A 57671-nucleotide genomic window follows, 5' to 3' on the forward strand; every position below is an offset into this window, starting at 1 on the left:
CGAGATCGTCCTCATCCCATAAGATCAGATGCAGATAGTCATCATCGTAGCGATCGATATCCCTGCGTTTACCGCTCCCCTCGCCGACGGCGCGAAAGGCGATTTCACGCAGTCGCCCCAGCTCGCGCAGGATCGTCGCTTCCTCCTGCCCGTTGCGCTGCCAGAGGTAAATGTGCTTGCCATCGGCGGTTCGCCCCAGACATTCCGTCCGTGCCAGCTCGCGTTTTAGTCGCGCTCTGTTTTCTGGTGGGGCGATCGTCGATTCGCTGCGAAAGACGCCTGGTCGACCTTTGCCCAGCGCGATTACGTGCGCCCGGCACTTTTCCGCCTGTTCGCGCACGCTGCTTTTGCTCGCGGACCACTGCGTCCAGGCAATTTGTTGGCCGATGCTTACGGGCAGCGTGCTGCCGCGACGGCGAAACATCTGCTGCATTAACAGCAGCAGCGTGGCGCTGGAAGAAACCAGCCCGCAGGCATAGAACAGCGGACTGTTATAGGCCTGGATATGCACCGGCAGCAGCGGCGTTCGGTACTTTTCCGCCATGCGGATAAACCCGGAGTGCCAGCGGCGTTCGGCGATCCCTTTCGGCGTCAGCCGTGAGACTTCTCCCGCCGGGAAGAAAACCAGCGCGCCGCCAGCCTGCAGGTGGGTATCCATTTGCTGTAACGATGATTTCGGCGTCCGCCCCTGAATATTGTCTACCGGGATGAACAGCGAGCGCAGGGGTTCCAGATGGGAAAGCAGTCGGTTGGTCACTACTTTGATATCACGACGCACCCGAGAGAGAGCATAGATGAGCGCCAGTCCGTCCAGCGCGCCGGTGGGGTGGTTGGCGATAATCACCAGTGGGCCATTTTCGGGGATGTTTTCGATGTGGTGCTCGGGGATTTCACAACGTATTTGCAGATGCTCCAGGACCTGTTCCACCATATCCACGCCTTTCAGATGGCGATGGCGGGCGGCAAACTGCTGGAACTCTTTTTCATACAGTACGCGCTGAAGCACTTTTTTTTGCCAGGGCGCGGTCCTCGCCTCAGGCCAAAGGTCGTTGAGTACGTTATCGAGACTAAACATAGCCGCATCTCCTTCTGTCCTGTGCTGACAGTAGAAGCGGTAAGTGTCGCTTGTATGACGCTTGAGTGACGTTTTGGGGAAGGGCCGGATGGCGAGGCCACCCGGCAAGGTAACGAAAAAATTAACGCAGGAGTTGCTTCTCGGCCAGATCCAACGCGAAGTAGCTGAAGATCAGATCCGCGCCAGCGCGTTTGATAGCGCCTAAACTTTCCAGCACCACTTTTTCTTCATCAATGGCGCCCGCCATGGCGGCGAATTTGATCATCGCATATTCACCGCTGACCTGATACGCGCCGAGGGGTAACTCGGTACGCTCGCGGATATCACGCAGCACGTCCAGATAGGCACCCGCCGGTTTCACCATCAGGCAGTCCGCACCCTGTGCTTCGTCGAGTAGCGATTCGCGAATTGCCTCGCGGCGGTTCATCGGGTTCATCTGATAGGTTTTGCGATCGCCTTTCAGCGCGGTGCCCGCCGCTTCACGGAACGGACCATAGAACGAAGAGGCAAATTTGGTGGAGTAGGACATGATGGCCGTATCGGTGAAGCCTGCGGCATCCAGCGCCTGGCGAATCGCCTGCACCTGACCATCCATTGCGGCGGAAGGGGCGATGAAATCTGCGCCTGCTGCTGCTGCGACAACGGCTTGTTTACCGAGGTTGGCAAGCGTTGCGTCGTTATCCACACCGTGCTCGCAGAGCACGCCGCAGTGACCGTGGGAGGTATATTCGCAGAAGCAGGTGTCTGACATCACGATCATTTCCGGGACGGTCTGCTTGCATATGCGTGACATCCTCGCTACCAGCCCGTCTTCCTTCCAGGCATCGCTGCCGGTGTCGTCAGTATGGTGAGAGATGCCAAAGGTCATGATGGAACGGATGCCGGCGTTAGCAATGCGCTCGATCTCGCGCGCCAGGTGTCTTTCCGGGATGCGCATGACGCCAGGCATGGCCTCAATCGCTTTGTAGTCGTCGAGTTCTTCTTCAACAAAGATCGGCAACACCAGATCGTTCAAGCTGAGTGTTGTCTCTTCAAACATGGCGCGCAGCGCTGCAGATTTGCGCAGACGGCGAGGGCGATGGATTAAGTCTGTCATGGTATGCCTGATGTTTGTGAAATTGAAGGCCATAGTATACCTGAAGCCGCGTGTGAGTGTTTTACGAAAATGGGCCTTATGGTTTTGTTTTATTGATAAATAAATGAGAGAACCTGGCAATTTTTTGATATAAATAGCTAAATATTTATATTTGAATATTTTATTACTTTATTTTGTTTATTTAAAATATCTATTTATTTAAATGAGGTTGTATTTTGACTGGTTAAGGGGTTATTTATTTGCCATTATCAATCATCGCTGCTTTAAGTATTGATGTATTATATGTATCTTGCTTTTCTGGTTTGTGTATTGTGTTGATTTATATGTGTTTTTGTGTTTTTTAGTTGAATATTTTTCTGGTTTCTGTTATTGTCTGTTTCCGGACTCCAAGGAAAGAATAATTGAACCTTTCATTGAAGACGCCGCATAATCCTCCTCGCGAAACATAATGTTTTCTATGCATTGATATTTGATGGACCAATACTATTATGTCCCTGAGGAGGGATAACAAATGCACTCCTGGAAAAAGAAACTTGTAGTCTCACAATTAGCATTAGCCTGCACTTTGGCAATCACTTCTCAGGCGAATGCTTCAACAGACATTTCTGGCACGACGTACATCACATTTAACCACTATAACGATGCCACCTATGCGGATGGTGTGTACTACGATGGTTACGTTGGCTGGAATAACTATGCCGCTGACAGCGTTTATAACGGGGATATCTATCCGGTAATCAACAACGCGACCGTTAACGGTGTGATTTCAACTTACTATCTGGATGATGGTCTTTCTACCAACACGAATAGCAACAGCCTGACGATTAAAAACAGCACTGTACACGGCATGATTACGTCTGAGTGCATGACGACCGAATGTGCAGATGGTCGTGATACGGGCTATGTTTACGATCGTCTGGCGCTGACTGTTGATAACTCAACCATCGACGACAACTACGAGCATTACACCTACAACGGTACCTATACCGACGGCACTGCTGATACGCACGTTGTTGATGTCTACGACCTGGGCACCGCGATTACGCTGGATCAGGAAGTGGATCTGGCTATCAGCAACAACTCTCACGTTGCGGGCATTACGCTGACTCAGGGGTATGAGTGGGAAGATATTGACGATAACACCGTTAGCACGGGCGTAAACAGCGGTGAGGTGTTTAACAACACGATCACAGTAACGAATTCTACCGTGACATCAGGTTCATGGTCAGATGAAGGAACTGCAGGCTGGTTCGGCAATAACAATAATGCAAGTGACTATAGCAACACTCTGACGGCTGATGACGTTGCAATTTCCGCAATTGCGAATCCGTATGCAGACAATGCGATGCAGACGACGGTCAATCTCAGCAATTCAACTCTGATGGGCGATGTTGTGTTCTCCAGCAACTTCGACGAAAACTTCTTCCCGGACGGTGCTGACAGCTATCGTGATACCGACACGACTGTCGACACTAACGGCTGGGATGGTACTGACCGCATGGATGTTACCCTGAATAATGGTAGCAAATGGGTCGGTGCGGCAATGTCTGTGCATCAGGTTGATACCGATGGTGATGGTGTCTATGACAGCGTTGCTGCCGGAACTGACGCGACGGCAACCCTGATCGACATCGCAGCCAATAGCCTGTGGCCATCGTCCACCTATGGTATTGACAATGGTGGCACCGCTTATGATGAAAATGGTCACGTTGTTGGCAACGAAGTTTATCAAAGTGGCCTGTTCAACGTCACGCTGAACGGCGGTTCTGAGTGGGATACCACCAAAACCTCTCTGATTGATACGCTGAGCATCAACAGCGGCTCTGTGGTGAATGTTGCAGATTCTTCACTGGTTTCTGACACCATTGCTCTGACCGGTGGCGCAGCGCTGAACATCAACGAAGACGGGCATGTCGCAACTGACACGCTGACGGTTGACAACAGTACCGTCACCATTGCAGATGATGTCGCTGCAGGCTGGAGCGTAGGTGATGCTGCACTGTATGCCAACACCATCAATGTGACCAATAACGGCGTGCTGGACGTAAGCAACAGCGCTGATTACGCGTTGCAAACAGATACCCTGAACCTGACCAGCACGACCGATGCGAATGGCAACGTGAATGCAGGTGTGTTTGAGATTCACAGCAACAACTATGTGCTGGATGCCGACCTGACAAACGATCGTACCGCAGACACCACGAAGTCTAACTACGGTTACGGTGTTATCGCCATGAATTCCGATGGTCACCTGACCATTAACGGCAATGGTGATGCCTACAGCGCTGACCTGTCTGAAGTGGATAACGTGGGCGACAATGTCGCTGCCGCAACCGGCAACTACAAAGTGCGTATCGACAACGCAACCGGCGAAGGCACCATCGCAGATTACAAAGACAAAGAGCTGATCTACGTTAACGATAAGAACAGCACGGCTACCTTCTCTGCAGCGAACAAAGCAGACCTGGGGGCGTACACCTATCAGGCGCAGCAGCAAGGCAACACCGTTGTGATGGAACAGATGGAGTTGACTGACTACGCTAACATGGCGCTGAGCATCCCGTCTGCTAACACCAATATCTGGAATCTGGAACAAGACACGGTTGGTACGCGTCTGACCAACTCTCGTCACGGTCTCCAGGATAATGGCGGTGCGTGGGTAAGTTACTTCGGCGGCAACTTCAACGGCGATAACGGAACCATTAACTACGATCAGGATGTCAACGGCATCATGGTGGGTGTGGATACCAAAGTTGATGGTAACAACGCGAAGTGGATCGTGGGTGCGGCGGCAGGCTTTGCGAAAGGCGATGTTAGCGATCATACCGGTAAAGTGGATCAGGACAGCCAGTCTGCCTACCTTTACTCCTCTGCTCGCTTCGCGAACAACATCTTTGTGGATGGCAGCCTGAACTATACCCACTTCAACAATGATCTGACCGCGAATATGAGCGATGGTCAGTATGTTGATGGCAGCACCTCTGCGGATGCGTGGGGCTTCGGTCTGAAACTGGGTTACGACTGGAAAGTGAGTGATGCGGGTTACGTGACTCCATACGGCAGCGTGTCTGGTTTGTTCCAGTCTGATGATGGTTATCGCCTGAGCAACGACATGCAGGTTGATGGTCAGTCCTATGACAGCATGCGTTATGAACTGGGAGTTGATGCCGGTTATACCTTCACGTACAGCGAAGATCAGGCTCTGACGCCTTACTTCAAACTGGCCTACGTGTATGACGATGCGAACAACGATGCTGATGTCAACGGCGATTCCATCGACAATGGTACTGAAGGTTCTGCGGTTCGTGTTGGACTGGGTACACAGTTCAGCTTTACCAAGAACTTTAGCGCTTATACCGATGCGAACTACCTCGGCGGTGGCGATGTTGATCAGAACTGGTCTGCAAACGCAGGGGTTAAATACACCTGGTAATCAGTCTCTTACAGGAATGTATAAGGTGTAGTTAATTAAAAAAAATGCCCGTCAAGGATTTGACGGGCATTAATGCAGGGAACGCGCAGATGTTATCTCTGAATAAACCGTTAAAAGAATTTGGTCAGCTCGATAAGTCTTTGTCTAAATATGGCACCCGTTTTGAACATATCCATGAAAAACATCTTATCTATTCCACGGAAAAGAACCCTGACACGACATTAGTGATTCTGGAAGGGATTATCTCATTAAGACGTAATGAAGATATTCTTGTTGGTATTGCTCAGGCTCCTTTCATTATGGGACTGACCAATGGGGTAATGAAACATGATGTTCAGTACGATCTTGTCAGCGAGGGGAAATGTTCGGGATACCACCTCTCTGCCTCACAAACCGTTGCGATTATTGAAGAATGCCAGTTGTGGCGTGAGGCCTTTTACTGGCTGACCTGGCAGAACCGTATTCTGCAGCAGCGCGATCGACAGTTAATTGGCAATAATTCCTACGAGCAAATCCGTACCACTCTTTTCTCGATGAATGAGTGGGATGAAGGTTTACGCTCCAGAATTGGGGTGATGAATTACATTCACCAGCGCACGCGAATTTCGCGTTCTGTCGTGGCAGAAGTACTGGCGGCGTTACGTAAGGGCGGCTATATCGAAATGAGTAAAGGCAAACTGGTTAGAATAAACCGTCTGCCTTCTGATTATTAATTAAGACGCCGGAATCACGCGAGGGGTATTTTCGCTCAGTTCGACGACCAGATCGTTAATACCGTTACTCATATTGGTAAAACGGGTGAGCGGAGAGCGAGTGACGACGACAAATGCGCCCACATTTTTTTGCGGAATCATCGCCATATAGGTAATGAACCCACCGCCACCACCGGTTTTTTGAATAATTCCCGGGCGTCCATTCTTCGGCGCCATATAGACCCAGCCTAATCCCAACGCATCGGCTTTGCCGGGAACATCCATACCCGTTACCCGCGTTAACTGCGTGCGCTGATAAATCAGCGTCTGCATTCTGTCGGCCTGATTACTGCGCTGGTAAAAATCAGAGGACAGATATTGCTGCATCCAGCGCATCATATCGCCCGGTGTTGAGTACACGCCGCCGCTGCCGATGGCCGCCAGCGTGTTATTGCACGGACTGGCCCCTTTTTCCGCCACCATCAAACGTTTGCACTGATCGGGAGAGGGAGTATAGGTGGTGTCTTTCATGCCCAGCGGGCGGGTGATCTTCTCTTCAAACAGTTGGGTATAAGGCTTGCCGGAGGCGTTTGCCAGCGCATCAGCCAACAGGTCGAACGCCAGGTTGGAATAGGCCGCCTGTGACCCCGGCGCGGCTTTCAGGGTTGCTGTGGAGAGGTAGTTCCAGCGCTGTTCTCGCGTCGGCCAGACGAACACCGGACGCTTTGCCGCGCCACCAGGTTGTTCACGGGGCAGTGCGCTGGTGTGTGTCGCCAGATTGACCAGCGTGATCGGTTTCCCTTCATATGACGGTACGCGCGCGCCGACAGGGGCATATTTACTCAGCGGATCGTCCAGTTTGACCGTACCCTGATCGAGCAGTTTCACCAGCATTTCACTGGTCATCAGTTTGGTGAGGGACGCAATGCGAATGACCGAATCCAGTTGTGGTCGCACGTTATTGCCCGGACGGGTTTCGCCGAAACTGCGAAAGACGCGCTGGTTGCCGTCGATGACGACGAGCGCCATCCCCGTCGCACCGCTGCCATAGAAAATATGATCGGCATAACGCTCGACAATATCAGACGCAAAAACCGGATCGGCAACAGGTTGAGCCGCCTGGACTGAGGTCAATGACGCCGCACACAGCGCGGCAGAAAAAAGCAGACTACGTTTCAACGGTGGTGTCCATGAATGAGGTGAAGTGAAAAACGTGACACGAAATCATTCAGGAAGCATCAAGGCGGCAAGCGAGTAAATCCCCAGGTGCATAGTTAACTATGTGACAGGGGGTTATGCGCGTAGCCAACAAAGAGGCAACCAGAAGGATGATGTGTATGCGTATTTATACTACGCAACGGCACATTGCAAAGCGCTAATTAGAGCAAGGATAGAGAGAAAAACGTAACGGCGCGTAAATGGGGCGCTTTTGCCGCGAAGGAAAATCCGCTTTTGTGATCCAGGGCGTGCAATAATCTTGCATCACTATTTCTTGATGGGGCTGACGATGTCTGAAAAACGGGTTGTGATGGTTGTTGATATGCAAGTCGGCGTGTTTGCCACGCCGCGTATTCATCGGGAAGCGTGCGTGGAACGCATCAATCAGCTTACCCGGGCGGCTGATCTCACGATTTTTATTCAGCATACCGAGGCGGGTGGGCTGGAGGAGGGAAGTGCAGGATTCGCACTGCTACCTGAACTGAGCACGCCCGCGAATGCAAAATACGTCACGAAAACCGCGTGCGATTCCTTTTACAAAACGGCGCTCGAATCGTTACTGCGTGAAGAGGCGATTTCGCATTTTGTTATCTGCGGCTGTGCGACGGACTATTGCGTCGATACCACCATCAGAATCGGTGCCAGTCGGGGTTATCGCATAACGGTTGCGGAAGATGCCCACACCACCGCGCATCGCCCGGCCGCACCAGCACAGACGCTCATTGCACACCATAATGATGTCTGGCGCAATCTGATCGTGCCCGATAATCCGGTGTGGGTGAAACCCGTCGACACAATTCTTCAGGACTGGAAAACGAACTAAGCGCCACCATGTTGGTCACAATGGGCGGTTTCGCCTGTTGTGACCGTCTATTTTCAACCCGCGCGGCGGAAAAAACACAGCAGTTGTCATAACGATAAGAAGTTAGCAGGAGAGCATCATGTTTAAGTCTTTTTTCCCAAAGCCGGGACCTTTTTTCCTTTCGGCTTTCATTTGGGCATTAGTTGCGGTTATTTTCTGGCAAGCTGGAGGGAGTGACTGGGTTGCGCGACTGACTGGCGCAGCTGGTACCGTGCCCATTAGCGCTGCCCGTTTCTGGTCGCTGAGTTACCTGATTTTTTATGCCTACTATGTGCTTTGTGTCGGGCTATTTGCGCTGTTCTGGTTTCTCTACAGTCCGCATCGCTGGCAGTACTGGTCGATTCTTGGTACCTCGCTGATTATCTTCGTCACCTGGTTTTTGGTCGAAGTGGGGGTGGCCGTCAACGCCTGGTACGCGCCATTCTACGATCTGATCCAGACCGCCCTCAGCGCGCCGCATAAAGTCACCATGAGCCAGTTCTATAACGAACTGGGGGTTTTCCTTGGCATCGCGCTGATTGCCGTGGTGATTAGCGTGCTGAATAACTTTTTTGTCAGCCACTATGTGTTCCGCTGGCGTACGGCGATGAACGAATATTACATGGCGCAGTGGCAGCATCTGCGACATATCGAAGGGGCGGCGCAGCGTGTGCAGGAAGACACCATGCGTTTTGCGTCAACGCTGGAAAGCATGGGCGTGAGCTTCATCAATGCCATCATGACGCTGATCGCTTTCCTGCCGGTGCTGGTTGCGCTTTCTCCGCACGTGCCTGAGCTGCCGATTGTCGGCCATGTGCCTTACGGTCTGGTGATTGCGGCGATCGTCTGGTCACTGATGGGCACCGGTTTGCTGGCGGTCGTCGGGATCAAACTTCCGGGACTGGAATTTAAAAATCAGCGAGTGGAAGCGGCTTATCGTAAAGAGCTGGTATACGGGGAAGATGACGCTAATCGCGCCACGCCGCCGACGGTTCGTGAGCTGTTCAGTGCGGTTCGCCAGAACTATTTCCGCCTCTATTTTCACTACATGTATTTTAATATCGCGCGCATTCTCTACCTGCAGGTGGACAACGTTTTCGGTTTGTTCCTGCTGTTTCCGTCGATTGTTGCCGGTACGATTACGCTGGGTCTGATGACGCAAATTACCAACGTCTTTAGCCAGGTGCGGGGCGCGTTCCAGTACCTGATTAACTCGTGGACGACGCTGGTCGAACTGATGTCTATCTATAAACGTCTGCGCAGCTTTGAGCGCGAACTGGACGAGCGGGATATTCAGGCTGTCACCCACACTCTTGGTTAACAAAAGGAAACGTTATGTCGGCGGTATCTTGTCTTTTCCCATTGTCATTGCTGGCCGGGCTGGTGCTGGCAGGATGTAGTAGTCAGCCCTCGCAACCGCTGAAGAAAGGTGAGAAACCGGTAGACGTCGCGAGCGTGGTGCGCCAGAAAATGCCGGCCAGCGTGAAGGATCGGGACGGCTGGGCGCAGGATATCGCCAAAACGTTTGAAAGCCAGAAGCTGGCACCCACGGTGGAAAATATCTGTTCGGTGCTGGCGGTCGCGCAGCAGGAGTCCAACTATCAGGCCGATCCGGCCGTTCCGGGGTTGAGCAAAATTGCCTGGCAGGAGATAGACCGACGTGCCGAACGGATGCACATCCCGGTTTTCCTGGTACATACCGCGCTGAAAATCACATCCCCGAATGGGAAAAGCTACAGCGAGCGTCTGGATTCGGTAAAAACGGAAAAACAGCTCAGCGCCATTTTTGATGATTTTATCAATATGGTGCCGATGGGGCAGACGCTGTTCGGTTCACTCAATCCGGTACACACCGGCGGCCCGATGCAGGTCAGCATTGCGTTTGCCGAGCAGCACAGCAAAGGATATCCGTGGAAAATGAATGGAACGGTGCGCCAGGAAGTGTTCAGCCGTCGCGGTGGACTCTGGTTCGGAACCTATCATCTGCTCAATTACCCGGCCAACTACAGCGCGCCGATTTTCCGCTTTGCCGACTTTAACGCCGGATGGTACGCCAGCCGTAACGCTGCGTTTCAAAACGCGGTCAGTAAAGCCAGTGGCGTCAAACTGGCGCTGGATGGTGACCTGATCGCTTACGGCAATAAAGAGGCCGGTAAAACGGAGCTGGCGGTGCGTAAACTGGCGGGCAAACTGGATCTCAGCGAAAGCGCGATCCGTCGACAACTGGAGAAAGGCGACAGTCTCGCGTTTGAAGAGACCGTGCTTTACGAAAGGGTGTTCAAGCTTGCTGAGACAAAATCAGGGAAGGCACTGCCGCGTGAAATGCTGCCAGGTATTCAGCTTGAAAGCCCGAAAATCACCCGGAATCTCACCACGGCCTGGTTTGCAAAACGGGTCAACGATCGTCGGGCGACGTGTATGGGGCAGTAATCGCCGGGCCATTACTGGCGGCGGTAACGCCAGCGTAGGATAGCGGCGATGACGCCGAAAATCAGACTGCCGACCAGAAACGGCACCAGACCAAAGATAGTCCCGACGCCCAGCCCAATCTCCACGCGCGGGCGTCCTGTCTCTTGCACCTGCATCAGGTGCTCATATACGCCTGGTGCGTGAACCAGCAGGTTCAGGATCTGCGCCCCGGCCCAAAAACAGAACAGAACAAACACGGCGTAAGCGATGTTGCCTGGCGTAGAGGCGGTTTCTCGATGTTTCCCGTTAAACAAGGATTTTGAGAGAGTGAAATCAGCCATAAATGACCTCCGCGAGTAATTCTGCATCTCTGACACCATGCCAGTAACTTACCGTGAGTCTGACAGGTCATCGCGTTTGTCAATATCAGAATGATGGTAATTTCAGTCTGGGATGAATCCTGGATTGCAGATTCTTGTTGGTTGTCACAAATCGGTTACCTTAAATTAAATTTTGCAACATTTAAGAAATTCCGCATACGACACAGACCGGTTTCCCGTAATATGCAATGATGCTTTTTTTCGTTCGGGAGTTGCCATGAACCTGCCTGTAAAAATACGCCGTGACTGGCACTACTACGCCTTTGCGATCGGACTGATTTTCATTCTGAACGGTGTTGTTGGGCTGTTGGGCTTTGAAGCCAAAGGCTGGCAAACCTATGCCGTGGGTCTGGTGACCTGGGTCATCAGCTTCTGGTTGGCGGGATTGATTATTCGTCGTCGTGTGGAGGATGAAGCGGCGTAAGCCTGATGTGCAACGTCGTCATCAGGCTTACCGGGAGGTGCTGATTACATCGTTGTTTTCAGCGCGTTATCCGCAGCGTGACGTTCCAGCGCCAGTTCGATCAAGCGGGTGATCAAATCGGTATAGCCTAAACCGCTGGCCTGCCAGAGTTTCGGATACATGCTGATGTTGGTAAAGCCTGGCAGGGTGTTGATCTCATTGATCACCACCTCATTATCGGCCGTTAAGAAGACATCGACGCGCGCCATGCCGGCGCAGCCCAGCGTCTGATACGCCTGAATGGCAATCTCACGGATTTTGTCGTTGATCTGAGGCTCAATCGCCGCAGGGACCACCACTTTCGCGCCATTATCATCAATGTATTTGGTGTCGTAGGCATAGAAATCACTGTTGAGCACGATCTCGCCACAGGTGCTGGCCTGCGGATGATCGTTGCCCAACACCGCGCACTCGATCTCACGCCCTTTGATCCCTTGCTCCACCACCACTTTGTGATCGAATTCGAACGCGAGGGCGACAGCCTGCGCGTATTGCGCTGCGCTGGTGACCTTACTGACGCCGACAGACGATCCCTGATTAGCGGGCTTAACGAACAGCGGCAGGCCAAGACGGGCTTCTACCTCTGCAAAACTTATCGTATTGCGGTTGGCGCGCGTCAGCGTAATAAACGGCGCGATATTCAGTCCGGCATCACGCAACAACCGCTTAGTGACGTCTTTATCCATGCACGCCGCAGAGCCCAGTACGTCGGAACCGACGAAGGGCAGATTTGCCACGCGCAGCATTCCTTGCAGTGAACCATCCTCGCCCAGCGTGCCGTGCACAATCGGGAAAATGACGTCCACGGTCGGCAGCGGCTGGCCATTCTGCGCATCAATCAACTGCTGCTCATGCCTACCCGGAACCTGTGCCAGGCTGGTCGCAGAAGGACGCAGCGCAATATGCGCCGGATCGTTCGCATTGAGCAGGTAATTGTTGGCATCGCTGACGTGCCACTGCCCTTGCTTATCAATGCCTAACAACACGACGTCAAAGCGGGTCTTGTCGATGGCATCGACAATATTTTTTGCCGATTGCAATGACACTTCATGCTCCGCTGATTTACCACCAAATACGATTCCTACCCGCAACTTTGCCATCTTAAACCCATTCCCTCGAACACAAAGCGTATACATTACCACGACAAAACGAGGGATTCGCGGGCTTCTGCCATAATGTTAGGGAGAATTGCACGGGAGGGAACGTGAAAGGAAAAGGCTGGCTGTTGGTGATGATTCTGGGCGTGGCGTGTGGCGTGGGATATCGCTATCTGCCGTCTTATTACAACCCGCTCACCCCTCTTGAGTTGTCTGACCCGCCAAACTGGATCACTCAATTTAAGCTTAAACGTCTGACGCCGGCGCGTTGTCAGGCGCTGTTGCTGCAGGCAAACCAGCAGAAGCTGATTACTTCACAGCCCGTGGCCGACAGCGCAGGCGAATGTCCTTTAACCGACGTGGTACGGGTACGGGATTTTGGCGCAGTTAAACTGAGTAGCAGCTTTCTTGCTTCCTGTCCGTTAGCGCTGCGTTCGGCGCTGTATGTCGGGCAGCAGGCTGCGCCGTTGACGGAACGTCTGATGATGAGCCTACTGGTTCGGATTGAGCATCTCGGCAGCTTCGCCTGTCGCAATATTTACCATCGTCCTGACGCGCGTCGTAGCGAGCACGCCAGCGCGCAGGCCCTGGATGTCAGCGGCTTTAGCCTTGCCGACGGCAGGCACTTCACCGTTCTGCGCGGCTGGAAGCAGGAGGAAAGCGCCCCATGGCTACGGGCGCTGCTCAACGTGAGCTGTCAATACTATGGCAACGGCTTAGGACCGGACTACAACGCCGCCCACGCCAACCATTTTCACCTGGGGATACGGGGAATCGGCCTTTGTCGCTAAGCATAAAGCCCTGCGGTTTACTGGGTTTTAATGTGATGTGTTTCACAAAAATGGTGACCGGGAAGATAAAATAGTAAATTGCGCGACAGGGCACCACAGGATCCCCTGACAGACGTGGAGATTGTTAAACTAACGGCGTTTTCTGCTATTAATCACGATGAGCGTTTATGGAATCCTGGAAAGTTAATCTCATTTCCGTCTGGTTCGGCTGCTTTTTTACCGGTCTGGCAATCAGTCAAATCCTGCCGTTTTTGCCGCTGTATATTTCGCAGCTTGGGGTGGACTCCCACGAAGCGCTCTCGATGTGGTCCGGTCTGACATTCAGTGTCACATTCTTAATCTCCGCGATTGTCTCTCCGCTCTGGGGGAGCCTGGCAGACCGTAAAGGTCGCAAGCTGATGCTGCTGCGCGCTTCGCTCGGCATGGCGATTGCGATACTGCTGCAAGCCTTTGCTACCAACGTCTGGCAGCTTTTCCTGCTGCGCGGCATCATGGGCTTAACGTCCGGTTATATCCCTAACGCGATGGCGCTGGTGGCGTCTCAGGTGCCTCGTGATCGCAGCGGATGGGCACTCAGTACGTTGGCGACCGCGCAAATCAGCGGTGTGATTGGCGGCCCGCTGATGGGCGGTTTTATTGCCGATCATGTGGGTTTACGCCCGGTCTTTTTTATCACCGCAATACTGCTGGTCGTCAGCTTTCTGGTCACTCTCTTCTTGATTAAAGAAGGTGTCCGACCGACTCTGAAAAAGAGCGAACGGCTGAGCGGGAAAGCCGTATTTGCTTCACTGCCGTATCCGGCGTTGGTTATCAGCCTCTTTTTCACTACGCTGGTGATTCAGTTGTGCAATGGCTCAATCAGTCCGATTCTGGCGCTATTTATTAAGTCGATGGCTCCGGACAGTAATAATATTGCCTTTTTGAGCGGGTTAATCGCCTCGGTGCCTGGCGTGTCGGCACTGATTTCTGCGCCGCGACTGGGTAAGCTTGGCGATCGCATCGGCACCGAAAGGATCCTGATGGCGACGCTGATTTGTGCGGTCGTGCTGTTCTTTGCCATGTCGTGGGTCACGACGCCTTTCCAGCTTGGCGTTTTACGTTTTCTGCTCGGTTTTGCCGATGGCGCAATGCTGCCTGCCGTCCAGACGCTGCTGGTCAAATACTCCAGCGACCAAATAACCGGGCGTATTTTTGGTTATAACCAATCGTTTATGTATCTTGGCAATGTTGCGGGTCCGCTAATGGGGGCAACGGTGTCGGCAATGGCGGGATTTCGTTGGGTATTTATTGCCACTGCGGTCATTGTGATGATTAACCTTTGTCAGTTAACCCTTGTTCTGCGCCAGCGGCGAAATATCCGTAAGCGTGTGTAAAACGATTAAAAATGACTTAAGTGAAATCAATCGTTTTTTTATCATAACTTTAACTTATGGCCGGGGGTGACTATTTTATTCATGACTTTTAATTCTGGTTTTTGTTTTTCTGCGAGAAACGTTTCGCTCACCGTATTCTGTGATTATTTACGCAAAGTCTTTCCTTTCTTATAAAAATACTACTTTCAGACTCTAGGCAGCATGGATTCATAATGATACCGTCAGCCTTCTTTGGATAAGGAAATGCGGTCATGAAAAATCTAATAGCTGAGTTGTTGCTTAAGCTTGCCCAGAAAGAGGAAGAGTCAAAAGAACTGGTTGCTCAGGTAGAAGCATTAGAGATTATCGTTACAGCGATGCTGCGCAATATGGCTCAGAGCGAGCAGCAGCTGTTGATTCATCAGGTTGAGGGCGCACTTGACGGCGTAAAGCCCGATGCCAGCGTTCCGGATAACGATACGGAGTTGCTGCGCCAGTATGTACATAAGTTATTGAGGCATCCTCGTTACTAGTGATATTCAGTTTCTACGCTGTCATAAACCTGTCATGTCATAGACCTATAGTCGCTTTGTTTTTATTTTAAGTGTATTAAGTACATGGAGAAAATAAAGTGAAACAAAGCGCTATCGCTCTTGCATTGTTACCGCTGCTGTATATCCCTGTTAGTCATTCTGAAACATCATCCATGTCGGTTCTGGACAACCGTGCCGCGCAAGGGGATATTACAACGCCAGGCGGAGCACGCCGTTTATCGGCCGATCAAACACAAGCATTGCGCGAATCACTGAATGATAAACCCGCAAAAAATATTATTTTATTGATTGGCGATGGTATGGGCGATTCAGAAATTACCGCTGCGCGAAATTATGCTGAAGGCGCGGGTGGTTATTTTAAAGGGATTGATGCCTTACCGCTGACCGGCCAATACACGCACTATGCGCTGGATAAAAAAACCGGTAAGCCAGATTACGTGACAGACTCCGCTGCGTCGGCAACCGCATGGACAACCGGTGTGAAAACCTATAACGGCGCGCTGGGCGTCGATATTCACGAAAAAGATCACACGACGCTGCTGGAAATGGCAAAAGCGGCGGGGCTGGCGACGGGCAACGTCTCGACCGCAGAGCTACAGGATGCTACGCCTGCCGCGCTGGTGGCGCACGTCACGTCACGTAAATGCTATGGCCCGAGCGTAACGAGCGAGAAATGCCCGACGAATGCGCTGGAAAAAGGCGGCAAAGGCTCAATAACCGAACAACTGCTGAATGCCCGTGCGGATGTGACGCTGGGCGGCGGCGCGAAAACATTCGCCGAAACCGCGACAGCGGGCGAATGGCAGGGCAAAACGCTGCGTGAACAGGCCGAAGCCCGGGGCTACCAACTGGTCGGCGACGCGGCCTCACTGGCGGTAATCGGCGAAGCCAGTCAGGACAAACCGCTGCTGGGACTGTTCTCTGACGGCAACATGCCTGTGCGCTGGGAAGGCCCCAAAGCGTCTTATCACGGCAATATTGATAAGCCAGTCGTGACCTGTACACCGAATCCAAAACGCGACGAGACCGTCCCGACGCTGGCGCAAATGACTGACAAAGCCATTGAGCTGCTCAGCAAAAATGAGAAGGGATTCTTCCTGCAGGTGGAAGGGGCTTCTATCGATAAACAGGATCACGCGGCGAACCCTTGCGGACAGATTGGCGAGACGGTGGATCTGGACGAAGCCGTACAGCGCGCGCTGGCCTTTGCAAAGAAAGAGGGTAACACGCTGGTGATCGTCACCGCCGATCACGCCCACGCCAGCCAGATCGTTGCGCCGGAGACAAAAGCGCCGGGTCTGACCCAGGCGTTGAACACGAAAGATGGCGCCGTGATGGTGATTAGCTACGGCAACTCTGAAGAAGAGTCTCAGGAGCATACGGGCAGCCAGTTGCGCATCGCGGCCTACGGTCCTCATGCAGCCAACGTGGTCGGGCTGACCGATCAAACCGACCTGTTCTATACCATGAAAGCGGCGTTAGGCCTGAAATAATCCAGCCCCCGGCAGGATAACGTTTGCTGTCGGGTGGTTTTTTTATCATTAGCAGCCAGACTTATCTGCATATCCCCGCGTTTACCCGCGGGAGATAGTCGAGTGAATGCTCAAAAAAGGATGGTGCTATGAAAATAACATTACTGGTTACCCTATTGTTTGGTTTGATCTTTCTAACGACCGTTGGTGCGGCAGAGAAAACTTTAACGCCGCAGCAGCAGCGCATGACCACCTGTAATCAACAGGCGACCGCGAAGACGTTGAAGGGCGATGCCCGTAAGACGTACATGAGCGATTGCCTTAAAAACAGTCAGTCCGCGCCCGGAGAAAAAAGTCTGACGCCGCAACAGCAAAAAATGCGCGAGTGCAACGTCCAGGCGACGGAACAATCGCTGAAAGGTGACGATCGCAGTAAGTTTATGAGTGCCTGCCTGAAGAAAGCGGCGTAGCGCCGACGTAGTGCCTATATAGTGCCGATATAGTGCTAACGGGTGAGCAAAGAAAAACGCTCACCCGAAATTTCATACTTTCCCCGCCAGACCCGTCTCTATAATTTGGGAAAATTGTTTCAGAATGTTCCCAAAAAATAATGAATGACGAAAACTTTTACAAAAAAGCGGTCAACCTCGATGAAGAGTCTCTTTCATCGCAGCAAAATGACCATCAACGCTCTGGACTGCGATTCGCCCGGCGGGTGAGAGTGCCGCGCGCAGTGGCGCTGGGAGGGATGTTTTTCCCTGTCGCCGCGGCGCTGGTTGCGAGCCCCGTATCCGGTGTCTGGTGGTTGTTGCTGGTGGGATGGGCGTTCGTCTGGCCGCACCTGGCCTGGCAAATCGCCAGCAGAGCCGTCGATCCATTGAGTCGGGAATTCGCCAATTTAAAAACGGATGCGGTCCTCGCCGGAATGTGGGTCGGCCTGATGGGCGCCAATGCGCTCCCCTCCACCGCGCTGTTGATGATCATCTGTATGAATCTGATGGGCGCAGGCGGTATGCGACTGTTTATTGCCGGGCTGGCCCTGATGGTGGTCGCTTGTCTGGTCACGCTGCAACTGACGGGCGTCTCTCTGGCCTTAAGAAGCGCGCCACTGGAAGGGGCGCTGACGCTGCCGGTCATCGTGATTTACCCGCTGTTATTCTCCTGGGTCAGCTATCAGGCCGCGACAAAACTGGCGCAGCACAAGCGCCGGTTGCAGGTGATGAGCACGTGTGATGGCATGACGGGGGTTTACAACCGGCGGCACTGGGAAATATTACTGCGCAATGAATTTGAGCATTGTCGTCGCCAGCATCGGGATGCCACGCTGCTCATCATCGATATCGACCACTTTAAGAGTATTAATGATACCTGGGGACATGACGTTGGCGATGAAGCCATTCTGGCGCTAACCCGGCAGTTGAGAATGACCCTGCGCGGGAGCGATCTGATCGGGCGTTTTGGCGGTGATGAATTTGCGGTGATTATGTGCGGTACGCCAGCGGAAAGCGCCATAGCAGCGATGTCGCGGGTTCATGAGGGGTTACACGGGTTACGCCTGGCCTGCGCGCCGCAGGTTATTTTGCATATCAGCGTCGGCGTTGCACCGTTAACCCCGCAGTTTGGTCACTACCGCGAATGGCTGAAATCAGCCGATCTGGCGCTCTACAAAGCAAAGAATGCCGGACGTAACCGCACCGAAGTGGCGGCCTGACGTCCGGTTGTTCACTCAGGATTTACTGAGGTTCTCTGACTTCTCCATACACTTCGCCATCGCTTCAATCACCGCCGCGCGAAATCCTCTCGCTTCCAGTACGCGGACTGCTTCAATCGTCGTGCCGCCAGGCGAACAAACCATATCTTTCAGTACGCCAGGATGCTCGCCCGTTTCCAGCACCATTTTTGCAGAACCCATGACCGCCTGAGCGGCAAATTTGTAAGCCTGCGCGCGCGGCATACCGCCCAGCACCGCGGCATCTGCCATTGCTTCAATAAACATAAAGACATATGCCGGGGCGGAGCCGCTGACGCCAACCACCGGGTGAATCATCGACTCGGCAATCACTTCGGCTTCGCCAAAACAGCGGAAAATATTCAGCACGTCAGCGGTATCTTCCGGGGTAACCAGCGCGTTTGGCGTTACCGAGGTCATCCCGGCATTAACCAGAGACGGCGTGTTCGGCATCGCACGTACGATTTTCCGGTCGTGCCCCAGCGCGCGGGCGAGTTGATCGAGGGTTACGCCTGCCGCGATAGAGACCACTAGCGACTCTTTATTGAGACTGGAGGTGACCTCGCTGAGTACTTTGATCATGATGCCCGGCTTCACGGCGCCGAACACTATATCCGCCACCTGGGCGACTTCCTGGGCGGACTGCGCGGCGTTGATACCGTACTGATCGTGCAGCGCGGCGACTTTATCGGGGGAAGGGGTGTAGACCCAGATCTGGCCAGGAAGCACCTGACCGCTGGCAATCAGGCCGCCGAGGATCGCTTTCCCCATATTGCCGCAGCCGATAAAACCGATTTTCTTCTCCATCTCGTCACTCCCTATGGGTGATAGTTGTTGTTTTGTTTGATAAAGCCTAGCTTAGCGCGGATTGAAAGAGGCATGAAGGATAAACAGCACTTTGCCGCAGCGCAAAAGCACGAGACAATAGCCGATTGCACATGAGAAGGGAGACAATATGACCATATGGGTGGATGCGGATGCGTGTCCGAACGTAATAAAAGAGATCCTCTATCGTGCCGCCGGACGTATGCAAATATCGTTGATTCTGGTGGCGAACCAGAGCCTGCGAGTGCCGCCGTCACCGTATATCCGTACGCTGCGCGTTCCTGCGGGTTTTGACGTGGCGGACAACGAGATTGTGCGGCAGTGTACAGCAGGCGATCTGGTCATCACTGCCGATATCCCTCTGGCCGCTGAGGTGCTGGCGAAAGGCGCGTCGGCGCTCAATCCGCGTGGTGAACGCTACACCGAGTCGACCATTCGTGAACGTTTGACGATGCGTGATTTTATGGATACGTTGCGCGCCAGCGGGATCCAGACGGGCGGCCCGGATAGCCTCTCTGCGCGCGATCGTCAGCATTTTGCGGCGGAGCTGGAAAAGTGGTGGCTGGAAGTTCAACGCAGAAAAGCGTGAATGTAATTTATTTTTTACACTTTCCTCAGCGCTATTTCTTGATATAGTAGGGCATGCATTGATGTTTCTACTTTTAGTGGAATTAATTCTTTACACTTAACGCTGTACTAGTTTGATGGTATGATTATTCCTTTAATGACATCTGATCCCGCAGCTTTGCGGCTTTCTGGGGAACGCCCACTATGACGCAACCGCTTTATCTTGTTGGCCCACGCGGCTGTGGAAAAACAACGGTTGGCATGGCGCTGGCTACGGCAATTGGCTGTCGGTTTGTGGATACCGATCAATGGCTGCAGTCGCAGGTACAAATGACCGTGGCGGAAATCGTCGAGCGTGAAGGTTGGCCGGGATTTCGCGCCAGAGAAACGGCCGCACTGGAGGCGGTGACCGCGCCGTCGACGGTCGTCGCGACCGGTGGGGGAATCATTCTCACTGACTATAATCGCCATTTTATGCGTGATAACGGTATCGTCATTTATTTAAGCGCGCCGGTCCCGACGCTGGTTAATCGTCTTGAGGCTTCGCCTGAAGAGGAGTTACGTCCCACGCTGACCGGTAAACCCCTGAGCGAAGAGGTGCAAGAGGTGCTGCAACAGCGGGACGTGTTGTATCGCGAGGCGGCCCATTTCATCATTGATGCAGCGAAATCACCCAGCCAGGTGATTTCTGAAATTCAGCGCAGGCTGGCGCAGAGCGTGCTGCGCAGACAAGGCGGGGTCTATACTTAAACTTCATTCGACAGAAGGAAGGACTATGCCAACCAAACCGCCTTATCCACGTAAAGCGTATATTGTCACCATTGAGAAAGGGACGCCGGGACAGACGGTCACCTGGTATCAGTTGCGCGCCGATCACCCGAAACCGGATTCGTTAATCAGCGAGCATCCCAGCGCACAGGAAGCGAGGGATGCGAAAGCCCGTTACGAAGATCCCGATAAAACCTGATGACTGAACGGCTCGGAATGGAATCTGAGTGAGTGCAAACCCTACCTGCATCACATTTTTTAATGATGGCCCGTTATACCTGAAAACTAACATCAAACAATAACAACCTATTACTGGAGTTATCTGGAATCTTTACACAGCGATTTGTTCTGCGCCTGCTACGCTTTTTTGCATTTGCAAAGGTAAGTGTCGGCAGTGGTGCAGCACATTTGCCCGGGAATAAACGACGAAGTAAAAAAGAAGGTGGAAAAAATGAGTGCGTCGTTGGCTATCCTCACCATCGGCGTTGTACCCATGAGTGAAGTCTTACCGCTTCTGACTGAGTACATCGACGAACAACATATCACCCATCACAGTCTGCTGGGAAAAATGAGTCGCGATGATGTTCTGGCGGATTACGCGCTGGAATCCGGCGAAGACTCCCTGTTAACTCTACTTAACGATAATGAACTGGCTTACGTTTCACGGCAGAAAGTCGAGCGCGATCTGCAAAGCGTCATCGAAGTGCTGGATAACCAGGGCTATGACGTTATTTTACTGATGAGCACCGTGTCGATTGCCAGTATGACCGCCCGTAACAGCATTCTGCTTGAGCCACTACGCATTATTCCGCCGCTGGTGGCCTCGATTGTTGATGGACATCAGGTGGGGGTGATTGTACCGGTTGAAGATCTGATGGCCGATCAGGCGGAGAAATGGCAGGTTTTACAGTCGCCGCCGCTGTTTTCGCTGGCGAATCCCGTCCACGGCAGCACACAGCAGTTGATCGAAGCCGGTAAAGATCTGCTGGAACAAGGGGCGGATGTCATTATGCTGGATTCCCTTGGTTTTCATCAGCATCACCGCGATGTCCTGCAAAAATCGCTGGATGTTCCGGTGCTGCTCTCTAATGTGCTGATCGCGCGACTGGCTTCAGAACTGCTGGTTTAATTTTACGTGACAGGCCAAAGGGCTGCCCCCTATATTGGTTGTCAATTTACCAACGAGACAGGGCCCGTTTATGCTTCAAAGTAACGAATACTTTTCCGGCAAAGTGAAATCGATCGGCTTTACCAGCAGCAGTACTGGCCGTGCCAGTGTGGGCGTGATGCTGGAAGGGGAATACACCTTCGGCACCGCAGAGCCTGAAGAGATGACGGTGGTGAGCGGCGCGTTAAATGTGTTACTGCCGGATGCTACCGAATGGAAGGTGTATGCCGCAGGAGAGGTGTTCAACGTCCCGGGTCATAGCGAGTTTCATTTACAGGTCGCTGAACCGACCTCTTATCTTTGCCGCTATTTGTAATGATATTCCCTCTCCGCATGGAGAGGGAATCGTCGTTTAGCGCTGCGCTTCGCCGCCTAACCCTTCCACCAGATTCTGAATCAACGCAGCCAGTTCGCCGGTCATCAGGATAAAGTCCGCGTCAAAACGCTGGGCGAAATCTTCCCGATCGATATCTTCGTTTTGATCGCGCAGTTCGTCGCTGAATTTCAGACGCTTGATTGAACCGTCATCGCAGATCATAAACTGAATACGTTGCTGCCAGTCGAGCGCCAGCTTGGTCACCACTTTTCCGGCTTCAATGTGGACGGCTATTTCGTCGCTCACCAGATCCTGTTTTTTCGCCCGGATCACGCCGCCGTCTTCCAGCATCGCTTTCAGTTCGGCTTCGTCGAGTAACTGGAAGCCCTGAGCCACGGTGCCGGAACGCACCCATTCGGTGAGCGTTAGCTCAATCGGGTTTTCCAGTGCCAGCGGAACCACTGGCAGAGAACCGAGGCTTTTACGCAGCAGCGCCAGCGTATCTTCCGCTTTTTTCGCGCTTGCGCAGTCCACCATGATCAACCCGTTCACGGTGTCGATCCACATCATGGTCTGACTAAAGCGGCTAAAGGCACGCGGCAGCAACGAATGCAGCACTTCATCTTTCAGCGAGTCTTTCTCGGTTTTCTTCAGTTTGCGCGCCTGCTCGGCTTCCAGTTTGGCGATCTTCGCTTCCAGCGCCTGTTTGATCACCGGAGAGGGCAGGATCTTCTCTTCTTTACGCGCGCAAATCAAAATCTGGCCGTTATTGGTATGCGTCAACGCATCGCTGTGCGATCCCATTGGCGGCACCCAGCCCGTTTTTGCCATATCCTGGCTACCGCAAGGGGTAAACGTCATCGAGGCTAGCTGTTTTTCCATCTCCTCGGCACGCAATGAAATATCGCGGCTAAGACGGTAAACCATTAAATTTTTGAACCACAGCATGATAATTTCCACGGCCTTGTCGTTAAATTCAGCGCGTATAGTAACGAATTGTCGGCGGGCTTGCATTGCCATTCCCAATGCCCCGCTCTACTCTGTTGATATTCCCTACAAAATGAGGAACGCCGTGTGCGTATTGGTATTGATTTAGGCGGCACTAAAACGGAAGTGATTGCGCTCAGTGAGGCAGGGGAGCAACTGTTCCGCCATCGTCTGCCGACGCCGCGAAACGACTATCAGCAAACCATCGAAACCATTGCCACGCTGGTGGCGATGGCGGAAAAGGCCACCGGGCAAACGGGCACGGTGGGGATGGGCATCCCCGGTTCTATTTCGCCCTATACCGGTGTGGTGAAGAATGCCAACTCCACGTGGCTGAACGGTCAGCCGTTTGATAAAGATCTCAGCGCGCGTCTGCAACGTGAGGTGCGTCTGGCGAATGACGCGAACTGTCTGGCGGTTTCTGAGGCGGTTGATGGCGCCGCCGCCGGGGCGCAGACAGTGTTTGCGGTGATCATTGGTACCGGTTGCGGCGCGGGCGTGGCGCTCAACGGTCGGGCGCACATCGGCGGCAACGGTACGGCGGGCGAGTGGGGGCACAATCCTTTGCCGTGGATGGATGAGGATGAGCTTCGCTACCGTGAAGAAGTCCCCTGTTACTGTGGAAAACAGGGATGCATTGAGACGTTTATTTCCGGCACCGGGTTCGCTACCGATTACCATCGCCTGAGCGGCAATCCGCTTAAAGGCAGTGAAATTATCCGCCTGGCGGAGGAGCAAGATGTGCTGGCCGAACTGGCGCTCAGCCGCTATGAACGGCGGCTGGCGAAATCGCTGGCCCATGTGGTGAATATTCTCGACCCGGATGTTTTCGTTCTCGGCGGCGGGATGAGCAATATTGATCGCCTGTACCAAACGGTTCCGCCGCTGATTAAACAGTTTGTGTTCGGCGGGGAGTGCGAAACGCCGGTGCGCAAAGCCCTGCACGGTGACTCCAGCGGCGTGCGCGGCGCCGCGTGGCTGTGGCCACAGGCATAATGCGGAGAGGCCGGAAGACGACGCCAGTGCGTCTTATCCGGCCTGCGATACCTACATCACCCACTATTCCACGGCAAACATCCTGTCGAGTTTGCTGTAGCCCAGCCCGTTGATTTTCTTCACCTTGATCTGCACCGGGATCCGCTCTTTCATCGCTTCCACATGGCTAATCACACCAATGGTTTTCCCGCTGGCGTTGAGCGCATCCAGCGCATCGAGTGCGGTATCCAGCGTTTCACTGTCGAGCGTGCCGAAGCCTTCGTCAAGGAACAGCGAGTCAATGCGCGTTTTGTGACTGACCAGATCGGAGAGCGCCAGCGCCAGCGCGAGGCTGACCAGAAAGCTCTCGCCACCGGAAAGGGTGCGGGTATCGCGCACGGCGTCGGCCTGCCAGGTGTCGACCACCTCCAGTTCCAGCGCTTCGCTGGCTTTGCGCTGCAACAGATAGCGCCCATGCAGGCGGGTTAACTGGTTGTTCGCCAGCCACACCAGGTTATCCAGGGTCAGCCCCTGGGCGAATTTGCGGAATTTATCGCCCTCTTTAGAGCCGATCAGCGCATTCAGATAGCCCCAGTCCTCAACCTGTTGCATCGCGCTGTCGATTTTTTGCATCAACGCCTGTTGCTGTTGGCGATTATCACTATCCTGTTTTAGCTGTTGGCGTATTTCGCCCTGACGCGTGGCATTGTCGCGCACCCGTTCGTTAAGCTGCGCCACGGCTTGCTGAAGGTGTTCAACTGACTGCGTGAGATCCAGTCCCGCTGGCGGCTGTTGCTGATGCGCCGCCAGCGCCTGGGCTGACTGTGCGGCAAGCGTCTGCGCCTGCTGAAGTTGATTTTCCAGCGACTGCTTAAGCTGTTCCAGGCGCGTGACCGCCTCGTCATCCAGCAATGCGGCAAGAAATGCCGCCCGATCGGCAAACAGGCTGTGCTGAAGCGCGGTATCGAACTGCGCCTGTGCATCGGCGGCGCGCTGAGTCTCCTGCTGCTCCTGCTGTTGTAACGTCTGCAACTGACTGTGCAGCGACAGACACTCATCATGAATCTGACGCCAGTTTTCCAGCGTCACGCTCTCATCATCCTCGGCGTCAGTCGTGGCTGCAGGCAGCGTCTCGAGCAGCGGGGTGAGTTGCGCGATGCGCGTCTGCAACGCCGCCAACTCCGTCTGCCGCTGTTGCCACGCTTGCGCATCTGCCGCGCGCGCGTTTAACCACGCTTCCTCGCTGCCCTCCTCAGGAAGTGACAACGTATAGTGGCTTAACTGCGCTGACAGCGTTGCCTGCCGCTGGTCGATTTGCTGGCGGAACTGCGCCGCCTGTTGCGCATGGGCGGTGATTTGTACCTGTAGATCATGACGCTGGCTGAGCTGATAGAGTTGCTGTTCGTGCTCGTCCTGTGCCGTCAGCCAGGGCTGAATATCATCCTGCGGTTGTAACGTGATGTTCAGTGCGCCGATCGCAGTTTGCCACTGTTGAGTGAGCGCCTGCTCCTCTTTAGCGAGCGTCTGCGCTTCGCTTTCGTCACGCTGTAGTTGCTGGTTTAGCGCCTCTGACTGTCCACGCAGGGCGGCACCTTCGTCAGCCAGCGCTTTAACCTCTTTTTCCAGCGCATCGCGTCGCGCCTGATTAACGCCGGGCTCAAGCGCCTGATAGGCGGAGACAGCGGGATGGGTGGTTGAACCGCAAAGCGGACAGGGCTGACCGGACTGCAACAGCGCACGCTGGCTTTCCAGATCTTTGATCCGCGCTTCCTGCTCGCAAAGGGTTTTAACATCCTGATACTGCTGATATTTATCTTTATACTGCTGACGCTTTGCCTCCAGCAGGGTATTCCGCCGGGCCAGTTCCTGCTTGTTATGCGCAATCGCTGCCTGCAGTTGATTCAGACGCGCCAGTCGGGGAACGAGCTGACCGTGGAGCGAGAGCAGTTGCTGGCGCAGGGGACGCTGCTGCGCGTGCTGCGCCAGCGCCGTCGCAACCTCATCCACCGTCAGATTGAGCGTCACCGTCGGCAGCGCTTCCAGCTTGCGACTATCGTTTATCTGCTGTTGTTGCCATTTTGCCAGTTGAATCTTATCACTGGCCTGCTGAGCAAAAAGGGCACGCCATCCTCCTAACTCGTTGCTCCATAAACGAAAGCGATCGTGCGCGGTTAGCCACTCGTTCAGCGTCTGTTGTGTGGCAAGCAGGGCGGTGGACTGCCGCTCAGCCTGGCGGCGTATGCGCTCTCGCAGCGTGAGTTTGCTTTGTAAGCGAGCATTTACTTCGCTTATCTGCTGACGGGTGCGGGTGACGGTAGCCGTTTGCTCCTGAATGCGCTCCCACAGTGGGCGTAACGCTCTGGCAGGCTGCGCCAGACTGAGCGTCGCCAGCTGTGGCTGGGCGTTTTCCAGCGCCTCCTGCGCAACCCGCTGCGCCTGCTGACGCTGGTTCGCATCGGCCTGCAGTTCGCGTTGTCGCGTCAGCCAGTTCAACTGCTGTTGTCCGGTCTGCTGTTGGGCGACCCGCTGTTTCTCTTCGTCAGTGAGCGCCTGCAAACTTTCTGTCAGCGTCTGCAACGCCTCTGGCGCTAACAGCGCAACGCCGCTGGCCTGCGCCTGTAATTTCTCCAGTTCGGTGCGCGCGGTTTTGTGCTGTTCAAAAACCAGGGCGGAGATCTGCCCGTAAATTTCCGTGCCGGTCAGTTCTTCCAGCAGTTCCGCACGCTCCTTCGGCTTCGCGTTGAGGAACGCCGCGAACTGCCCCTGTGAGAGCAGCATCGAACGGGTAAAGCGACCGTAATCCAGCCCGGTCAGTTCCGCCGTCATCTCCAGTTTGTCTTTCACTTTGTCGGCAAGAATTTTCCCGTCGGCGCAGCGTGCCAGTTCAACGCGCGGAACCTGCAAATTGCCATCGGGCTGGTTGCGCGCACGGTTCTGGCTCCAGAACGCACGATAAGCTTCGCCTTTGACTTCAAACTCCACCTCCGCCAGACATTCCGCCGTATCACGAGTCATCAGATCGTTTTGCGACTGCGACACGGTATTCAGGCGAGGCGTCTCGTGGTACAACGCCAGGCAAATCGCATCGAGCAGGGTGGTTTTGCCAGCCCCGGTGGGACCGGTAATGGCAAACAGACCGTTGCTGGCAAACGGCTCCGCAGTGAAATCGACCTTCCATTCCCCTTTCAGTGAGTTGAGGTTTTTCAGGCGCAGACTGAGAATTTTCATGCCTCATGCTCCCCGGACAGTGTCTGTAACGTGCGGTGAAAAAGTGATGTCAGGCGTTCGCACTGCGGCGGCTCAAGTGCTTCCAGCGCCAGGCGGCGCGAAAATACCTCGTCCACGCTCAGTTCGCTCAGCGTTTCCCGGCGTTCGTTACTCAACATGCGCTCGCGCTGCTCCCGACTGCGGCGGACTAACAGCACCTCAACGGGCAGCGTTTCCGTCAGCGCCTGAATTTTACGCTGCATATCGTGCAGGTATTCATCGGTGGTGATTTCAATATCCAGCCAGACCGGAGGGCTTTGCTCGCTACCGCGCCACTGTTCCAGTTGCTCGGTAATCGCCGCGAGATCGCCTTTCAACACCGCCAGCGGTTGTGTTACCGGAACGGTGAGTTCTTCGACGCTGGCTAACTTACCGTCCAGGAAGTCCACCCGATGCACGTATTTGTTTTTGCCACATTCGTCAAAACTCAGCGCGATGGGGGAGCCGCAATAGCGGATGTGCTCTGTGCCGCCAATCTTCTGCGCCCGGTGGATGTGGCCCAGCGCGATGTAATCGGCGGGCGGGAAGTTCTGTGCCGGGAAAGCATCCAGCGTGCCAATATAAATGTCACGAACGGCGTCACTTTTGCTGGCGCCGACGGTGGTCAAATGGCCGGTGGCAATAATCGGCAGGGCGAGATCGCCGCGCAACGTGCAGGCAGCCTCGTATTGCTGCTGGTAATAGTCGGTGATGGCACCCAGCAGATGCTGCTGTTTTTCCTGACCGGACAGTCCCGCCTGGCTGCTGATAATGTCACGCGGGCGTAGAAACGGCACCGGACACAGCACCGCGCCGGGTTGACCGTCGCGACGATTCAGGATTTGCGGCGCGTGGCCAGCGCTGGCCACAACCGTGGTATTGAGAAACGCCAGAATCTCGCGGGATTCATTCAGCGTGGCGACGGAGTCATGGTTTCCTGCTAATACCACCAGATGACAGCCCGTTTGCTGCAGATTGACCACAAAACGGTTGTAGATCTCACGGGCATAGCTTGGCGGCGAGCCGGTATCGAAGATATCGCCTGCCACGACTATCGCATCCACCTGCTGTTCGACCGCCGTTTCCAGCAGCCAGTCGAGAAAGGCCTGATGTTCAGCGGCGCGGCTTTTGCTGTAAAAATTTTGTCCCAGATGCCAGTCAGAGGTGTGAAGGATGCGCATAACGGTTCCATGGCAAAAAAGCATAAAGGGGATTATAACCATTCGTGGGCTGTAATATCTCGTTTCTCGGGTGTCATAAATCAACAACCTAAGGTTAACGTCAGCGCGTATTTTCATAAATCTGTCATAAAACTGACGCATAATGGCGCCGCATTAAGACAGATGATGACAAGCAACTTATCTAACAGGGCAAATCATGGCGAGACGTATTCTGGTCGTAGAAGATGAAGCTCCAATTCGCGAAATGGTCTGTTTCGTGCTTGAGCAAAATGGCTTTCAGCCCGTTGAAGCTGAAGATTATGACAGTGCGGTGAACCAGCTTAATGAACCCTGGCCGGATTTGATCCTTCTTGACTGGATGTTACCCGGCGGTTCTGGTCTACAGTTTATTAAACACCTCAAGCGTGAAGCGATGACCCGGGATATTCCGGTCATGATGTTGACCGCCAGAGGGGAAGAAGAGGATCGCGTTCGCGGCCTGGAAACTGGCGCAGACGACTACATTACCAAACCGTTCTCCCCGAAAGAACTGGTTGCCCGCATCAAAGCGGTGATGCGGCGGATTTCACCGATGGCGGTGGAAGAAGTCATTGAGATGCAGGGGCTGAGCCTGGATCCCACATCGCACCGCGTGATGACCGGCGAAAACCCGCTCGATATGGGGCCAACGGAATTTAAACTCCTGCATTTCTTTATGACCCACCCCGAACGGGTATACAGCCGCGAACAGTTGCTGAACCATGTCTGGGGCACCAACGTCTACGTTGAGGATCGTACAGTCGATGTGCACATTCGCCGTCTGCGCAAAGCGCTGGAAACCAGCGGCCACGATCGGATGGTACAAACGGTTCGCGGGACAGGGTATCGTTTTTCGACCCGTTTTTGAAAGACAAGAATAAGAGCCTGGCTCTGAAGGGAGAGTGACCCGTGCTGGAACGGCTGTCATGGAAAAGGCTGGTGCTGGAGCTGATACTTTGCTGCATCCCTGCCTTGATCCTAAGTGCATTTTTTGGTTACCTGCCGTGGTTTTTACTGGCATCGGTAACAGGACTGCTGATCTGGCATTTCTGGAATTTATTACGCCTCTCATGGTGGCTGTGGGTCGACAGAAGCATGACGCCGCCGCCGGGACGAGGCAGTTGGGAACCGCTGCTGTACGGTTTGCACCAGATGCAACTGCGCAATAAAAAGCGCCGTCGCGAACTGGGCAATCTGATTAAACGCTTTCGCAGCGGGGCAGAGTCACTGCCCGATGCGGTGGTGTTGACCACCGAAGACGGGGGGATTTTCTGGTGTAACGGCCTGGCGCAACAGGTGCTGGGTTTACGCTGGCCGGACGATAGCGGACAGAACATCCTGAACCTGCTGCGCTACCCGGAGTTTACGCAGTACCTTAAGCTGCGGGATTTCAGCCGACCATTAAATCTGGTGCTTAATACCGGTCGACACCTGGAAATCCGCGTCATGCCGTATACCGATAAGCAACTGCTGATGGTGGCGCGCGACATGACCCAGATGCACCAGCTTGAAGGCGCGAGACGCAATTTCTTTGCCAATGTGAGCCATGAACTCCGCACCCCGCTTACGGTGTTGCAGGGCTATCTCGAGATGATGCACGAGCAGACGCTGGAAGGGGCAACGCGTGAGAAAGCGCTGTTGACGATGCGTGATCAGACCTCGCGTATGGAAGGACTGGTAAAACAGTTGCTCACGCTGTCGAGAATTGAAGCCGCACCCACGCTTTTGCTCAATGAGCAGGTCGATGTGCCGATGATGCTGCGCATGGTCGAACGCGAGGCGCAGACGCTTAGCCAGCAGAAGCACACCTTCAGCTTTGAGGTGGATAACCAGTTAAAAGTGCTGGGGAATGAAGAACAACTGCGCAGTGCGATGTCCAACCTGGTGTATAACGCGGTGAATCATACGCCAGCGGGAACCCATATCACCGTCCGCTGGCACGCGGTGCCGCACGGCGCGGAGTTTAGCGTGGAAGATAACGGACCGGGCATTGCGCCGGAACATATCCCGCGGTTAACGGAGCGATTTTATCGCGTGGATAAAGCGCGATCGCGGCAAACGGGCGGCAGTGGACTGGGGCTGGCTATCGTAAAACATGCGGTGAATCATCACGAAAGTCGCCTGAATATCGACAGTCAACTGGGCAAAGGAACGCGCTTTAGTTTTGTGCTACCGGAACGATTAATTGCCAAAAAAAGTGCTTAAAGTACAATCGTAAGGTTTTCTTTCCATAAGCCAGCCAATGCTGGCTTATTTTCTTTGCGGCTAAGATAAGTCTGCTGAATTTATTAACGTCTGGTTGTTTTTTGTTCGAATGATAAGCCATGACTTTTTCTTTAGTATAGTGTTTTGAACTAACCTTTGATTTGATATCGATATAATCTTCCGGTTTTTGGATCCCTCCTTGCTTTAAAACGTTATAAGCGTTTAAATTGCGCCCCAGATGCTGTCAGACTGACTGCATTCAGGCGGTAAATCGAAAAACTATTCTTCGCAGTCCCGGCCAAGGAGCATATCCCGCTGGAATTGCTTAAAAAAACCGCTGTTTCTTCCCACAGGGAAAGACAATTAGTTACTTTAATCAACACCACATCCACAGGCCGTAAGCTTTATGACCCATCAGTTAAAATCGCGCGATATTATTGCGCTGGGCTTTATGACTTTTGCGCTGTTCGTCGGCGCAGGAAACATCATCTTTCCTCCAATGGTTGGTTTGCAGGCTGGCGAAAACGTCTGGATGGCGGCTGTCGGCTTTTTGATCACGGCCGTGGGGCTGCCGGTGCTGACCGTGGTCGCGCTGGCGAAAGTCGGTGGTGGTGTTGACAGTCTGAGTACCCCTATCGGTAAAGTGGCTGGCGTTCTGCTGGCGACCGTCTGTTATCTGGCCGTCGGGCCGTTATTCGCGACACCGCGCACCGCAACGGTCTCTTTTGAAGTGGGGATCGCCCCGCTGACCGGCGACTCGACTCTGCCGTTACTTATCTACAGCGTGGTCTATTTTTCGATTGTGATTCTGGTGTCGCTGTATCCGGGTAAACTGCTGGATACCGTGGGTAACTTCCTGGCGCCGCTGAAGATTCTGGCGTTGATTGTGCTCTCCGTTGCGGCGATCATCTGGCCTGCCGGCCCGATCAGCCGTTCAATAGAAGCCTATCAGACGGCGGCATTTTCCAATGGCTTCGTTAATGGTTACCTGACGATGGATACGCTGGGCGCGATGGTCTTTGGTATCGTTATTGTTAACGCCGCGCGTTCTCGCGGCGTAACCGAAGCGCGTCTGTTGACCCGTTATACCGTATGGGCTGGCCTGATGGCGGGCGTCGGATTAACGCTGCTGTATCTGGCGCTGTTCCGCCTCGGATCAGACAGCGCGACGCTGGTCGATCAGTCGGCGAACGGCGCAGCCATTCTGCACGCGTATGTCCAGCATACCTTTGGCGGTGCGGGTAGCCTGCTGCTGGCGGCGTTGATCTTTATCGCCTGTCTGGTGACGGCGGTCGGCCTGACCTGTGCCTGTGCGGAGTTCTTCGCTCAGTATGTACCGCTGTCCTACCGTACGCTGGTGTTCATTCTTGGCGGGTTCTCGATGGTGGTTTCCAACCTGGGGCTCAGCCATCTGATTCAGATCTCTATTCCGGTGCTGACGGCGATTTATCCCCCGTGTATCGCACTCGTTGTGTTAAGTTTTACCCGCTCATGGTGGCATAATTCGACCCGCGTCATTGCACCGGCAATGTTTATCAGCCTGATTTTTGGTATCCTTGATGGTATTAAAGCATCGGCAATCGGCGACGTGTTACCGGCCTGGACCCAGCGTTTACCGCTGGCGGAACAAGGTCTGGCGTGGTTAATGCCCACCGTCGTGATGGTGGTCCTGGCGGTTGTCTGGGATCGCGCAGCGGGTCGACAGGTGACCTCCAGCGCACACTAAGATTGCGGAAAAAGTGTTTTAACCACGGGGCTATTACTGGCCCCGTGGTTTTTTTATTGTGTTGATGGGTTAGGAATCGATGGAAAGTAATAACAAGCTGAAGCGTGGGCTAAGCACCCGACACATTCGCTTTATGGCCCTGGGCTCAGCAATTGGCACCGGGCTGTTTTATGGCTCTGCGGACGCCATCAAAATGGCCGGGCCGAGCGTGCTGCTGGCCTACATTATCGGCGGGGTGGCAGCCTATATCATTATGCGCGCGTTGGGGGAAATGTCCGTACACAACCCGTCCGCCAGCTCATTTTCGCGCTATGCGCAGGAAAACCTCGGCCCACTTGCCGGTTACATTACCGGCTGGACCTACTGTTTTGAAATCCTGATTGTCGCCATTGCCGATGTGACCGCGTTCGGCATCTATATGGGCGTCTGGTTTCCGACGGTGCCGCACTGGATCTGGGTGCTCAGCGTGGTGCTGATCATCTGCGCCATCAACCTGATGAGCGTGAAAGTGTTTGGCGAACTGGAGTTCTGGTTCTCTTTCTTTAAAGTCGCGACCATCATCATCATGATTGTGGCCGGCTTCGGCATTATCATCTGGGGGATTGGCAACGGCGAGCAACCGACCGGGATCCATAACCTGTGGAGTAACGGCGGCTTCTTCAGCAATGGCTGGCTGGGGATGGTGATGTCGCTACAGATGGTGATGTTCGCCTACGGCGGAATTGAAATCATCGGTATCACCGCCGGGGAAGCGAAGGACCCGGAGAAATCCATTCCGCGCGCCATTAACTCGGTGCCGATGCGTATTCTGGTGTTCTACGTGGGGACGCTGTTCGTCATTATGTCTATCTATCCGTGGAACCAGGTGGGAACCGACGGCAGCCCGTTTGTGCTGACCTTCCAGCATCTTGGTATTACTTTTGCCGCCAGCATTCTCAACTTTGTGGTGCTCACCGCGTCACTGTCGGCGATCAACTCTGACGTCTTTGGCGTCGGTCGTATGCTGCACGGGATGGCGGAGCAGGGCAGTGCGCCGAAAGTGTTCGCCAAAACCTCGCGCCGGGGGATCCCATGGGTCACCGTGATGGTGATGACGATTGCCCTGCTGTCCGCGGTGTATCTGAACTACATCATGCCAGAAAACGTCTTCCTGGTGATTGCGTCGCTGGCGACCTTCGCGACGGTATGGGTGTGGATTATGATCCTGCTGTCGCAAATCGCTTTCCGTCGTCGTCTGCCGCCGGAAGAGGTGAAGGCGCTGAAGTTTAAAGTGCCGGGCGGCGTGGCAACGACCATTGTGGGCCTGATTTTCCTTGTCTTTATCATCGGACTGATTGGCTATCACCCGGACACCCGCATTTCACTGTACGTTGGCTGCGGCTGGATTGTTCTGCTGATGATTGGCTGGATGTTCAAGCGCCGCCATGACCGTCAGGTTGCCGAAGCGCAGTAATGTTGTGCCGGGTGGCGTGAATGCCATCCGGCCATTTCTCCTCCCCCGAACTCCTCCCCCAATAAACCTTCAGATGATGAGTTATCCTGTAAATCGCTATGGCAAGGTGAGCTCATTTTCATCAAAGGGGATACGTGATGTTGAACGCCTGGCACCTACCGGTTGCCCCATTTGTTAAGCAAAACAAAGACCAACTAACCATTACGCTCTGGCTGACGGGAGAGAACCTGCCGCAGCGCGTCACGCTACGTGCGGAACATGACAATGAAGAAACCGCGCTGGTGATGCACAAACTGCGCGCGCAGCCGCAACCCGGCGTGACGGCCTGGCGTGCGGCGATTGATCTTCGCAGCGGACAGCCGCGTCGGCGCTACAGCTTCAAGCTGCTCTGGCTCGATCGTCAGTTGTGGTTCACGCCGCAAGGGTTCAGCCGTTTTCCACCCGCCCGTCTGGAGCAATTTGCCGTGGATGCGCCGGACAGCGGGCCGCAGTGGGTTGCCGATCAGGTTTTCTACCAAATCTTTCCTGACCGCTTCGCGCGTAGTGCGTCACGCGACGCACAGCAGGATAAGGTCTATTACCATCACGCCGCCGGGCAGGAAATTGTGCTGCGTGACTGGGACGAACCGCTGACGGCACAAGCCGGTGGATCAACCTTCTACGGCGGCGATCTCGACGGCATCTGCGAAAAGCTGCCATACCTGAAGAAGCTGGGCGTCACCGCGCTGTACCTGAATCCGGTATTCACCGCCCCGAGCGTGCATAAATATGATACCGAGGATTACCGTCACGTTGACCCGCAGTTTGGCGGCGATCCGGCGCTGTTGCGACTGCGGCTGAAAACGCAACAGCGGGGGATGCGGCTGGTGCTGGACGGCGTGTTTAACCACAGCGGCGATTCCCACGCGTGGTTTGACAGGCATCATCGCGGCTCTGGCGGCGCGTGCCACCATCCTGACTCTCCCTGGCGCGACTGGTACAGATTTTCGCCGGACGGCGTCGCGCTGGACTGGCTGGGCTACCCCAGTCTGCCGAAGCTGGATTATCAGTCCGAAAGTCTGGTCAATGAAATGTATCGTGGCGAAGACAGCATCGTTCGTCACTGGCTGAAAGCGCCGTGGAACATGGACGGCTGGCGGCTCGACGTCGTGCATATGCTGGGTGAAGCGGGCGGTGCGCGTAATAACCTTCAGCATGTCGCGGGGATCACTCAGGCGGCGAAGGAAACGCAGCCAGAAGCCTACGTCTTTGGCGAACATTTTGGTGATGCGCGACAGTGGCTGCAGGCGGATGCCGAAGATGCCGCCATGAACTACCGTGGTTTCACTTTCCCGCTATGGGGCTTCCTCGCCAATACCGATATCTCTTACGATCCCCAGCAGATTGACGCGCAAACCTGTATGGCGTGGATGGATAACTACCGCGCCGGACTCTCTCATCAACAGCAGTTGCGGATGTTCAACCAGCTCGACAGCCACGATACCGCGCGTTTCAAATCGCTGTTAGGTAAAGATGTCGCCCGCCTGCCGCTGGCGGTCGTCTGGCTGTTTAGCTGGCCCGGTGTGCCCTGTATCTATTACGGTGATGAGGTAGGGCTGGATGGCGATAACGATCCGTTCTGCCGCAAGACGTTTCCCTGGCAGGCGGAAAAACAGGATGCCACGTTGCTTGCCCTGTATCAGCGGATGGCGAAACTAAGGCATAGTATCCCGGCGCTGCGCTACGGCGGATGTCAGGTTATCTATGCAGAAGATAACGTGGTGGTATTTTTGCGCGTCTACCAGCAGCAGCGCGTGCTGGTGGCGATTAACCGCGGCGATGCCTGTGAAGTGGTACTCCCGACTTCACCGCTGCTGAACGTGACAGAATGGCACTGTAAAGAAGGGAAAGGGCAGTTGTCTGATGACATCCTGACGCTGCCGGCGATTTCCGCCACGCTCTGGCTGAGTCACTGATACAGCCGCGCGATGTCGTGGCTGGCAAGCAGCGTTTCCCGCCACCAACGATGCGCCAGCCCGTTTTGTCCATCGCGCCATGCCATATAGGCGACATCTTTTTCACGAAAAGAGATGACGCTTTTTTCAACCAGTTCGCCCGTGGCAAGCCACGGGCTGGCAATATGGCGCGGGAGAAACCCGCAGCCTATCCCGGCGCGCAGTAGTGCTACTTTGCTGTGAAAATCATCAACATGAATCTGCGACTGTTCTTCCATCAGGTTGGTTTGCATCGGGTGGCAAAAGCGCGCGCTGTCGCTGATGACAATGGCGCGGTGCAGGCAGAGTTGTTCATTAGTCAATTTGTCCGCTATTGCGGCCAGCGGGTGATTGGGCGCCACCACAAAGACATTATCCAGGGTGCCTAACATTTTGTAAGACCACGCGGCGGAGGTGGGGGGCTCATTAATCGCGCCAAGAATGATATCCGCGCCATTATGCGTTAACTCTTCCCATGACCCTGCCAGCGTGTGGTACGAAAATTTAAGCCGCGTCTGTTTGTTCAGCGCGTGAAAGGCCTCGATGAGGGGTAACAGCGCCTCAAAGGGAAAGGAGACATCCAGCGCAATGTCCAGCTCTTTCTCCCAGCCGGAGCTCAACTGCTGCGCCTGCTTTTCCAGATCTTTTGCCGCACTGAGCAGCAAACGTCCCTTTTCCAGCATCATCAGTCCGGTATCGGTGAATTTTGCCCGATGCCCGGAGCGGTCAAGCAGTTCAATGTTCAGATCTTTTTCCAGCTTCTGAATCATATAGCTGAGTGCCGCGGGCGTCTTAAACAACGATTCAGCTGCGGCGGCAAACGTCCCGTATTTGTCGATGGCGTCCAGTATAAGCAAAACGTCCAGATTAATGCGCATAGGTTGAAAATGTCCCTGAAAATAAACCCTTCTGTTGTACCGAATGACGAGAAACAAAACCAGTGAATAAATTAGACGGAAGATGCGCATTTTTTTGAAAGTGTAAAGATATATCGTCCGAAAAGTTTATTTCACAGAACGGTAAGTTTTCTTTAATAAGTCGTTAGAAATTTCCAACTATACTAAACAGGCTTTCTGATTCAGGATTTGATGGCTGACGGCAGATACCAAACATCAATTTCTAACTGATTAATTAAGGAAGTATATTATGTCTATTCGGGAACTGATTAATCCATCAAACTCGTCGCTTATTTTTATTGACCATCAGCCGCAAATGGCATTTGGGGTGGCTAATATTGATCGCCAGACGTTGAAAAATAATACGGTTGCGCTGGCGAAGGCAGGCAAAATATTTAATGTGCCGGTCATTTATACGTCAGTCGAAACAAAAAGTTTTAGTGGTTACATCTGGCCTGAGTTACTGGCTGTACACCCGGATGTGAAACCTATCGAACGTACCTCTATGAACTCCTGGGAAGACGCGGCATTTGTGAAAGCCGTGGCGGCGACCGGACGTAAAAAACTGATTATCTCTGCGCTATGGACCGAAGTGTGCCTGACTTTCCCGGCGCTGATGGCGCTGGAAGCCGGTTACGAAGTGTATGTCGTAACGGACACCTCCGGCGGCACCTCTGTTGATGCGCATGAACGCGCCATTGACCGTATGGTGCAGGCCGGTGCCGTCCCGGTGACCTGGCAGCAGGTTCTGCTGGAGTACCAGCGTGACTGGTCGCGGAAGGAGACTTATGACGCGGTGATGAGTCTGGTTCGTGAACACAGCGGCGCCTACGGTATGGGCGTGGATTATGCCTACACCATGGTACATGGCGCACCGGAACGCAAAGCATAAACCCCCTTCATCCTTCACGCCGCAGCGACGCGACATGAAGGATGTTGTGTCGTGGAATGTCTGGCTTATGGCGGGGCAACCCGCCATTAACCTTCAGCAAGGAATCTGTCATGGCGCAAAATACACATGTGACGTTGGTGATTACGCATACGCTGCAGCCTGATCAGGCGGCGCGCTATGAGTTATGGCTAGGGAAAATTATGCCTGTTGCCGCCTCGTATCCCGGTCATCTTGGTGCGAACGTGATTCGTCCGACGGACGGGCAGAATCTGTGGAACATCATTATTCGCTTCGACACGCTCGAACATCTCTACAACTGGACGCAGTCGGATACGCGGCGACTTCTGGTCGAGGAGATCGCCCCGCTGCTGGCGGAAGGCGATAAAACCGAGATCCACACCGAAGCGGCATTCTGGTTTACGCCGCCCGCGCCGCATGTCCGTCAACCACTGCGCTGGAAGCAGTTTCTGATCACCCTGTTGGTTATTTTCCCCAGCACCAATCTGGTGCCGTGGTTGACCGGCATGCTATTGCCCTCGTTGAAGGGAACGCTATTACTGCATCTGATCAACGATGCCTGTGTGGTTGCGCTGGTGGTCTGGTTGTGGATGCCCATCGTAACCCGTTTGTTTGCCGGTTGGCTGAAAAAAGCCTGATCGGCTCGTCAGGAGAGCGTTATGTCTCAAACTGCCTCATTGATTCTGACCCACGGAAAAATACATACCCTCGACAGCCACCGCCCTCAGGCTGACGCCGTGGCGATTAAGGACGGAAAAATTCTCGCCACGGGAACGCACGATCAGGTGATGCGTTTTGCGGCTGATGGTACGCAGGTGGTGGATCTGAAAGGTCACACTGTGATTCCGGGGCTGAATGATTCCCACCTGCACCTGATCCGTGGTGGGTTGAATTACAACCTTGAGCTGCGCTGGGAAGGGGTACCGTCCGTGGCCGATGCGCTGCGTATGTTGAAAGAACAGGCTGACCGCACCCCGTCGCCGCAGTGGGTTCGCGTGGTGGGCGGCTGGAGTGAATTTCAGTTTGCCGAACGACGGATGCCAACGCTGGAAGAGCTCAACGATGCCGCGCCGGATACCCCCGTTTTCGTTCTGCATCTCTACGATCGCGCGCTGCTAAACCGCGCGGCGCTGAAAGCCGTGGGATACACCAAAGCGACGCCCGATCCGGCGGGCGGCGAAATCGTCCGCGATAGCAACGGCAATCCCACCGGGATGCTGATCGCCAAACCTAACGCCATGATCCTCTATTCGACGTTGGCGAAAGGGCCGAAACTGCCGCTGGAGATGCAGGTAAACTCCACGCGCCAGTTTATGCGCGAACTGAATCGTCTCGGGTTGACCAGCGCCATCGACGCAGGCGGTGGTTTTCAGAACTACCCGGAAGATTACGAGATCATCGAGCAGTTGCATGCCAAAAATCAGATGACGGTGCGCATTGCCTATAACCTGTTTACACAGCGACCGAAGCAGGAGCTGGACGATTTCGAACGCTGGACCGATATGCTCAAGCCGGGTCAGGGGACCGATTTCTATCGTGCGAACGGCGCCGGGGAGATGCTGGTCTTCTCCGCTGCGGACTTCGAAGACTTCCTGCAACCGCGCCCGGATTTGCCGGAAGGGATGGAGGATGAGCTGGAGCGCGTCGTGCGCCATCTGGTGGAACACCGCTGGCCGTTCCGTCTGCATGCCACTTACGATGAGTCGATCAGCCGGATGCTGGATGTGTTCGAGAAAGTGAACCGTGATATTCCGTTTAATGGCCTGCACTGGTTCTTCGATCACGCCGAGACCATCAGCGAGCGCAATATCGATCGCGTGAAAGCGCTGGGCGGCGGCATTGCGGTACAGCATCGCATGGCATTCCAGGGCGAATATTTTATCGACCGCTACGGGAAAGAGGCGGTGAAACATACGCCGCCGGTGGCGAAAATGTTGGCCGCCGGGGTGCCGGTGGGGCTTGGAACGGATGCCACTCGCGTCGCCAGCTATAACCCGTGGACGGCGCTGTACTGGCTGGTTTCCGGGCGTACGGTCGGCGGAACGGCGATGTATGACGATAACAACCGTCTGCCGCGCGACGTGGCGCTGGAACTGTGGACGGCAGGGAGCGCGTGGTTTTCCAGCGAGCAGGGCAAGAAAGGGCGCATTGCCAACGATCAACTGGCCGACCTGGTGGTGCTGTCAAAAGACTACTTCAGCGTGCCGGAAGAGGAGATCAAAGGCATTGAGTCGGTGATGACGATTGTCGATGGCAAAGTGGTGTATGCCGCTGGTCAGTTCACTCCGCTGGCGCCGCCGTCGATTCCGGTCGTTCCGGACTGGTCTCCGGTGGTGAACGTTCCGGGACACTACCGTTCGGCGCCGCCAACCGCCGCGAAAGTGAGCGCGGTGGTGCAGATGCATCAGTGTTGCGGTAGCTGTGGCGTGCACGGTCATCAGCATGATATCGCCCGCCAGTCGGGGATCCCGGTGTCTGACGATCGGGCGTTCTGGGGCGCGCTCGGCTGCTCGTGCTTCGCGTTTTAATCCTGCCTTACAGCCTCTGTTTGCGCGCAGAGGCTGAATATATTATCTGAAAAGGAGTTCACTCTGCTAACAGATGTGGCACAAATGCAACAATTTGTGTCATTCTGGACTGTCCTAATACAGTGAAGGTGGATACATGGACGACCTTTTAATCCTTGGCTGCGTCTTGTTGTTTTTCGCGCTGGTGGTGGTGCCTGTTCTGTCGATTGTCGCCTTCAATCGCAGTTCGGCGGTGCGCGGAGAGCTTGCCCGGTTACGCCAACGGGTCGAAGACCTGGAACAACGCGGCGTCGTAGCACCTGTGGTAACACCGATGGCAGCGGCCCCGGTTCAGCCCGCAGAGACGGTTATGGAGGCAGAACCGACCCCGATCCCGGTAGCGGTGCCAGAACCTGAACTCAAACCCAAACCGACTTCGGCTAATCCCTGGCGCTCACATACGCCGCAGAAAGCGGCTATCGTCAAAGCAGAGACTCTCGTCGAAAAAGCCTCCCCTGTCGCGGGCGCGCAACCTTCTGCCTTTGGCGGCGTGATGTCGTCGCTGGTGCGCTGGTTTATGCAGGGTAACCCGATGGCAAAACTGGGGATCCTGCTTCTCTTTCTTGGCCTCTCTTTCCTGTTGCGCTATACGGTCGAGCACTCCCTGTTCCCACTTGAACTGCGCCTGGTTGCAGCGGCGCTGTTTGCGATTGTCCTGCTGGCGATAGGCTGGCGTCTGCGGCATAAACAGCCGGTTTATGCCCTCATTTTGCAGGGCGGGGCAACCGGTGCGCTCTATCTCACCGTCTTTGGCGCGTTTCGCCTCTGGCAGATGCTGCCGATGACGCTGGCCTTTGTACTGCTGGTGGTCATCTGCGCGGCAAGCGTTGGGCTGGCGATTTTGCAAAAAGCGCTCAGTCTGGCGATGCTGGCGAGCCTCGGTGGCTATCTTGCGCCATTGCTACTGTCGACGGGAAGCGGCAACTATGTGGCGCTGTTCTCCTTCTATCTGTTGCTGTCGGTCGGCATTCTGGCGATCAGCATCTGGCAACACTGGCGCGAGCTTAATCTGCTTGGGCTGCTCTTTACCTTCGGTGTGGGCGGTCTCTGGGGGCTGGATGACTATCAGTCCGCGTATTACCTGAACTGCCAACTGTTCCTGATTGCCAATATTCTACTTTTTGGTGTGCTGAGCGTGGCACTGTCGCTGCGAGCGCAGACGAAGGGTAAGCAGATTATCGATGGCGTGTTGTTGTTTGCGCCGCCGCTTATTGGCTTTGGCATGCAGTACGCCATCACCCGTCACTGGGAATATGGTCCGGCGCTCAGCGCGCTGGGCTTCGGGGGTTTTTATCTGGTGCTGGCATGGCTGGCACTGCGCCGCTATCCGTCGCTGGGGCGCCCGCTGGTGCTGGCCGCGCTGGCGCTGGGTGGGGCGTTTACCACCCTTGCGATCCCGCTGGCGCTGTCGGCGCAGTGGACGTCCATGGCCTGGGCGCTGGAAGGGCTGGGGATTTTGTGGCTGGGTGTGCAACAGCAGCAGCGACGCATGAGTTACAGCGGCACCGCGTTGCTGGTACTGGCGCTCGGCAGCGCGCTGTGGGTGCTGGAGAACGGCACCACCGCGCTTTCTGTGATGCTGATTTTTGCCGTACTCAGCGCCTGCTGGCTGGCAGGGGCGTGGCTGTGGCGTAAGATTGAACTACGCGGTAGCGCGGGACTGCTGGCGGGCGGCGTGATCTTCTGGATCGTGGCGCTCGGTGGCGCAGCGCAGTGGTTGCTGACCACCCATTCGCAGGTGATGGCGGGTGTGCTGGCGCTGATGGCCGTGTCGGTCTGGGGCTGGCGATTTGCCGCTGCCCGCCTGGCGTGGCAGGAGCTGGATATCAGCAAATGGCTACTGTGGCCGATGATGCTGACGGTAGTGGGGTATCAGATTTCTCAGCAGCAGATTTTTGCCGCGGGCTGGCAGAATCTGGCCTGGTGCCTGGCCTTACCCACTGCGGTAGCGTTGCTTCGGCGCGATGCTGAGGCGTTACCACCGCGTCTTTCCAGACTGGCGCATCTCTCGCTTTTCTGGACGATTCTGTTGGCGCTGGCGGCGGAACTGTTCTGGTTTGCCCGCGACCTGCCGTGGGGTATGGCGGCCTGGGGAAGCGGTGTGGCAATGGCGGCAGGCGGGGTGCTGATTTTCCTCGTCTCGATGGCCGTTCGTCGTCAGTTCTGGCCGTTCCGGGTCTGGCCCGCGTTGTACGCCTGTCAGGCGCTGATTCCCGTCGCGGCGGTGCTGGTCGGTCTGTTAGTGCTAACGAATTTACAGGACGGCGTGGTCTATCGTCAGACATATCTGCCGCTGATCAACCCGCTGGAAGAGGGGGCGGCTTTTGCGCTGCTGGGATTGATGGTGTTTTATCGCGGTTCCCTGCGCTTTTTCCCGGTGCAGTTGTCGGTATGTCGCCCATGGCCTGTGGTTGCGCTGATAGCGCTCGGCTTCTGGTGGCTGAATGGTATGCTGCTGCGCGCGTTGGCCTGGTATGGCGACGTGGCGTGGAGCATGGAAGCGCTGTGGCATTCACGGCTGATTCAGACCTGTTTTGCCCTGTTCTGGATGCTGATGGCGTTGGTGGTGATGTTGCGCGCGACCCGTTATCGCTCACGTCGGGAATGGTTGTGCGGGGCGGTATTGTTAGGGATTGTGATTGTGAAACTGATGCTGGTGGACAGCGCGCGTGGCGGCGGCCTGGCGCGTGCGGTCGCGTTTATCGGTGTGGCTATCCTGGTGCTCATTGTCGGGTATTTTTCACCGTTACCGCCCAAAGCTGGAGAAGAAAAATGAAATGGATGAACGCGGTATTATGTAGCGTACTGCTGGGCGTGGCAGGAACAGCCTTCAGTAGTGATGACGTGAAGGAGTCCCCGACGGATTACGCGACGGGCGTCACGCTGGAAACCCTCGGCGCATCGCCGTGGTATCGCGTGTCGCTCCCGCAGGCGGTGTATCAGGGGACCGCCTGGCCAGACTTACGCGATGTACGCGTCTTTAACCATGCCGGGGAGACGGTGCCATTTACGCTGGTGGCGCAGAAAACTCAGCCCGTTACGCCGCAAACGGTCACGTTGCGACTCTTCCCGCTGGATATGTCACCCGTCCCGCCGCGTGAGGAGGGGCGACGCAGTGGGGAATCTTTTGTCTTACGCTCGAAGACCGGTATTGAAATTCACCTGGAAAGTGATGACGTTAAGTCGGTTGGACAGAGCTATTTACTGATGCTGCCGGAGGAGATGAAAGACAGTTTTTCCCTGGAGCAGTTGCGTCTGAACTGGAATACCCCGACGGGTAACTGGCAGGGGAAAGCCTCGGTCTATGTCAGCCGTGATTTACGCTACTGGCGGACCTTGCAGGAAGAGGCGCCGCTGATGGAGCTGACGCGTGATAACGATCGGCTGAAAATGGATACCATTGGCGCCAGCCTGACGCTTTCTGCCAGTGGGAATCGTTATCTGCTGGTGATCCTCGATTCGCAAAGCCCGGCGTTGACGTTAAACAGCGTGAGCGCCATTGCCGAAAGCAGAGAACCGGAATCCGCCCGTATTGAGATCGGCGCGCAAGAAGAGAAGGTGTCAAATGACGAAGCGGTCTGGCACTGGGCGCAGCCGCAGCCGTTGACCTCGCTCAGAATCGATCTGGACGATGAAGGGGTTTTACCGGTAGAGCTGGCCTGGCGTAGCGCTGAAAAAGCGCCCTGGCAGCCGCTGACGAAAACCGTGCTTTACCGTCTGAACGGCAAGCGTTCGGAGGATATTCGCCTTTCCGGTCAACTGGTTGAGGCCGTTCGGATGACGACCATTAACGCCCGCCTGCCAGAGAGATTGCCCGCGTTGAGCGGGGCGCGGGACAGCTATCAACTGGTGTTCAATACGCAGGGGAAAGGGCCTTACATGCTGGCCTGGGGAAACCGGGCGGCGCAAAAAGCGGATATTGGTCTTGATCTGCTGATCCCGGCGTCGCTGCGTAAAACGCAGGATATTGACTCTCTGCCGGGGGCTATACCCCAGGATGATGTCGCGCTCGGCGGCGAGGCGCGACTGACGGCAACATCGGCTGCAGAGCAACAAAGTCAGTGGAAAACGGTGCTGGTGTGGGGGGCGCTGATACTCGGTGTCGCCGCGCTGGCGCTGATGGCGTGGCGTATCTGGCGGGAAGTCAAAAAGGACAGCACGCAGTAAGTCATAAAAAGGCTCGCCGTGGCGAGCCGGTCAGGTTATTAGCAAGATATCGCCCGCCCCGGCGTTGACCGGCGGCGGGTTTCTCCCTGAGACTGAGATGGCGTCAGTCTGTAAAGCCACACGTTTCTAATAGCGGTTTTGCGAGCCAAAAAGCTCGATGCGCCGCGCAATCATCTCGCGTACCGGTTTCAGCCCCTGATTGATCACTTTGCGTGGATCGTTTACGTCGTGACCGGTGTCGGCGGCAAATATCTCTTTCACTTCCTGGCACCAGGCGTACATATTTTCAGTATTGACGTTAATTTTTGCTGTACCGCAGGCAATGGCTTTACGCATGTCGTCGTCGGCAATACCGGTGCCGCCATGCAATACCAGAGGCACTTGTACCAGCCCGGAAATGGTTTTCATCTCCGTAAACCCCAGTTTAGCTTTGCCTTTATACAGTCCATGAGTTGAACCCAGCGCGGCGGCCAGACAATCGACCTGGGTTTCTTTGACCAGGGTGTAGCACTCCTGGGGATCGGCGTAAATCACCTCGGAATTGACAATGCCGTCTTCGCTGCCGGCGATGGTGCCGAGTTCCGCCTCAACCGAAATACCTTTGCTGTGGGCCAGTTCCACCAGATGACGGGTGATGGCCAGGTTCTCGTTAAACGGCAGATGCGAACCATCAAACATAATAGAACTGAATCCGGCTTCAATAGCCGCTTCGCAAGCTTCGCGGGTGGTTCCATGATCCAGGTGCAGTGCGACCGGAATATCAATGTTTAAATAATCCATCGCATTAACCACGATGTCATGAATACATTTTAATCCCAGCATATGTTTAACCGTACCGCCGGAAACACCTAAAATAACCGGAGAGCGCAGTTGTTGTCCGGTGCTTAATACGGCACCGACCCATTCCAGATTATTAATATTGAATTGCCCTACGGCATAACCGTCCCGTAGGGCATGCTGAAGCATGTCCTTCATAGAAACTAACATAATCACCTCTTGATATTAATTAAAAGCAATTACTCGCCATAATATTGCTTTAAATTTCTTTCATAGCTATTCAACGAGTTGTGGACAACGGCAAGGTCCGGCATTGATTCGCGTACGCCTTTTTTTTCTATGGAAATTGCGGCGGTCAGGCTGGCAAATAAGATAATATTATCAATATGCCATGAGTAATGAACACCGTAAGTAAAGGCTCCGTGAAATACATCTCCTGCACCCGTGGTATCAACGGCATTGCACAGCCAGGCAGGAACAATTTGCAGCATCCCATTTTTTAATAGCGCACAACCCTTTTCTCCGAGTGTAATAAATGCTTCCCCGCGACAAATTTTATTTAACTCGACCAGTGCTGCTTTAATTTCCGCTTCGGTACTCAACGCGTGGTATCCCATATAGTCACGGGCAAAATGCTCGCTGACCACAAAGTAATCGGTCCAGGCCGCTAGCTTAATATTACTGTCACGTAATGAACCGCCATCCATAACCACTCGCGCCGAGGGGAGTTTCTTAATTAAATACTCACTGATTTCTGCTTCATGACCATCAATTAATAGCGTTACTGGCTCTTCGGATGCAATCAACCGTTCAGCCAGATCGTCAAGTTTGAGCTTCTGGTCATAGGTTAGCGAAGGTGGGGTCTGCATTTTACGGGTAATAATTGTCCGCGACCCCGTTAAGCGGTTCACCAACACCGATGCCAGCGGCGTGATCATTTCATCTGAGAAGACGACCTGGCTGGTATCGACGCCCGCTTCAGCAAACTCATCGATAATACGTTGGCCGTAAAGATCCTGATTCAGATGGCCGATGTAATAAACATCTTCGCCCCATAATCCCAGTAGCCACGCTGCGTTTGCTGCCGGACCGCCGCCACTTTCAATAAAGTCATGGCAGAAATTCTTGGTATTTTCCTGCGGCCATTCGTTCAAAAAGAAAAACTGATCAAAACATGAAAATCCAATGGACAAGATAGCCATAACAACTCCTGATTATTTTGTCAGCTGCGGGAAGAAATCCCTTCCCGCAGGGAAAAATGAAACTGCTTATTCATTTTTCTTATCCGCAGTGAGCTCCTCATAGCTGAGTGTGTCACCGACCACGCGAACCGAACGGAAGCAGAATGGCACCAGCAGTGCGACAATAAGCGCCAGACAAATCAGATAGATAGTGATCTGGCCGAACTGGGTGAAGGCGTTACCAATAATAATTCCCCACACCGCGAAGTCAAAGTCAGCAAAGGTGCTGTTTTCGAAGCCCAGGTTGCCCAATGCCGGAAGCAGCATGGCTGGCAAGAAAGCAAGGAATATGCCGCCGATGAATGAGGCGATGATGCAGCCGCGTTTTCCGCCAAGCTTGTCGGCGAATACCCCGGAAGTCCCGCCGCAGAAGAAGTGCGGTACCATGCCCGGAATAATCAGCGCCATCCCCAGTCCGCCCAGCATGAGCATACCGACCAGACCGCCAACAAATGAGCTGATAAAGCCTACGACGACTGCGGTAGGGCTAAAGGTGAAGAAGACCGCGCAGTCAACGGCTGGGATCGAGTCAGGAATCAACTTCTGGCTAATCCCCTGGAATGCCGGAACCAGATCGCCGAGGATCAGTCGCACGCCGTTGTAGACGATGGCGACGCCAACCGCAAACTGCAGACCGGTAAGGATAGAGAAGATCAACATGTTCTGATCCGTTATCGTACGTAGATATTCAGTACCGGCGACGGCGCTGCATACAAAGTAGATAATGAACATCACAATCCCGGTAGTGACCGTGGTATCGCGCAAAAAGCCCCACTTTTCTGAGATTTCAGTATCGGCGAATGAGTTTGCCGGGTTACCCGTTTTTGTGGCGATCCAGGCTGAGATGTAATAGCCCAGAGAGCCAAAGTGCCCCATTGCAATGCCGCCATCCTCCGTCACCTGTTTGGTATAACGCTGACCGATTGCCGGAGAAATCGCCGACCATGAGCCGAGCAAGAATCCGCCAATTAACACTAACATCCAGCCGCGGAATTCTGCTGCCTGTAGTACCGCTGAAAACAGACACGCCAGAAAGAATGAGTGGTGGCCGGTCAGAAAGATATATTTGTACTTGGTACAGCGAGCAATAATGAGGTTAAAAATAAAACCTAACAGCAAAATGCTCATGGTTTCCACACCCAGCACTTTCTGCGCGACGGAAACAATGGCCTCGTTGTTAGGAATAACGCCGCGAATATTAAATCCGGCTTCGATAATTCCGCCAAGCGGGTTCAGGTTGGCAACGATAACTCCAGCACCTGCGCTTAACATTAAATACCCTAAAATAGGTTTTAAGGTACCGGTGAGCAATTTATTCCCAGGGGAGCGCAGCGCCACTAAACCGACAAATGCGATAATCCCCATCAGGAAGGCGGGTTGGCTAAATATTTCTGATAAGAAACTAAGAATAGCCTGCATGATCGTTCCCTCAATAATGATTAAGAGTGAGTTGCAGCAATTTTGGTGAGTGCTTCGGTAATATCTTCAGCAATCTTCGCTTTGTGTACGTAGCTACGAATAATGGCGACGTTACAGTGCGCAGGAAACTGGTTTGCCAGTTCTTTAATCGTGACATAAAGATCGGCTTTTTCTCCTACGGCGTTAGCGAAATCAACGGAAGCAACATCGGCTTTGATGCCTAATTCATCACATATTTTTTTGACATTATTCGCAGCCATTAATGAGCTGCCAATACCGTTACCACAAACCGTTCTGATAACTAACATAATGACTACTCCATTTGTTTTTGGATGAAATGTAATACGGAATTAGGGTCATTCTCCTGTTGAAGAAAGGTCACAATATCGGACTCAATCAGTGAGGCTATCAGTTGGATCATTTTTATATGACTATCGGCATTCGCGCCTGCGATGGCGATGACGACGTTAACCGGATCAAACTCCTCATGGCCAAAGGCGAGCGGTTGTTGACTGGTGACTAACGAAAATCCGGTTAGCAATGCGCCTTTTTCTGGCCGGGCATGAGGCATCGCCAGTCCATAATCGATAACAATGGCGGAACCGAAATCCCGGTAGACCTTAACCATTTCACTGACATATTCCGGGCGACAAATATTTTGCCGGACCAGTAACGAGCCAGCCTGTTCGATAGCCTGCTCGGGGCTGGAAATATTCTGCTTAAGCGCAATCAGTCCTGGGTTAAAAATAATGTCCATCATCCGATCCTTAATGCGTTCATATTCCTGAACTCGATCATGGCCAAATATATCAACAAAAATTATGAGTCAGATCACATATAGATTTTTAAATATTGAAGTCGATCACATCAGGGGAACGTTGGAATTATTTTGTCGGCAAGCAGAATATTTTTTATATTGTTTAATATCAATGAGTTGCGTTGATTATTTTTTGCGCGGAAGAAACGGAAAAGAAAGATAAGCCGTCAAATGTCTGAATTTAAAATGAAGTAATGAGATGTTAATCACAAATAATGGGGTGTTTTTTTTACAAAGTTTGAACGAGTTTGCAAAAATCAGGCCGAAGGGCGATTTTACTCATTCACGACATCAATATTGTAGGGTGGTAAGTTAGAAAGATGTTACCAGATGGTAAGGTTTAGCGTTCAGCAAACAAAAAAGGCTCGCCGTGGCGAGCCTTCTTCGTTAATTCATGCCAATTACAGGCTGGAGACGTTCTCGGTCAGGTATTTTGCAACGCCGTCCGGAGAGGCGTTCATACCTTCTTTACCTTTTTCCCACTGTGCCGGGCAAACTTCGCCGTGCTCTTCGTGGAACTGCAGCGCGTCAACCATACGCAGCATTTCGTCGATGTTACGACCCAGCGGCAGGTCGTTAACCACCTGGTGACGAACCACGCCGTTCGCGTCGATCAGGAAAGAACCACGCAGCGCAACGCCCGCTTCCGGGTGCTCGATACCGTAGGCTTTCTGAATTTCACGCTTAACGTCAGCAACCATTGCGTATTTCACTGCACCGATGCCGCCTTTGTCGACAGGGGTGTTACGCCATGCGTTGTGGACGAATTCAGAGTCAAAAGAAACGCCAACCACTTCAACGCCGCGTTTCTGGAATTCTTCGTAACGTTTGTCGAACGCGATCAGTTCAGACGGGCAAACGAAAGTGAAGTCCATCGGCCAGAAGAACAGAACGGTCGTTTTGCCGTTGGTGTGCTGTTTGAAATTGAAGTTTTCAACAATCTCACCGCTACCGAGTACCGCAGCTGCTGTGAAATCCGGAGCCTGACGAGTCACCAGTACCATATTATTCTCCTGCAAAGTTAAGGGGTTTTGGAACGCAACGCGGGCCAGTATAGAAGGTGATGGCGAATAAGACAAAGAGGCGCTGACAATCGTTCAGTGAGCTTTTGCCTATCAATCTGGCTTCTGTACACAAAATCATTCAAGGTGCATCAAGGCGGCAAGTCTGAGAACCCCAGGAGCTTACTCAAGTAAGTGACTGGGGTGAGCCGACGCAGCCAACGCAGAGGCAGTTTGAAGGATGACGTGTAAATTAAAGCTGCTTGTTTTTCGCCTGCTCCATCATGCGCGGATAAAACCGCCAGAAGCGCGCTTCCAGCGCATCGTAATGGTGGTCCAGGTCATACCAGGAGTCGCGGAGCGCATCCAGACGCGGACGGCGGCTCGCCATCCCGTTCAGCACATTCTGAATAAAATCCATATCGCGATAGCGCTCCAGCCACTTTTCTGACCACAGGTAATCGTTCAGATTGACAAAGCGCGGCGGCGAATCGGGCAGAATGGTGGAGACCTGAGCATGGGCATAGCCGACAAAGGACTGTAGCGGAAACTCAGGGGAAATTTGCGTCCAGTGGCGTGAGAGAAAATGATCCCACATCACATCCAGCGTAATGGGCGCGACGCGGCGCGTTTCGGGGCGAAACCACTCTTTTGCTTCTTTTACTTCCGGCAGATTATCGGTGAGCACGTCGATGCGACGATGCATGAAAATACCGTCCACCACCTCGGCAGGCCAGGAATCCGCGGGATTACCCCGGACAAAATCGGCCAGCAGATTGCCGGAAAGTGAGCTGTCAGCGAGATGTGCAAGGTGCAGGTGAGCTAGAAAATTCATGGTTTACTGTTTATCCAGAGGGGTAAAGGTTGCAGGGAGAACGCCCCGGCACTAGACTACCCGCCTCTTATTTTAGTCTGAGTCAGTGTCATGCGCGTTACCGATTTTTCCTTTGAATTACCCGAATCCCTGATTGCCCACTACCCACAGCCGGAACGCAGTAGCTGCCGTTTGCTGTCGCTGGACGGGCCGACGGGCGCGCTGACGCATGGTACTTTCACCGATCTGCTCGATAAGCTCAACCCTGGCGATCTGCTGGTCTTTAATAATACCCGTGTGATCCCGGCGCGTCTGTTTGGCCGTAAAGCCAGCGGTGGCAAGATTGAAGTCCTCGTTGAGCGCATGCTGGATGATAAACGCATCCTTGCACATATTCGCGCCTCCAAAGCACCGAAACCGGGCGCAGAACTGCTGCTGGGCGATGACGAAAGTATTAATGCGACGATGACAGCCCGCCACGGCGCACTGTTCGAAGTCGAGTTTAACGATGCGCGTCCGGTGTTGGATATTCTCAATGCTATCGGCCATATGCCGCTGCCGCCGTACATCGACCGTCCGGATGAAGACGCCGACCGTGAGCTTTACCAGACGGTTTACAGCGAAAAACCAGGCGCCGTAGCCGCGCCGACCGCGGGCCTGCACTTTGACGAACCGCTGCTGGAAAAACTGCGCGAGAAAGGTATTGAGATGGCGTTTGTCACGCTGCACGTCGGCGCGGGGACGTTCCAGCCGGTGCGTGTGGACACCATTGAAGATCACATCATGCATTCTGAGTATGCGGAAGTGCCGCAAGAAGTCGTGGACGCGGTGCTGGCGGCGAAAGCGCGCGGTAACCGGGTGATTGCGGTAGGGACGACCTCGGTGCGTTCTCTGGAGAGCGCAGCACAGGCGGCGAAGCACGCGCTCATTGAACCGTTCTTTGGCGACACACAAATCTTCATCTACCCAGGTTATCAATACAACGTGATTGATGCGTTGGTGACCAACTTCCATTTGCCTGAGTCGACATTGATTATGCTGGTCTCGGCGTTTGCGGGTTACCAGCATACGATGAATGCCTACAAGGCTGCGGTAGAACAAAATTATCGCTTTTTTAGCTACGGGGACGCGATGTTTATCACGTACAATCCGCAAGCTTTGAATGAACGCGTTGGGGAATAAATCCGCGGCGCTGGTTGACACGTTGGACTGTTTTTCTGACGTACTGGAGAAAAAATGAAATTCGAACTGGATACCACCGACGGACGTGCCCGCCGTGGCCGCCTGGTGTTTGATCGTGGCGTGGTGGAAACGCCTGCTTTTATGCCCGTAGGGACCTACGGCACTGTTAAAGGCATGACGCCGGAAGAAGTTGAAGCGACCGGCGCGCAAATTATCCTCGGTAATACCTTCCATCTCTGGCTGCGTCCAGGTCAGGAGATCATGAAACTGCACGGCGATCTGCATGATTTTATGCAGTGGAAAGGCCCGATTCTGACCGACTCCGGTGGTTTCCAGGTCTTCAGCCTGGGTGATATTCGTAAGATCACCGAACAAGGCGTGCACTTCCGCAATCCGATCAACGGCGATCCGATTTTCCTCGATCCCGAAAAGTCGATGGAGATTCAGTACGATCTCGGTTCCGATATTGTCATGATTTTTGACGAATGCACGCCGTACCCGGCGGACTGGGACTATGCTAAACGTTCGATGGAGATGTCGCTGCGTTGGGCGAAGCGTAGCCGTGACCGTTTTGACGGCCTGGGCAATAAAAATGCGCTTTTCGGCATCATTCAGGGCAGCGTTTACGAAGATTTACGTGATATCTCTGTGAAAGGTCTGGTAGAGATTGGCTTTGATGGCTACGCTGTCGGCGGTTTGGCTGTGGGCGAGCCCAAAGAGGACATGCACCGTATTCTGGAGCATGTTTGCCCACAAATCCCGGCAGATAAACCGCGTTACCTGATGGGCGTCGGTAAACCAGAAGATCTGGTTGAAGGCGTGCGTCGCGGCATCGACATGTTTGACTGTGTGATGCCAACCCGCAATGCCCGTAATGGTCACCTGTTCGTGACGGATGGCGTGGTGAAAATTCGCAATGCGAAGTATAAGAGCGATACCAGCCCACTCGATGCAGAGTGTGATTGCTACACCTGTCGCAATTATTCACGTGCCTACTTGCATCATCTTGATCGTTGCAACGAAATATTGGGCGCGCGACTCAACACGATTCATAACCTGCGTTACTACCAGCGTTTGATGGCGGGTTTACGCAAGGCTATTGAAGAGGGTAAATTAGAGAGCTTCGTGACCGAGTTTTACCAACGTCAGGGTCGACCGGTTCCACCTTTGAACGTTGATTAATTTTAATAATGAGGGAATTTGAATGAGCTTTTTTATTTCTGATGCGGTAGCGGCAACAGGTGCTCCGGCGCAGGGCAGCCCGATGTCTCTGATTCTGATGCTGGTGGTGTTTGGTCTGATTTTCTATTTCATGATCCTGCGTCCACAGCAGAAGCGCACCAAAGAGCATAAAAATCTGATGGCCTCCATCGCGAAAGGTGATGAAGTCCTGACTAACGGTGGCCTGGTAGGTCGAGTAACCAAAGTTGCAGAATCTGGTTACATCGCTATCGCACTGAACGATACCACTGAAGTGGTTATCAAGCGTGACTTCGTAGCTGCCGTTCTGCCGAAAGGCACCATGAAGGCGCTGTAATAGAAACTTTTCCCTAAGGGAACTGCCGTGTTAAACCGTTATCCTTTGTGGAAGTACATCATGCTGATCGTCGTCATTGTCGTCGGCCTGCTGTATGCGCTTCCCAACCTGTATGGTGAGGATCCGGCCGTTCAAATCACTGGCGCGCGCGGTGTCGCCGCCAGTGAGCAAACGCTGATCCAGGTCCAGAATACGTTACAACAAGAAAAAATTACCGCTAAGTCTGTGGCACTGGAAGAGGGCGCGATTCTTGCGCGCTTCGACACCACCGATACCCAACTGCGCGCACGTGAAGCGCTGGTGGACGTGCTGGGTGATAAATACGTCGTGGCGCTTAACCTTGCTCCGGCAACCCCGCGCTGGTTAGCGGCCATCAAAGCAGAACCGATGAAACTCGGTCTTGACCTGCGTGGCGGCGTTCACTTCCTGATGGAAGTGGATATGGATACCGCGCTGGGTAAATTGCAGGAACAAAATATTGACAGCCTGCGCAGCGATCTGCGTACAGAAGGCATTCCGTATACCACCGTTCGTAAAGAAGACAATTACGGCCTGAGCATTAACTTCCGTGATGCCAGTGCGCGTGATAAAGCGATTGCTTACCTCAGCAAGCGTCACCAGGATCTGGTGATCACAAGCCAGGGCAGCAATGCGCTGCGTGCGGTGATGACCGATGCGCGTCTGAGCGAAGCGCGTGAATACGCGGTGCAACAGAACATCAACATCCTGCGTAACCGTGTGAACCAGTTGGGCGTTGCCGAACCGGTGGTACAACGCCAGGGCGCGGATCGTATCGTGGTCGAGCTGCCGGGTATTCAGGACACGGCGCGTGCGAAAGAGATTCTCGGCGCGACGGCAACGCTGGAGTTCCGTCTGGTCAACACCAACGTTGATCAGTCTGCAGCGGCCTCTGGTCGTGTGCCGGGCGATTCCGAAGTGAAACAGTCGCGCGAAGGTCAGCCCGTCGTGCTGTACAAACGCGTGATCCTGACCGGTGACCACATCACTGACTCCACTTCCAGCCAGGACGAATACAACCAACCGCAGGTGAACATCTCGCTGGATAGCGCAGGTGGCAACATCATGTCTAACTTCACTAAGGACAACATCGGTAAACCGATGGCGACCCTGTTTGTGGAGTATAAAGACAGCGGTAAGAAAGATGCGAACGGTCGTGCGGTACTGGTGAAACAGGAAGAGGTGATTAACATCGCCAACATCCAGTCTCGTCTGGGTAACAGTTTCCGTATTACCGGGATCAACAACCCGAACGAAGCGCGTCAGCTCTCTCTGCTGCTGCGTGCCGGTGCGCTGATTGCGCCGATTCAGATTGTTGAAGAACGGACCATCGGTCCAACTCTGGGGATGCAGAACATCAAGCAGGGTCTGGAAGCGTGTCTGGCTGGTCTGGCCGTGTCCATTCTGTTCATGATTCTGTTCTACAAGAAGTTTGGTCTGATTGCGACCAGCGCGCTGGTGGCTAACCTGGTACTGATTGTCGGCATTATGTCGCTGCTGCCGGGGGCAACGCTGAGTATGCCGGGGATTGCGGGGATCGTCTTAACCCTTGCCGTCGCCGTCGATGCGAACGTCCTGATCAACGAACGTATCAAAGAAGAGTTGAGTAACGGACGTTCGGTGCAGCAGGCGATCAACGAAGGGTATGCGGGCGCGTTCAGTTCCATCTTCGATGCGAACATTACGACGCTGATTAAGGTCATCATCCTGTACGCCGTCGGCACCGGGGCAATTAAAGGGTTCGCGATTACTACCGGTATCGGTGTGGCGACGTCGATGTTTACCGCGATCGTCGGTACTCGTGCCATCGTAAACCTGTTGTATGGCGGCAAGCGCGTCAAAAAGCTGTCAATCTGAGGAGTGCGAAGTGGCACAGGAATATACTGTTGAACAATTGAACCACGGCCGTAAAGTTATCGACTTTATGCGCTGGGACTACTGGGCTTTCGGCATCTCAGGTCTGCTGCTGGTGTTGGCCATCATCGTGATGGGCGTGCGCGGCTTTAACTGGGGTCTCGATTTCACCGGTGGTACGGTGATTGAAATCACGCTGGAAAAACCGGCTGAGATGGACGTGATGCGCGACGCGCTGGAAAAAGCGGGCTTTGTTGATCCGCTTTTACAGAACTTCGGCAGCAGCCACGACATCATGGTGCGTATGCCGCCGACCGAAGGGGCAAACGGCGGTCAGGTGCTGGGTAGTAAAGTGTTGAGTGTGATTAACGAATCCACCAATCAGAACGCGGCAGTGAAGCGCATTGAATTCGTCGGACCGAGTGTGGGTGCTGATCTGGCGCAAACCGGTGCGATGGCGCTGCTGGCGGCGCTGATCTCAATCCTGGTCTACGTCGGGATCCGTTTTGAATGGCGACTGGCGGCAGGCGTTGTTATCGCGCTGGCGCACGACGTCATCATCACACTGGGGATCCTGTCGTTATTCCATATCGAGATCGACCTGACAATCGTGGCATCGCTGATGTCCGTTATCGGTTACTCGCTTAACGACAGCATCGTGGTTTCTGACCGTATTCGTGAAAACTTCCGCAAAATTCGTCGCGGGACGCCTTATGAAATCTTTAACGTGTCACTGACCCAGACGCTGCACCGTACGTTGATTACCTCCGGCACGACGTTAATGGTAATTCTGATGCTGTTCCTGTTTGGTGGTCCGGTGCTGGAAGGCTTCTCGCTGACCATGCTCATCGGGGTATCCATCGGTACGGCGTCATCCATTTACGTGGCATCGGCGCTGGCGTTGAAACTCGGCATGAAGCGTGAGCACATGCTGCAGCAGAAAGTCGAGAAAGAAGGGGCGGACCAGCCGTCTATTCTGCCGTAAACTGACATTCAGCCAATGCGTCAAATCCCGGTCATTCGATCGGGATTTTTCTTTTCTACCTTTCTCTTGTTCCGCAAACCCTACTGACACTATGCTGTCAGGAGCCCTGTTTTATCCTCTTCCTGAATTTACCCACACAGGCAGGAGAGGAACGATGAAAAGCATTATCAACTGGTTTGAAATTCCCGTTACGGATATGGAACGCGCGATTGCATTTTACGAGCCGGTCATGGGGTTGTCGCTGCGTCGTGAAAAAATGGACATCGCCGATCTGGCGGTTTTTCCGTATGACGAACCGGCTACCGGCGGTGCGCTGGCGAAGTTTGACGGCATCACACCGTCATTGCAGGGGGCGATTGTTTATCTGCATACTGAGGATCTCAACGCCACGCTGGATCGCGTGGTCAGTGCAGGTGGCAAATGCGTTTTTGGTCCGCACGATCTCGGTGACGGGGTTGGCAGCATCGCGCTGTTTACCGACAGTGAAGGCAACCGTGTAGGTTTACATCAACCGGCTTAATCACAGAGAGCAACTATGACCCGTCGCGCTGACCGTTTGTTTCAGATAGTACAGATCCTGCGTGGCAGGCGGCTGACAACGGCAGCGCTGCTGGCGGAGCGGCTGGAGGTTTCGGAGCGGACTATCTATCGCGATATCCGTGACCTCTCGCTCTCGGGTGTGCCGGTCGAAGGGGAGGCGGGGAGCGGCTATCGTCTGATGGCGGGGTTTGATCTCCCGCCGTTGATGTTGACGCATCGGGAGTCTGAAGCGCTGATTGCCGCCATTCGTCTGTTGCACACCTGGGGCGGCGATTTGCTCTCCAGAGAACTGGAGTCGGCGCAGGAAAAAGTGCTGGCGATATTGCCGGAAGAGAGCCGACGCAAAGCCGAGCAGGCACGCATCTTCGCACCGGACTTTGGCGGACACCTGCATTCACGCAGCGCGTTCGATGTGATCCACAAGGCAGTCACCACCCAGCAGGTGCTGGCGCTGCATTATCGCGACGAGGCGGGGCGGCTTTCCTGGCGGGATGTGCAGCCGTTAGGGATCTTCTTTGAAGGAAAATACTGGCTGCTGGTGGCCTGGTGTGAGCGGCGCGAAGACTACCGCTGTTTTCGTGTCGATCGCTGTTTAAGCATCACGCCGCTCGACAGACGCTTTTGCGAGCGCGCTGACCGTTCGCTCAGTGATTTCTTACGCAAGATCCGCGACGAAACGCACGCATAAAAAAGCCAGCGCTCAGGCTGGCTTTTACTGGGAGGGACGTTATCAGAAGTTGTAACCGACAACCAGGTAACCACCCCAACCGGTAGAGCGAACGTTGAAGTTGCCTTTACCGAAGTTCAGTTCAGCGTCGTCGTTCCACTGACCACCGTTGTGCCAGTAACGCGCCACGACCGAGTAGTGCCAGTGGTCGTAGTTCAGCGCCAGAATATGGCTGGAAGCGATGGAGTCGTTGGTACGCGCTTTATTGC

At 54.1% G+C, this 57671-nt stretch carries 53 protein-coding genes (2 of these 53 running past the window's edge); 35 read left to right on the forward strand and 18 right to left on the reverse strand.

What is annotated here, in order from left to right:
* Both F384_RS01520 and hemB read right to left on the reverse strand, forming a co-directional pair.
* On the reverse strand, nt 1-1075 hold the 5' portion of the coding sequence (locus tag F384_RS01520) for a lysophospholipid acyltransferase family protein (RefSeq protein WP_046476071.1). The gene continues 626 nt to the left of window position 1, outside the view; only the first 1075 of its 1701 coding nucleotides appear in the window; its start codon is at nt 1073-1075; its stop codon lies off the left edge, out of view.
* A 121-nt stretch (nt 1076-1196) separates the two neighbouring features.
* Entirely contained in the window at nt 1197-2171 is a 975-nt protein-coding gene (gene hemB, locus F384_RS01525) for a porphobilinogen synthase (RefSeq protein WP_046497599.1), read from the reverse strand.
* Nucleotides 2172-2682: 511 nt separating this feature from the next.
* Here hemB and ehaB point away from each other — a divergent pair.
* Both ehaB and iprA read left to right on the forward strand, forming a co-directional pair.
* On the forward strand, nt 2683-5604 hold the full coding sequence (gene ehaB, locus F384_RS01530) for an autotransporter adhesin EhaB (protein ID WP_046476074.1): 2922 nt from the start codon (nt 2683-2685) through the stop codon (nt 5602-5604).
* Nucleotides 5605-5693: 89 nt separating this feature from the next.
* Entirely contained in the window at nt 5694-6317 is a 624-nt protein-coding gene (gene iprA, locus F384_RS01535) for a hydrogen peroxide resistance inhibitor IprA (protein WP_046497602.1), read from the forward strand.
* Here the strand turns inward: iprA and ampH are convergent, their stop codons facing one another.
* Nucleotides 6318-7475 carry a D-alanyl-D-alanine-carboxypeptidase/endopeptidase AmpH gene (gene ampH, locus F384_RS01540; RefSeq protein WP_046476076.1) on the reverse strand — a complete coding sequence of 386 codons (1158 nt, stop codon included), beginning with the start codon at nt 7473-7475 and terminating at the stop codon, nt 6318-6320.
* 328 nt (nt 7476-7803) lie between these two features.
* On the opposite strand from ampH, the gene F384_RS01545 reads away from it, so the two are divergent.
* The 3 genes from F384_RS01545 to F384_RS01555 all read left to right on the forward strand — a co-directional run bounded on the left by F384_RS01545 (nt 7804) and on the right by F384_RS01555 (nt 10785).
* Nucleotides 7804-8337, forward strand: coding sequence for an isochorismatase family protein (locus F384_RS01545; protein ID WP_046476080.1), 534 nt, complete (start codon nt 7804-7806; stop codon nt 8335-8337).
* Between the two features lie 118 nt (nt 8338-8455).
* Nucleotides 8456-9676, forward strand: a complete 1221-nt coding sequence (gene sbmA, locus F384_RS01550) for a peptide antibiotic transporter SbmA (protein WP_046476083.1) — start codon at nt 8456-8458, stop codon at nt 9674-9676.
* A gap of 14 nt (nt 9677-9690) precedes the next feature.
* Complete coding sequence (locus F384_RS01555) at nt 9691-10785, forward strand: DUF1615 domain-containing protein (RefSeq protein ID WP_046476086.1); 1095 nt, start codon at nt 9691-9693, stop codon at nt 10783-10785.
* A gap of 11 nt (nt 10786-10796) precedes the next feature.
* On the opposite strand, the gene F384_RS01560 is transcribed toward F384_RS01555, so the two are convergent.
* Nucleotides 10797-11105, reverse strand: coding sequence for a YaiY family protein (locus tag F384_RS01560; protein WP_043001638.1), 309 nt, complete (start codon nt 11103-11105; stop codon nt 10797-10799).
* A 256-nt stretch (nt 11106-11361) separates the two neighbouring features.
* Here F384_RS01560 and F384_RS01565 point away from each other — a divergent pair, with 256 nt between their 5' ends.
* Entirely contained in the window at nt 11362-11568 is a 207-nt protein-coding gene (locus tag F384_RS01565; protein WP_046476092.1) for a DUF2754 family protein, read from the forward strand.
* A 44-nt stretch (nt 11569-11612) separates the two neighbouring features.
* On the opposite strand, the gene ddlA is transcribed toward F384_RS01565, so the two are convergent.
* A complete protein-coding gene (gene ddlA / locus F384_RS01570; protein ID WP_046476094.1) occupies nt 11613-12707 on the reverse strand; it encodes a D-alanine--D-alanine ligase in 1095 nt (364 codons plus the stop codon).
* Between the two features lie 131 nt (nt 12708-12838).
* Here ddlA and F384_RS01575 point away from each other — a divergent pair, with 131 nt between their 5' ends.
* The 6 genes from F384_RS01575 to adrA all read left to right on the forward strand — a co-directional run bounded on the left by F384_RS01575 (nt 12839) and on the right by adrA (nt 18584).
* Nucleotides 12839-13495: an extensin family protein gene (locus F384_RS01575; protein WP_080950042.1), complete on the forward strand. Its 657-nt coding sequence runs from the start codon at nt 12839-12841 to the stop codon at nt 13493-13495.
* Between the two features lie 167 nt (nt 13496-13662).
* The gene (locus tag F384_RS01580; RefSeq protein WP_046476100.1) at nt 13663-14868 is read left to right on the forward strand and encodes a multidrug efflux MFS transporter; all 1206 of its coding nucleotides are present in this window, start codon (nt 13663-13665) and stop codon (nt 14866-14868) included.
* A gap of 251 nt (nt 14869-15119) precedes the next feature.
* Nucleotides 15120-15380, forward strand: coding sequence for an anti-adapter protein IraP (gene iraP, locus F384_RS01585; RefSeq protein WP_046476102.1), 261 nt, complete (start codon nt 15120-15122; stop codon nt 15378-15380).
* Nucleotides 15381-15478: 98 nt separating this feature from the next.
* Nucleotides 15479-16894, forward strand: coding sequence for an alkaline phosphatase (gene phoA / locus F384_RS01590; protein WP_046476105.1), 1416 nt, complete (start codon nt 15479-15481; stop codon nt 16892-16894).
* Between the two features lie 128 nt (nt 16895-17022).
* Nucleotides 17023-17343 carry a phosphate starvation-inducible protein PsiF gene (psiF, locus tag F384_RS01595; RefSeq protein WP_046476107.1) on the forward strand — a complete coding sequence of 107 codons (321 nt, stop codon included), beginning with the start codon at nt 17023-17025 and terminating at the stop codon, nt 17341-17343.
* Between the two features lie 140 nt (nt 17344-17483).
* Nucleotides 17484-18584 (forward strand): diguanylate cyclase AdrA, encoded by a 1101-nt coding sequence (adrA, locus tag F384_RS01600; protein ID WP_046476110.1) that lies wholly within the window; start codon nt 17484-17486, stop codon nt 18582-18584.
* Nucleotides 18585-18599: 15 nt separating this feature from the next.
* On the opposite strand, the gene proC is transcribed toward adrA, so the two are convergent.
* The gene (proC, locus tag F384_RS01605; RefSeq protein WP_046476113.1) at nt 18600-19409 is read right to left on the reverse strand and encodes a pyrroline-5-carboxylate reductase; all 810 of its coding nucleotides are present in this window, start codon (nt 19407-19409) and stop codon (nt 18600-18602) included.
* A 148-nt stretch (nt 19410-19557) separates the two neighbouring features.
* Between proC and F384_RS01610 the strand changes: the two genes are divergently transcribed.
* From F384_RS01610 to ppnP, 5 genes are all read left to right on the forward strand, one after another.
* Nucleotides 19558-20016, forward strand: coding sequence for a YaiI/YqxD family protein (locus tag F384_RS01610; RefSeq protein ID WP_046476116.1), 459 nt, complete (start codon nt 19558-19560; stop codon nt 20014-20016).
* Nucleotides 20017-20198: 182 nt separating this feature from the next.
* Nucleotides 20199-20744 (forward strand): shikimate kinase AroL, encoded by a 546-nt coding sequence (aroL, locus tag F384_RS01615; protein WP_046476119.1) that lies wholly within the window; start codon nt 20199-20201, stop codon nt 20742-20744.
* A gap of 25 nt (nt 20745-20769) precedes the next feature.
* The gene (gene yaiA, locus F384_RS01620) at nt 20770-20961 is read left to right on the forward strand and encodes a protein YaiA (protein ID WP_046476121.1); all 192 of its coding nucleotides are present in this window, start codon (nt 20770-20772) and stop codon (nt 20959-20961) included.
* A 252-nt stretch (nt 20962-21213) separates the two neighbouring features.
* A complete protein-coding gene (locus F384_RS01625) occupies nt 21214-21891 on the forward strand; it encodes an AroM family protein (protein WP_046476124.1) in 678 nt (225 codons plus the stop codon).
* Nucleotides 21892-21961: 70 nt separating this feature from the next.
* Entirely contained in the window at nt 21962-22246 is a 285-nt protein-coding gene (gene ppnP / locus F384_RS01630; RefSeq protein WP_046476127.1) for a pyrimidine/purine nucleoside phosphorylase, read from the forward strand.
* A 36-nt stretch (nt 22247-22282) separates the two neighbouring features.
* Here the strand turns inward: ppnP and rdgC are convergent, their stop codons facing one another.
* Nucleotides 22283-23194 (reverse strand): recombination-associated protein RdgC, encoded by a 912-nt coding sequence (gene rdgC, locus F384_RS01635; protein ID WP_042324859.1) that lies wholly within the window; start codon nt 23192-23194, stop codon nt 22283-22285.
* A gap of 126 nt (nt 23195-23320) precedes the next feature.
* Between rdgC and mak the strand changes: the two genes are divergently transcribed.
* The gene (gene mak, locus F384_RS01640; protein ID WP_046476131.1) at nt 23321-24229 is read left to right on the forward strand and encodes a fructokinase; all 909 of its coding nucleotides are present in this window, start codon (nt 23321-23323) and stop codon (nt 24227-24229) included.
* A 63-nt stretch (nt 24230-24292) separates the two neighbouring features.
* Here mak and sbcC read toward each other — a convergent pair whose 3' ends face one another.
* On the reverse strand, nt 24293-27436 hold the full coding sequence (sbcC, locus tag F384_RS01645; protein WP_046476133.1) for an exonuclease subunit SbcC: 3144 nt from the start codon (nt 27434-27436) through the stop codon (nt 24293-24295).
* Complete coding sequence (gene sbcD / locus F384_RS01650; RefSeq protein WP_046476136.1) at nt 27433-28635, reverse strand: exonuclease subunit SbcD; 1203 nt, start codon at nt 28633-28635, stop codon at nt 27433-27435. Before sbcD ends, sbcC begins: the two co-directional genes overlap by 4 nt.
* 196 nt (nt 28636-28831) lie before the next feature.
* Here sbcD and phoB point away from each other — a divergent pair, with 196 nt between their 5' ends.
* The 5 genes from phoB (at nt 28832) to malZ (ending at nt 35992) form a co-directional block, all read left to right on the forward strand.
* Entirely contained in the window at nt 28832-29521 is a 690-nt protein-coding gene (phoB, locus tag F384_RS01655) for a phosphate response regulator transcription factor PhoB (RefSeq protein ID WP_042286011.1), read from the forward strand.
* A gap of 41 nt (nt 29522-29562) precedes the next feature.
* On the forward strand, nt 29563-30858 hold the full coding sequence (gene phoR, locus F384_RS01660) for a phosphate regulon sensor histidine kinase PhoR (RefSeq protein WP_046476142.1): 1296 nt from the start codon (nt 29563-29565) through the stop codon (nt 30856-30858).
* Nucleotides 30859-31264: 406 nt separating this feature from the next.
* Nucleotides 31265-32584 carry a branched-chain amino acid transporter carrier protein BrnQ gene (gene brnQ, locus F384_RS01665; protein WP_046476144.1) on the forward strand — a complete coding sequence of 440 codons (1320 nt, stop codon included), beginning with the start codon at nt 31265-31267 and terminating at the stop codon, nt 32582-32584.
* A gap of 79 nt (nt 32585-32663) precedes the next feature.
* The gene (gene proY / locus F384_RS01670) at nt 32664-34037 is read left to right on the forward strand and encodes a proline-specific permease ProY (RefSeq protein ID WP_046476147.1); all 1374 of its coding nucleotides are present in this window, start codon (nt 32664-32666) and stop codon (nt 34035-34037) included.
* 137 nt (nt 34038-34174) lie between these two features.
* Nucleotides 34175-35992 (forward strand): maltodextrin glucosidase, encoded by a 1818-nt coding sequence (gene malZ / locus F384_RS01675; RefSeq protein WP_046476149.1) that lies wholly within the window; start codon nt 34175-34177, stop codon nt 35990-35992.
* Here malZ and F384_RS01680 read toward each other — a convergent pair.
* Nucleotides 35986-36888, reverse strand: coding sequence for a LysR family transcriptional regulator (locus F384_RS01680; protein WP_046476151.1), 903 nt, complete (start codon nt 36886-36888; stop codon nt 35986-35988). The genes malZ and F384_RS01680 overlap by 7 nt on opposite strands.
* Nucleotides 36889-37156: 268 nt before the next feature.
* Here F384_RS01680 and F384_RS01685 point away from each other — a divergent pair, with 268 nt between their 5' ends.
* The 5 genes from F384_RS01685 (at nt 37157) to F384_RS01705 (ending at nt 44550) form a co-directional block, all read left to right on the forward strand.
* Nucleotides 37157-37798: a hydrolase gene (locus F384_RS01685; protein WP_046476154.1), complete on the forward strand. Its 642-nt coding sequence runs from the start codon at nt 37157-37159 to the stop codon at nt 37796-37798.
* 110 nt (nt 37799-37908) lie between these two features.
* Nucleotides 37909-38454, forward strand: coding sequence for an antibiotic biosynthesis monooxygenase (locus F384_RS01690; protein WP_046476157.1), 546 nt, complete (start codon nt 37909-37911; stop codon nt 38452-38454).
* A 21-nt stretch (nt 38455-38475) separates the two neighbouring features.
* Nucleotides 38476-40344 (forward strand): amidohydrolase, encoded by a 1869-nt coding sequence (locus F384_RS01695; protein WP_046476160.1) that lies wholly within the window; start codon nt 38476-38478, stop codon nt 40342-40344.
* 136 nt (nt 40345-40480) lie between these two features.
* Complete coding sequence (locus F384_RS01700) at nt 40481-43159, forward strand: DUF2339 domain-containing protein (RefSeq protein ID WP_046476162.1); 2679 nt, start codon at nt 40481-40483, stop codon at nt 43157-43159.
* Nucleotides 43156-44550: a DUF3999 domain-containing protein gene (locus F384_RS01705; RefSeq protein ID WP_046476164.1), complete on the forward strand. Its 1395-nt coding sequence runs from the start codon at nt 43156-43158 to the stop codon at nt 44548-44550. The genes F384_RS01700 and F384_RS01705 overlap by 4 nt, the downstream gene beginning before the upstream one ends.
* Nucleotides 44551-44676: 126 nt before the next feature.
* Here F384_RS01705 and fba read toward each other — a convergent pair whose 3' ends face one another.
* The 7 genes from fba to acpH form a co-directional block, all read right to left on the reverse strand.
* Nucleotides 44677-45537, reverse strand: a complete 861-nt coding sequence (gene fba / locus F384_RS01710; protein ID WP_046476167.1) for a class II fructose-1,6-bisphosphate aldolase — start codon at nt 45535-45537, stop codon at nt 44677-44679.
* A gap of 29 nt (nt 45538-45566) precedes the next feature.
* Nucleotides 45567-46529 (reverse strand): carbohydrate kinase family protein, encoded by a 963-nt coding sequence (locus tag F384_RS01715; RefSeq protein WP_046476169.1) that lies wholly within the window; start codon nt 46527-46529, stop codon nt 45567-45569.
* A gap of 66 nt (nt 46530-46595) precedes the next feature.
* A complete protein-coding gene (locus F384_RS01720; RefSeq protein ID WP_044258993.1) occupies nt 46596-47987 on the reverse strand; it encodes a PTS ascorbate transporter subunit IIC in 1392 nt (463 codons plus the stop codon).
* Between the two features lie 20 nt (nt 47988-48007).
* The gene (locus F384_RS01725; RefSeq protein ID WP_004099415.1) at nt 48008-48295 is read right to left on the reverse strand and encodes a PTS sugar transporter subunit IIB; all 288 of its coding nucleotides are present in this window, start codon (nt 48293-48295) and stop codon (nt 48008-48010) included.
* A 5-nt stretch (nt 48296-48300) separates the two neighbouring features.
* Nucleotides 48301-48744, reverse strand: coding sequence for a PTS sugar transporter subunit IIA (locus F384_RS01730; RefSeq protein WP_046476175.1), 444 nt, complete (start codon nt 48742-48744; stop codon nt 48301-48303).
* 461 nt (nt 48745-49205) lie between these two features.
* Nucleotides 49206-49808, reverse strand: a complete 603-nt coding sequence (locus F384_RS01735) for a peroxiredoxin (RefSeq protein WP_043001608.1) — start codon at nt 49806-49808, stop codon at nt 49206-49208.
* A gap of 250 nt (nt 49809-50058) precedes the next feature.
* Nucleotides 50059-50640: an ACP phosphodiesterase gene (gene acpH, locus F384_RS01740; protein ID WP_046476178.1), complete on the reverse strand. Its 582-nt coding sequence runs from the start codon at nt 50638-50640 to the stop codon at nt 50059-50061.
* Nucleotides 50641-50730: 90 nt separating this feature from the next.
* Between acpH and queA the strand changes: the two genes are divergently transcribed.
* From queA to F384_RS01775, 7 genes are all read left to right on the forward strand, one after another.
* The gene (gene queA, locus F384_RS01745) at nt 50731-51801 is read left to right on the forward strand and encodes a tRNA preQ1(34) S-adenosylmethionine ribosyltransferase-isomerase QueA (protein ID WP_046476180.1); all 1071 of its coding nucleotides are present in this window, start codon (nt 50731-50733) and stop codon (nt 51799-51801) included.
* A 54-nt stretch (nt 51802-51855) separates the two neighbouring features.
* Complete coding sequence (tgt, locus tag F384_RS01750) at nt 51856-52983, forward strand: tRNA guanosine(34) transglycosylase Tgt (protein ID WP_046476183.1); 1128 nt, start codon at nt 51856-51858, stop codon at nt 52981-52983.
* 22 nt (nt 52984-53005) lie between these two features.
* Complete coding sequence (yajC, locus tag F384_RS01755) at nt 53006-53338, forward strand: preprotein translocase subunit YajC (protein WP_042324569.1); 333 nt, start codon at nt 53006-53008, stop codon at nt 53336-53338.
* A 27-nt stretch (nt 53339-53365) separates the two neighbouring features.
* A complete protein-coding gene (secD, locus tag F384_RS01760; RefSeq protein ID WP_080949854.1) occupies nt 53366-55213 on the forward strand; it encodes a protein translocase subunit SecD in 1848 nt (615 codons plus the stop codon).
* Nucleotides 55214-55223: 10 nt separating this feature from the next.
* Nucleotides 55224-56195, forward strand: a complete 972-nt coding sequence (secF, locus tag F384_RS01765) for a protein translocase subunit SecF (RefSeq protein WP_046476190.1) — start codon at nt 55224-55226, stop codon at nt 56193-56195.
* Between the two features lie 154 nt (nt 56196-56349).
* A complete protein-coding gene (locus F384_RS01770) occupies nt 56350-56715 on the forward strand; it encodes a VOC family protein (RefSeq protein WP_046476192.1) in 366 nt (121 codons plus the stop codon).
* A 15-nt stretch (nt 56716-56730) separates the two neighbouring features.
* Nucleotides 56731-57423, forward strand: a complete 693-nt coding sequence (locus tag F384_RS01775) for a helix-turn-helix transcriptional regulator (RefSeq protein WP_046476194.1) — start codon at nt 56731-56733, stop codon at nt 57421-57423.
* Between the two features lie 42 nt (nt 57424-57465).
* Here F384_RS01775 and F384_RS01780 read toward each other — a convergent pair whose 3' ends face one another.
* On the reverse strand, nt 57466-57671 hold the end of the coding sequence (locus tag F384_RS01780; RefSeq protein ID WP_046476197.1) for a nucleoside-specific channel-forming protein Tsx. The gene runs 679 nt beyond the window's last position; only the last 206 of its 885 coding nucleotides appear in the window; the start codon falls outside the window, past its right edge; its stop codon occupies nt 57466-57468.

It is taken from the genome of Citrobacter amalonaticus Y19, assembly GCF_000981805.1.
GTDB classification, from domain to species: domain Bacteria; phylum Pseudomonadota; class Gammaproteobacteria; order Enterobacterales; family Enterobacteriaceae; genus Citrobacter_A; species Citrobacter_A amalonaticus_C.

Bases quoted from the DNA above. Each gene is read 5' to 3' on its own strand.
- F384_RS01775 (WP_046476194.1), top strand. From the start codon at position 56,731: ATGACCCGTCGCGCTGACCGTTTGTTTCAGATAGTACAGATCCTGCGT.
- phoB (WP_042286011.1), top strand. From the start codon at position 28,832: ATGGCGAGACGTATTCTGGTCGTAGAAGATGAAGCTCCAATTCGCGAA.
- F384_RS01610 (WP_046476116.1), top strand. From the start codon at position 19,558: ATGACCATATGGGTGGATGCGGATGCGTGTCCGAACGTAATAAAAGAG.
- yaiA (WP_046476121.1), top strand. From the start codon at position 20,770: ATGCCAACCAAACCGCCTTATCCACGTAAAGCGTATATTGTCACCATT.
- F384_RS01715 (WP_046476169.1), bottom strand. From the start codon at position 46,529: ATGGCTATCTTGTCCATTGGATTTTCATGTTTTGATCAGTTTTTCTTT.
- tgt (WP_046476183.1), top strand. From the start codon at position 51,856: ATGAAATTCGAACTGGATACCACCGACGGACGTGCCCGCCGTGGCCGC.
- brnQ (WP_046476144.1), top strand. From the start codon at position 31,265: ATGACCCATCAGTTAAAATCGCGCGATATTATTGCGCTGGGCTTTATG.
- sbmA (WP_046476083.1), top strand. From the start codon at position 8,456: ATGTTTAAGTCTTTTTTCCCAAAGCCGGGACCTTTTTTCCTTTCGGCT.
- F384_RS01625 (WP_046476124.1), top strand. From the start codon at position 21,214: ATGAGTGCGTCGTTGGCTATCCTCACCATCGGCGTTGTACCCATGAGT.
- sbcD (WP_046476136.1), bottom strand. From the start codon at position 28,635: ATGCGCATCCTTCACACCTCTGACTGGCATCTGGGACAAAATTTTTAC.
- sbcC (WP_046476133.1), bottom strand. From the start codon at position 27,436: ATGAAAATTCTCAGTCTGCGCCTGAAAAACCTCAACTCACTGAAAGGG.
- acpH (WP_046476178.1), bottom strand. From the start codon at position 50,640: ATGAATTTTCTAGCTCACCTGCACCTTGCACATCTCGCTGACAGCTCA.
- F384_RS01575 (WP_080950042.1), top strand. From the start codon at position 12,839: ATGATTCTGGGCGTGGCGTGTGGCGTGGGATATCGCTATCTGCCGTCT.
- ddlA (WP_046476094.1), bottom strand. From the start codon at position 12,707: ATGGCAAAGTTGCGGGTAGGAATCGTATTTGGTGGTAAATCAGCGGAG.
- F384_RS01690 (WP_046476157.1), top strand. From the start codon at position 37,909: ATGGCGCAAAATACACATGTGACGTTGGTGATTACGCATACGCTGCAG.
- ppnP (WP_046476127.1), top strand. From the start codon at position 21,962: ATGCTTCAAAGTAACGAATACTTTTCCGGCAAAGTGAAATCGATCGGC.
- F384_RS01580 (WP_046476100.1), top strand. From the start codon at position 13,663: ATGGAATCCTGGAAAGTTAATCTCATTTCCGTCTGGTTCGGCTGCTTT.
- F384_RS01545 (WP_046476080.1), top strand. From the start codon at position 7,804: ATGTCTGAAAAACGGGTTGTGATGGTTGTTGATATGCAAGTCGGCGTG.
- aroL (WP_046476119.1), top strand. From the start codon at position 20,199: ATGACGCAACCGCTTTATCTTGTTGGCCCACGCGGCTGTGGAAAAACA.
- F384_RS01705 (WP_046476164.1), top strand. From the start codon at position 43,156: ATGAAATGGATGAACGCGGTATTATGTAGCGTACTGCTGGGCGTGGCA.
- F384_RS01555 (WP_046476086.1), top strand. From the start codon at position 9,691: ATGTCGGCGGTATCTTGTCTTTTCCCATTGTCATTGCTGGCCGGGCTG.
- proC (WP_046476113.1), bottom strand. From the start codon at position 19,409: ATGGAGAAGAAAATCGGTTTTATCGGCTGCGGCAATATGGGGAAAGCG.
- hemB (WP_046497599.1), bottom strand. From the start codon at position 2,171: ATGACAGACTTAATCCATCGCCCTCGCCGTCTGCGCAAATCTGCAGCG.
- F384_RS01700 (WP_046476162.1), top strand. From the start codon at position 40,481: ATGGACGACCTTTTAATCCTTGGCTGCGTCTTGTTGTTTTTCGCGCTG.
- iraP (WP_046476102.1), top strand. From the start codon at position 15,120: ATGAAAAATCTAATAGCTGAGTTGTTGCTTAAGCTTGCCCAGAAAGAG.
- iprA (WP_046497602.1), top strand. From the start codon at position 5,694: ATGTTATCTCTGAATAAACCGTTAAAAGAATTTGGTCAGCTCGATAAG.
- F384_RS01720 (WP_044258993.1), bottom strand. From the start codon at position 47,987: ATGCAGGCTATTCTTAGTTTCTTATCAGAAATATTTAGCCAACCCGCC.
- F384_RS01725 (WP_004099415.1), bottom strand. From the start codon at position 48,295: ATGTTAGTTATCAGAACGGTTTGTGGTAACGGTATTGGCAGCTCATTA.
- malZ (WP_046476149.1), top strand. From the start codon at position 34,175: ATGTTGAACGCCTGGCACCTACCGGTTGCCCCATTTGTTAAGCAAAAC.
- F384_RS01770 (WP_046476192.1), top strand. From the start codon at position 56,350: ATGAAAAGCATTATCAACTGGTTTGAAATTCCCGTTACGGATATGGAA.
- F384_RS01685 (WP_046476154.1), top strand. From the start codon at position 37,157: ATGTCTATTCGGGAACTGATTAATCCATCAAACTCGTCGCTTATTTTT.
- F384_RS01695 (WP_046476160.1), top strand. From the start codon at position 38,476: ATGTCTCAAACTGCCTCATTGATTCTGACCCACGGAAAAATACATACC.
- F384_RS01565 (WP_046476092.1), top strand. From the start codon at position 11,362: ATGAACCTGCCTGTAAAAATACGCCGTGACTGGCACTACTACGCCTTT.
- rdgC (WP_042324859.1), bottom strand. From the start codon at position 23,194: ATGCTGTGGTTCAAAAATTTAATGGTTTACCGTCTTAGCCGCGATATT.
- F384_RS01730 (WP_046476175.1), bottom strand. From the start codon at position 48,744: ATGGACATTATTTTTAACCCAGGACTGATTGCGCTTAAGCAGAATATT.
- queA (WP_046476180.1), top strand. From the start codon at position 50,731: ATGCGCGTTACCGATTTTTCCTTTGAATTACCCGAATCCCTGATTGCC.
- ehaB (WP_046476074.1), top strand. From the start codon at position 2,683: ATGCACTCCTGGAAAAAGAAACTTGTAGTCTCACAATTAGCATTAGCC.
- yajC (WP_042324569.1), top strand. From the start codon at position 53,006: ATGAGCTTTTTTATTTCTGATGCGGTAGCGGCAACAGGTGCTCCGGCG.
- F384_RS01560 (WP_043001638.1), bottom strand. From the start codon at position 11,105: ATGGCTGATTTCACTCTCTCAAAATCCTTGTTTAACGGGAAACATCGA.
- F384_RS01735 (WP_043001608.1), bottom strand. From the start codon at position 49,808: ATGGTACTGGTGACTCGTCAGGCTCCGGATTTCACAGCAGCTGCGGTA.
- proY (WP_046476147.1), top strand. From the start codon at position 32,664: ATGGAAAGTAATAACAAGCTGAAGCGTGGGCTAAGCACCCGACACATT.
- adrA (WP_046476110.1), top strand. From the start codon at position 17,484: ATGAATGACGAAAACTTTTACAAAAAAGCGGTCAACCTCGATGAAGAG.
- psiF (WP_046476107.1), top strand. From the start codon at position 17,023: ATGAAAATAACATTACTGGTTACCCTATTGTTTGGTTTGATCTTTCTA.
- F384_RS01680 (WP_046476151.1), bottom strand. From the start codon at position 36,888: ATGCGCATTAATCTGGACGTTTTGCTTATACTGGACGCCATCGACAAA.
- fba (WP_046476167.1), bottom strand. From the start codon at position 45,537: ATGTTAGTTTCTATGAAGGACATGCTTCAGCATGCCCTACGGGACGGT.